General features: G+C 58.8%; 48 protein-coding genes and 1 pseudogene (1 of these 49 only partly in view). 15 read left to right on the forward strand and 34 right to left on the reverse strand.

From position 1 onward, the window contains the following. Window positions 1–9 precede the first annotated feature (9 nt). The 3 genes from BSP75_RS04590 to sixA all read right to left on the reverse strand — a co-directional run bounded on the left by BSP75_RS04590 (window position 10) and on the right by sixA (window position 1899). Complete coding sequence (locus BSP75_RS04590; RefSeq protein ID WP_058051808.1) at window positions 10–927, reverse strand: DMT family transporter; 918 nt, start codon at window positions 925–927, stop codon at window positions 10–12. A 164-nt stretch (window positions 928–1091) separates the two neighbouring features. After that, window positions 1092–1298, reverse strand: a complete 207-nt coding sequence (locus tag BSP75_RS04595; protein WP_005336998.1) for a DUF1107 domain-containing protein — start codon at window positions 1296–1298, stop codon at window positions 1092–1094. A 133-nt stretch (window positions 1299–1431) separates the two neighbouring features. Beyond that, entirely contained in the window at window positions 1432–1899 is a 468-nt protein-coding gene (gene sixA, locus BSP75_RS04600) for a phosphohistidine phosphatase SixA (protein ID WP_075112375.1), read from the reverse strand. A 162-nt stretch (window positions 1900–2061) separates the two neighbouring features. Here sixA and BSP75_RS04605 point away from each other — a divergent pair, with 162 nt between their 5' ends. Further along, window positions 2062–4848, forward strand: a complete 2787-nt coding sequence (locus BSP75_RS04605) for an insulinase family protein (protein WP_075112376.1) — start codon at window positions 2062–2064, stop codon at window positions 4846–4848. A 320-nt stretch (window positions 4849–5168) separates the two neighbouring features. Here BSP75_RS04605 and BSP75_RS04610 read toward each other — a convergent pair whose 3' ends face one another. The 7 genes from BSP75_RS04610 to guaB form a co-directional block, all read right to left on the reverse strand. Continuing rightward, the gene (locus BSP75_RS04610; protein WP_075112377.1) at window positions 5169–5816 is read right to left on the reverse strand and encodes a thiopurine S-methyltransferase; all 648 of its coding nucleotides are present in this window, start codon (window positions 5814–5816) and stop codon (window positions 5169–5171) included. 283 nt (window positions 5817–6099) lie between these two features. Then, complete coding sequence (locus BSP75_RS04615) at window positions 6100–7509, reverse strand: leucine-rich repeat-containing protein kinase family protein (RefSeq protein ID WP_075112378.1); 1410 nt, start codon at window positions 7507–7509, stop codon at window positions 6100–6102. 344 nt (window positions 7510–7853) lie between these two features. Further along, entirely contained in the window at window positions 7854–8348 is a 495-nt protein-coding gene (locus BSP75_RS21465; RefSeq protein ID WP_148140614.1) for a hypothetical protein, read from the reverse strand. A 117-nt stretch (window positions 8349–8465) separates the two neighbouring features. Further along, window positions 8466–9266: an HNH endonuclease gene (locus BSP75_RS04620; protein ID WP_083617055.1), complete on the reverse strand. Its 801-nt coding sequence runs from the start codon at window positions 9264–9266 to the stop codon at window positions 8466–8468. A 422-nt stretch (window positions 9267–9688) separates the two neighbouring features. After that, a complete protein-coding gene (locus BSP75_RS04630; RefSeq protein ID WP_239497809.1) occupies window positions 9689–9847 on the reverse strand; it encodes a hypothetical protein in 159 nt (52 codons plus the stop codon). A 479-nt stretch (window positions 9848–10326) separates the two neighbouring features. After that, on the reverse strand, window positions 10327–11916 hold the full coding sequence (gene guaA, locus BSP75_RS04635; RefSeq protein WP_075112380.1) for a glutamine-hydrolyzing GMP synthase: 1590 nt from the start codon (window positions 11914–11916) through the stop codon (window positions 10327–10329). A gap of 84 nt (window positions 11917–12000) precedes the next feature. Beyond that, window positions 12001–13464 carry an IMP dehydrogenase gene (guaB, locus tag BSP75_RS04640; RefSeq protein ID WP_075112381.1) on the reverse strand — a complete coding sequence of 488 codons (1464 nt, stop codon included), beginning with the start codon at window positions 13462–13464 and terminating at the stop codon, window positions 12001–12003. 645 nt (window positions 13465–14109) lie between these two features. On the opposite strand from guaB, the gene BSP75_RS04645 reads away from it, so the two are divergent. Together BSP75_RS04645 and xseA are read left to right on the forward strand one after the other, a co-directional pair. Further along, window positions 14110–14748 carry a cold shock and DUF1294 domain-containing protein gene (locus BSP75_RS04645; protein ID WP_075112382.1) on the forward strand — a complete coding sequence of 213 codons (639 nt, stop codon included), beginning with the start codon at window positions 14110–14112 and terminating at the stop codon, window positions 14746–14748. 238 nt (window positions 14749–14986) lie between these two features. Continuing rightward, window positions 14987–16354: an exodeoxyribonuclease VII large subunit gene (xseA, locus tag BSP75_RS04650; protein WP_075112383.1), complete on the forward strand. Its 1368-nt coding sequence runs from the start codon at window positions 14987–14989 to the stop codon at window positions 16352–16354. A gap of 139 nt (window positions 16355–16493) precedes the next feature. Here the strand turns inward: xseA and BSP75_RS04655 are convergent, their stop codons facing one another. Further along, complete coding sequence (locus BSP75_RS04655; RefSeq protein ID WP_075112384.1) at window positions 16494–17483, reverse strand: D-alanine--D-alanine ligase; 990 nt, start codon at window positions 17481–17483, stop codon at window positions 16494–16496. Between the two features lie 204 nt (window positions 17484–17687). Then, window positions 17688–18296, reverse strand: coding sequence for a 2OG-Fe(II) oxygenase (locus BSP75_RS04660; RefSeq protein ID WP_075112385.1), 609 nt, complete (start codon window positions 18294–18296; stop codon window positions 17688–17690). Window positions 18297–18632: 336 nt separating this feature from the next. Between BSP75_RS04660 and BSP75_RS04665 the strand changes: the two genes are divergently transcribed. Continuing rightward, window positions 18633–19109, forward strand: a complete 477-nt coding sequence (locus BSP75_RS04665; protein WP_042062312.1) for a glutathione peroxidase — start codon at window positions 18633–18635, stop codon at window positions 19107–19109. Window positions 19110–19291: 182 nt separating this feature from the next. After that, the gene (locus BSP75_RS04670) at window positions 19292–20692 is read left to right on the forward strand and encodes a DEAD/DEAH box helicase (protein WP_075112386.1); all 1401 of its coding nucleotides are present in this window, start codon (window positions 19292–19294) and stop codon (window positions 20690–20692) included. Window positions 20693–20792: 100 nt separating this feature from the next. On the opposite strand, the gene hutW is transcribed toward BSP75_RS04670, so the two are convergent. Beyond that, the gene (hutW, locus tag BSP75_RS04675; RefSeq protein WP_075112387.1) at window positions 20793–22154 is read right to left on the reverse strand and encodes a heme anaerobic degradation radical SAM methyltransferase ChuW/HutW; all 1362 of its coding nucleotides are present in this window, start codon (window positions 22152–22154) and stop codon (window positions 20793–20795) included. 254 nt (window positions 22155–22408) lie between these two features. Here hutW and BSP75_RS04680 point away from each other — a divergent pair, with 254 nt between their 5' ends. Beyond that, complete coding sequence (locus BSP75_RS04680; RefSeq protein WP_075112388.1) at window positions 22409–24004, forward strand: methyl-accepting chemotaxis protein; 1596 nt, start codon at window positions 22409–22411, stop codon at window positions 24002–24004. A gap of 108 nt (window positions 24005–24112) precedes the next feature. On the opposite strand, the gene aroG is transcribed toward BSP75_RS04680, so the two are convergent. The 5 genes from aroG to BSP75_RS04705 form a co-directional block, all read right to left on the reverse strand. After that, complete coding sequence (aroG, locus tag BSP75_RS04685; protein WP_075112389.1) at window positions 24113–25168, reverse strand: 3-deoxy-7-phosphoheptulonate synthase AroG; 1056 nt, start codon at window positions 25166–25168, stop codon at window positions 24113–24115. A gap of 219 nt (window positions 25169–25387) precedes the next feature. Then, window positions 25388–26671, reverse strand: coding sequence for a 3-phosphoshikimate 1-carboxyvinyltransferase (aroA, locus tag BSP75_RS04690; RefSeq protein WP_042062306.1), 1284 nt, complete (start codon window positions 26669–26671; stop codon window positions 25388–25390). A 171-nt stretch (window positions 26672–26842) separates the two neighbouring features. Next, window positions 26843–27931, reverse strand: coding sequence for a 3-phosphoserine/phosphohydroxythreonine transaminase (serC, locus tag BSP75_RS04695; RefSeq protein ID WP_075112390.1), 1089 nt, complete (start codon window positions 27929–27931; stop codon window positions 26843–26845). Between the two features lie 225 nt (window positions 27932–28156). Then, window positions 28157–29083 (reverse strand): FAD-binding protein, encoded by a 927-nt coding sequence (locus BSP75_RS04700; RefSeq protein WP_075112391.1) that lies wholly within the window; start codon window positions 29081–29083, stop codon window positions 28157–28159. Further along, window positions 29080–29832: an electron transfer flavoprotein subunit beta/FixA family protein gene (locus BSP75_RS04705; RefSeq protein ID WP_075112392.1), complete on the reverse strand. Its 753-nt coding sequence runs from the start codon at window positions 29830–29832 to the stop codon at window positions 29080–29082. The genes BSP75_RS04700 and BSP75_RS04705 overlap by 4 nt, the downstream gene beginning before the upstream one ends. Before the next feature lie 169 nt (window positions 29833–30001). Here BSP75_RS04705 and BSP75_RS04710 point away from each other — a divergent pair. The 3 genes and pseudogenes from BSP75_RS04710 (at window position 30002) to BSP75_RS04730 (ending at window position 33604) form a co-directional block, all read left to right on the forward strand. Continuing rightward, window positions 30002–31753 (forward strand): annotated as a pseudogene (locus tag BSP75_RS04710) (electron transfer flavoprotein-ubiquinone oxidoreductase). Between the two features lie 293 nt (window positions 31754–32046). Then, complete coding sequence (gene corA / locus BSP75_RS04725; RefSeq protein ID WP_075112395.1) at window positions 32047–32994, forward strand: magnesium/cobalt transporter CorA; 948 nt, start codon at window positions 32047–32049, stop codon at window positions 32992–32994. A 148-nt stretch (window positions 32995–33142) separates the two neighbouring features. Further along, window positions 33143–33604, forward strand: a complete 462-nt coding sequence (locus BSP75_RS04730; protein ID WP_075112396.1) for a DUF2919 domain-containing protein — start codon at window positions 33143–33145, stop codon at window positions 33602–33604. 12 nt (window positions 33605–33616) lie between these two features. On the opposite strand, the gene BSP75_RS04735 is transcribed toward BSP75_RS04730, so the two are convergent. After that, window positions 33617–34387 carry a hypothetical protein gene (locus tag BSP75_RS04735; RefSeq protein ID WP_075112397.1) on the reverse strand — a complete coding sequence of 257 codons (771 nt, stop codon included), beginning with the start codon at window positions 34385–34387 and terminating at the stop codon, window positions 33617–33619. Window positions 34388–34631: 244 nt separating this feature from the next. On the opposite strand from BSP75_RS04735, the gene BSP75_RS04740 reads away from it, so the two are divergent. Both BSP75_RS04740 and BSP75_RS04745 read left to right on the forward strand, forming a co-directional pair. After that, window positions 34632–35183 (forward strand): lipoprotein, encoded by a 552-nt coding sequence (locus BSP75_RS04740; RefSeq protein ID WP_075112398.1) that lies wholly within the window; start codon window positions 34632–34634, stop codon window positions 35181–35183. A 199-nt stretch (window positions 35184–35382) separates the two neighbouring features. Next, on the forward strand, window positions 35383–37380 hold the full coding sequence (locus BSP75_RS04745) for a hypothetical protein (RefSeq protein ID WP_075112399.1): 1998 nt from the start codon (window positions 35383–35385) through the stop codon (window positions 37378–37380). A gap of 84 nt (window positions 37381–37464) precedes the next feature. Here BSP75_RS04745 and glgC read toward each other — a convergent pair whose 3' ends face one another. Then, complete coding sequence (gene glgC, locus BSP75_RS04750; protein ID WP_042063835.1) at window positions 37465–38739, reverse strand: glucose-1-phosphate adenylyltransferase; 1275 nt, start codon at window positions 38737–38739, stop codon at window positions 37465–37467. 189 nt (window positions 38740–38928) lie between these two features. Between glgC and BSP75_RS04755 the strand changes: the two genes are divergently transcribed. After that, a complete protein-coding gene (locus tag BSP75_RS04755) occupies window positions 38929–40569 on the forward strand; it encodes a GGDEF domain-containing protein (RefSeq protein ID WP_075112400.1) in 1641 nt (546 codons plus the stop codon). On the opposite strand, the gene BSP75_RS04760 is transcribed toward BSP75_RS04755, so the two are convergent. The 9 genes from BSP75_RS04760 to BSP75_RS04800 all read right to left on the reverse strand — a co-directional run bounded on the left by BSP75_RS04760 (window position 40532) and on the right by BSP75_RS04800 (window position 48693). Beyond that, the gene (locus BSP75_RS04760; protein ID WP_075112401.1) at window positions 40532–41026 is read right to left on the reverse strand and encodes a hypothetical protein; all 495 of its coding nucleotides are present in this window, start codon (window positions 41024–41026) and stop codon (window positions 40532–40534) included. The genes BSP75_RS04755 and BSP75_RS04760 overlap by 38 nt on opposite strands. A 176-nt stretch (window positions 41027–41202) precedes the next feature. Further along, window positions 41203–41565, reverse strand: coding sequence for a DUF2750 domain-containing protein (locus BSP75_RS04765; RefSeq protein ID WP_005337077.1), 363 nt, complete (start codon window positions 41563–41565; stop codon window positions 41203–41205). 180 nt (window positions 41566–41745) lie between these two features. Next, window positions 41746–43050 carry an inosine/guanosine kinase gene (locus tag BSP75_RS04770; protein WP_058051782.1) on the reverse strand — a complete coding sequence of 435 codons (1305 nt, stop codon included), beginning with the start codon at window positions 43048–43050 and terminating at the stop codon, window positions 41746–41748. A 187-nt stretch (window positions 43051–43237) separates the two neighbouring features. Continuing rightward, on the reverse strand, window positions 43238–43630 hold the full coding sequence (locus tag BSP75_RS04775; protein WP_075112402.1) for an MAPEG family protein: 393 nt from the start codon (window positions 43628–43630) through the stop codon (window positions 43238–43240). 34 nt (window positions 43631–43664) lie between these two features. Next, window positions 43665–44639 (reverse strand): ferrochelatase, encoded by a 975-nt coding sequence (gene hemH / locus BSP75_RS04780; RefSeq protein WP_075112403.1) that lies wholly within the window; start codon window positions 44637–44639, stop codon window positions 43665–43667. Between the two features lie 98 nt (window positions 44640–44737). Next, the gene (gene adk, locus BSP75_RS04785) at window positions 44738–45382 is read right to left on the reverse strand and encodes an adenylate kinase (protein WP_042657889.1); all 645 of its coding nucleotides are present in this window, start codon (window positions 45380–45382) and stop codon (window positions 44738–44740) included. 303 nt (window positions 45383–45685) lie between these two features. Continuing rightward, entirely contained in the window at window positions 45686–46444 is a 759-nt protein-coding gene (gene miaE, locus BSP75_RS04790; RefSeq protein WP_075112404.1) for a tRNA isopentenyl-2-thiomethyl-A-37 hydroxylase MiaE, read from the reverse strand. 218 nt (window positions 46445–46662) lie between these two features. Next, a complete protein-coding gene (purF, locus tag BSP75_RS04795; protein WP_058051778.1) occupies window positions 46663–48183 on the reverse strand; it encodes an amidophosphoribosyltransferase in 1521 nt (506 codons plus the stop codon). 21 nt (window positions 48184–48204) lie between these two features. Next, complete coding sequence (locus BSP75_RS04800; RefSeq protein ID WP_042657886.1) at window positions 48205–48693, reverse strand: CvpA family protein; 489 nt, start codon at window positions 48691–48693, stop codon at window positions 48205–48207. 8 nt (window positions 48694–48701) lie between these two features. Here BSP75_RS04800 and BSP75_RS21775 point away from each other — a divergent pair, with 8 nt between their 5' ends. Next, the gene (locus BSP75_RS21775) at window positions 48702–48878 is read left to right on the forward strand and encodes a hypothetical protein (RefSeq protein WP_162626921.1); all 177 of its coding nucleotides are present in this window, start codon (window positions 48702–48704) and stop codon (window positions 48876–48878) included. Between the two features lie 2 nt (window positions 48879–48880). Here BSP75_RS21775 and serS read toward each other — a convergent pair whose 3' ends face one another. From serS to lrp, 5 genes are all read right to left on the reverse strand, one after another. Then, the gene (gene serS, locus BSP75_RS04805) at window positions 48881–50176 is read right to left on the reverse strand and encodes a serine--tRNA ligase (protein WP_042657885.1); all 1296 of its coding nucleotides are present in this window, start codon (window positions 50174–50176) and stop codon (window positions 48881–48883) included. Window positions 50177–50466: 290 nt separating this feature from the next. Beyond that, the gene (locus tag BSP75_RS04810) at window positions 50467–51804 is read right to left on the reverse strand and encodes a replication-associated recombination protein A (RefSeq protein WP_148140616.1); all 1338 of its coding nucleotides are present in this window, start codon (window positions 51802–51804) and stop codon (window positions 50467–50469) included. Between the two features lie 153 nt (window positions 51805–51957). Further along, window positions 51958–52566, reverse strand: coding sequence for an outer membrane lipoprotein chaperone LolA (gene lolA / locus BSP75_RS04815; protein WP_042063852.1), 609 nt, complete (start codon window positions 52564–52566; stop codon window positions 51958–51960). Window positions 52567–52646: 80 nt separating this feature from the next. Further along, window positions 52647–55163: a DNA translocase FtsK 4TM domain-containing protein gene (locus BSP75_RS04820; protein WP_075112405.1), complete on the reverse strand. Its 2517-nt coding sequence runs from the start codon at window positions 55161–55163 to the stop codon at window positions 52647–52649. Window positions 55164–55365: 202 nt separating this feature from the next. Next, window positions 55366–55857 (reverse strand): leucine-responsive transcriptional regulator Lrp, encoded by a 492-nt coding sequence (gene lrp / locus BSP75_RS04825; protein ID WP_005300047.1) that lies wholly within the window; start codon window positions 55855–55857, stop codon window positions 55366–55368. Between the two features lie 150 nt (window positions 55858–56007). On the opposite strand from lrp, the gene ald reads away from it, so the two are divergent. Both ald and trxB read left to right on the forward strand, forming a co-directional pair. Continuing rightward, entirely contained in the window at window positions 56008–57123 is a 1116-nt protein-coding gene (gene ald, locus BSP75_RS04830; protein WP_042657883.1) for an alanine dehydrogenase, read from the forward strand. A gap of 186 nt (window positions 57124–57309) precedes the next feature. Then, window positions 57310–57671 carry the 5' end (the start) of a thioredoxin-disulfide reductase gene (gene trxB, locus BSP75_RS04835; RefSeq protein ID WP_075112406.1) on the forward strand. It continues 589 nt past the right edge of the window, so the window shows 362 of its 951 coding nt (coding positions 1–362); the start codon lies at window positions 57310–57312; the stop codon falls past the right edge of the window.

Genomic DNA, 57671 nt, shown 5'->3' on the forward strand with positions numbered 1-57671 from the left:
CGCGCAAACTTACTCTTCGGGACAGGGCGCCAACGCCCCCCGGCGGCGACCCACCACCACTGGACGCACCAGCAGCTGTGCCAGCAAGACACCGAGCAGAGTCAGCCCGCCCCCGATCAGGTGATAGCTGGTCAGCCGCTCGCCCAGCAGGGTGATGGCAAGGCCAGCCGTCATCACCGGCAACAGGTTCATAAAGATGGCGGTACGGTTGGCGCCGAGCAGGGTGATCCCCTGCATCCAGAGCCAGGGACAGAGTGCCGATGCGGGGATCCCAGCATAGAAGATCAGCCAGAGCGCCCGCCCCTCTGGCAGCTGACCATCCACCAGCAGAAAGAAGGGGGTAAGGATCACCACACTGCAGAGCACCTGACCATAGAGCAGCGACCAGTTGTCGAGCCCCAGATCCCACTTCTTGAGCAGCACGCTATAGAGGGCATAGGTGCCCGCCGAGAGCAGCATGTAGACCGAGCCGATATGAATACCCTGGGTAAACAGCCGGGTCGGATCCCCCTGCCCCAGCAAGATAGACAAGCCAAAGATGGAGAGCAGCGCACCCAGCACGGCACCCCAGGTGGGCCGCTCGCGCAGCAGCCAGATGCTGAGCAACACCGTCAACAGTGGCGTCAGTCCCATCATCAACCCCATCTCGGTGGCCCCCATGGTTTGCGCCGCGTAGTAACCAAAGGTCTGGTTGAGCACCATGCCCAGCAACGCCAGCATGGCGATCTGCCAAAGACCAGCACGAAGACGAGCGCGTACACGCCATACCCGACGGGCCAGAAACGGGCTTAATACCAACGCCGCCACCACCCAACGTGACCAGGCCAAGGCCGCGGGGGACAACACACCGACCGCCAGTTTGCTGACGATGCCATTACCAGCCCAGATGGCAATGCAGGAGAAGGGAAACAGAAAGGCAAGGGGCATGAGACGATCCAGACCGAAGAGACAACAGCGAGCCAGTATAGGGGGCGACGGGAGAGAAACAAAGGTGCGGAGCTGGCCGGGCATCGCGCGAAAGCCCGCGGCCAGAAACAAATATGCCCGCAAAAGTGCGGGCATATCAGTGCAGAAACACGTTCAGAAGCGCATCACGCGGCATCCATGTGCAATCTGGAGATCAGCTCGTTGACCTCGGTGACTGTCTGGCGGTGGGGAATATCCGCCGGATTCGGCATCAGCAACAAACCGGACTGGAAATCAAACCGCCCCCGACCATGGATGTAAATCCGACCTTTAAAGAAGGTTTTGACATGCTTTGCCACCATCAGTGGCAGGTACTTCTTGAACACTCTCATCGTTTGCAACCTCTTGCAGTTGTATCCGTATGACAGCAGCTTCTGCGAATTAATTCCGTAAAATATTTATAAAAATCCGGAAAACTCGCCCATCTCTTCCCAAAAAATTCAATCTATAACTTTTTATTAACTTTTAGCCTATTGTATGCGGCCCTTCGAGCCAGAGCAAGGCTCCTTTGCCATGGTGCCACTCGATACAGGCGATGCCCGAGGTGGCGAACATGGGTGCTCCTGCGGCCGGGCAGAGGCTTTGCACCAGATAACCCACCAGCGGCAGATGGCTGACCATCAGGATCTGGTCATGTTGCTGCGCCAGGGTGGCGAGGTAGCTGGCCACGAAAGCGGGATCACCGTAAGGGGTAATGTCGCCACTCTCTTCAACGGCTGCTGCGTCAGGTAATTCACTGCATATGGCTTGCCAGGTCTGGCGTGCCCGCAGATAGTTGCTGTGGATCACCCGATCCAGCGGGCCAATCAGCTGAGGCGCCAGCCAGCGGGCCATCTGGATAGACTCTTCAATACCCTGCTCGGTCAATGGACGCTGTTCATCTGTTTTCGCATTCATGCCAGCCTGGCCATGACGCATGATATAGATCTTCATTACAACCTCGCCCAACGGGCCTGTTTTGATAGCTGGCGGATCTTACCCCGCCACGGGTGTGGAAACAATTGCGCTACCTCTCAGAAAAGGGTTTGCCTGACGGGATAGCGGGGTCGATAATCATGTTTAAATTCAAATAAATCCAACGTGAGTCACACGCCAATGAGCCCATATGCCAGTCCCAATGACCATCGGCAATACCATTTTCTGGAGCTGGCCAACCGGCTCAGGGTCTTGTTGATTTGTGATCCCGACACTGACAAATCCGCCGCTTCTCTGGCGGTCAATACCGGCCATTTTGACGATCCTGCCGACCGGCAGGGGATGGCCCATTTTCTGGAACACATGCTGTTTCTCGGCACCGCCACTTACCCCAAGCCTGGTGAGTACCAGCAATTTATGAGCCGTCATGGCGGCAGCAACAACGCCTGGACCGGCACCGAATTCACCAACTTCTTCTTCGAGATCGACAACGGCTTCTTCGAAGCGGGGCTGGATCGCTTCGCCCAGTTCTTTATCTGCCCCACCTTTGATCCGGAGTGGGTGGACAAGGAGCGCAACGCGGTCGACTCCGAGTATCGTCTCAAGCTGCAGGACGACATGCGCCGCAGCTATCAGGTGCATAAAGAGACGGTCAATCCGGCGCACCCCTTCTCAAAATTCTCGGTGGGCAACCTCGATACCCTGGCCGATCTGCCGGGACGGGATCTGCGCTCCGACCTTATCCGTTTTTACGAAAGCCACTACAGCGCGGATCGCATGGCGCTGGTGATGATCTCGCCACAATCCATCGATACCCAGTTGCAGTGGTGCTGTCGCTATTTTGCTCCCATTTTGAATCGCAATTTGGGAACTCCGGCCCTCACCATGCCGCTCTATCGGCTCGATGATCTCGGCGTGCGCATCCACATCAATCCGGTCAAGGAGACCCGCAAGCTGTCGCTCAGCTTCCCCTTGCCCAATGTGGACGAGTTTTACGACAAAAAACCCCTCACCTTCCTGAGCCATCTGATTGGCTACGAGGGGGATGGCAGCCTGCTCTCCCTGCTCAAGGCGAAAGGCTGGGTCAATCAGCTCTCGGCGGGCGGTGGCATCAGCGGCGCCAACTTCAAGGATTTTGGCGTCAACTTCGGCCTGACCCCTCTGGGCCTTGAGCATGTGGACGACATCCTCGCCGCCCTGTTTGGCTATCTGAAACTGATTGGCCGCGAAGGGCTGCAGAGCTGGCGCTATGACGAAAAACGGACCGTGCTCGAATCGGCATTCCGCTTTCAGGAGCGCGGCCGCCCCCTCGATACCGTCTCAGGGCTGGTGCTAAACCTCTTTAGCTATAAGCCTGAGGATCTGCTCTACGGCGACTACATGATGCGCGAATATGACGAGGGGCTGATCCGCCGCTTCCTCGCCAAGCTCACCCCGCACAACCTGCGCATCACCATCACTGCGCCGGAAGTGGCGACCGATCGGCTAGCTCGCTGGTATCAAACCCCCTACAGCGTGGCGACCATTACCGAAGCCGAGAAAATTCGCTGGCAGCAGAGCGAGCCGGAGCCGGCGCTGGCGCTACCCAAGCCCAACCCCTTTATCAGCAGCCGGCTCGATCCGCGCACGCCAGAGCTTGCCGCCGACATGCCCGCATGCCTTATCGATCGCCCCGGTTTTCGCCTCTGGCACCTCCATGAGCACCTGTTCAACGTGCCCAAGGGCAATCTCTATATCTCTATCGACAGCGAACATGCGGTCAAAAATCCGCGCAATATCGCCATGGCGCGCCTTGCCGTGGAGCTGTTGGCCGACCACCTCAACGCCCTTACCTATCCGGCGGAGCTGGCGGGGCTGGGCTACCAGATCTATGCCCATCAGGGGGGCTTTACCATCAACCTGAGCGGCTTTGCCGACAAGCAGCCGCTCTTGCTCGACATGATCCTCGGCAACCGCACGCTGGGGTATCCTGATCCGGGCCGCTTTAGCGAGATCAAGGAGCAGCTCATCCGCAACTGGGACAACCAGTCCAAGGCGCGCCCCATCTCCCAGCTCTTTAACCAGCTCACCAGTTTGCTACAACCCAACAACCCGCCGTTCGAGCAGTTGCTGCGCCACCTGCGCACCGTTGAGCTCTCAGAGATGCCCGCCTTTGTCGCCAAGCTGTTTGGCGAGGTGCATGTCGAGGCGCTGGTACACGGCGACTGGACCGCTGCCGAAGCGCTGGAGCTGGCCGCCCTGATGGAGCGCCACCTGAGCGATATCAATGGCACCAGCAGCAAGCCGAGCGGCGAGACCCGCCGCCCGCTCATCTCCATTCAGGACAGGGGCACCCTTATTCGCGAGCAGGGTTGCGATCACGAAGACTCGGCGCTCTTGGTCTATTACCAGTCCCGCACCACCCGGGCCCGGGATCTCGCCTGCTTTACCCTGGCGAACCACATCATGTCCTCCACCTTCTTCCATGAGCTGCGCACCCGCCAGCAACTGGGTTATGTAGTGGGCGCCGGCAACCTGCCCCTCAATCGCCACCCGGGCCTGATCTTCTATATCCAGTCGCCGGTGGCGGGGCCGCAGATCCTGCTCGATGCGGTGGAGGAGTTTATCGACCTCTTCCCGCTCGCCATGCTCGAATTCACCGAGCAGCAGTGGCAAGAGAGTAAAGCGGGGCTGCAAGCCCAGCTGAGCGAGCGGGATGCCAATCTGCGCAGCCGCGGCCAGCGGTTGTGGGTCAGCATCGGCAACAAGGATCTCGGGTTCGATCAGCGGGAACGGGTCTGTGACGAAGTGGGCAAGTTGAGCCGCGCCGATCTGGTGCGCTTTATCACCCAGCTGCGCTCGCGCACCTCCGATCGGCTGATCCTCTGCAGCTATGGTCAGGGACACGAACATGACGAGCGGATCACCGGCCAGTTTATCGATGATCCACGGGCATTTCGGCTCAATGCCGCCACCTTCGAGGCCTGATCAGGCCTCGCACTCCCCCGTTTTTCCTTCCCACGGCAAATCGCAGGCAATAAAAAGCCGACCCATCAGGGTCGGCTGGAAAAACCATAACAATTGCGACCAAAGCCGCCAAAAGTGAACATGAGCGTGAAAATCAGACACTGAGTTGCTGATCAGCAAGCGGGACGGGCCCGATACTCGCTTTGCAATGCCAACAGTGATTGAGAAACAGCCTCATATTAGGCACTCCCCCAGACAGTCACGTTGATCTATGTCAAAGGAGGTAGCGAAGAGCGCGCGGCCCGACGATTTGTCGGCGCAGATCACCCTTTGCCTGCCCGTTAGCCACGGCGAACCAGTCGGTAGGCCACCTCATCAAAGTAGGAGAGCTGACCCGCCAGCACACGCGGGTGATCCACCTCGGCGGCGCGCCCCAGCACCTCGATGCGAAAATCGCGCTCGAAAAGGGCCCGTACCTCCATCTCCCCCACCGAGAAGGGGGGCTGAGTCTGCTGCTCCGGCTGATATTCGAGGGTCACCAGCAGGATCTGGCCACCGGTCTCGACCAGCGAACTGATCAGGGCCGCATACTGGCGACGCATCGCGGTCGGCAGGGCGATCAACGCCGCGCGATCATAGACCAGCCGGTAACGGCGACCCAGACTGGGGGCGGCGAAAAAATCCCCCTGAAAAATGCGCAGGCTGTCCACTTGATGGCACTGATAAGGGCCCACCTCGCTCACGGTCGCGGCGAGCTGGTTTTCACTGAAGAACTGGCTGACAGCAAGGCTCGATAGCTCGAAACCGTCGACCGGATGGCCCTGAGCGCTCAGCCAGAGCATGTCGCGGGACTTGCCGCACAGGGGAACCAGCACCGGCTCGTCCGCTTGCTGGGCCGACCACCAGGATTGCAGCCAGTGGTTGAAGTCCGCCTGATGAAAGCCAATCCGGTTCTCTTCCCAACGCTGATGCCAAAACGCAGCTTCCATCGTTATTACCCTTCTGTTCTAAAGATGCCTCAATATCACAACTTAACCGGCACCGCGCAACCCTCTGCCCTTCCCTTTTTGCCGCGCAGCCTCTGCGTGTTATCGGGCGAATGACGGGACCTCCCCTTGCCCTGTGCCTCGCTGTCGCAATGAGCGCTATCGGGTGTGTTGATGACGGGCAGAGGCACGCCAATCCATGCGAACGAGTCATGCATTAATAGCGATTAATGAGAGAAGGGAATGACGTTGGCAGGCCAAAACGTGCCTGCCAACGCCAGAAAGATCACGACAGCGTGGCGCGAGCGGCCGCCAGCTGACGCTCGATATAAGCAAAATCGGGGCGTTCGGCAGGGAGTTCCGAGAGGCAGGCCGCTTTGAGCTGATGCAACCCATCAAGCGGTGAGTCTTGCGTATCGCAATGGGCCAGCAGCTCTTCCAGCAGGCAGCCAAAGGCGCGCACTTCCAGTCGCTCAAGACCCACGGCCCGCTCGCGGTTACTGCTGTCATAGCTGTTACGTTCATACAAAGAAGCCGCACCGAAATCCCCCAGCAGGGCGCGAGCTGGCGCGTCAGGCCCACGGGCAAACAGGATATTGTGACCGTAGAGATCCCCGTGCATGATGCCCGCGCGGTGCAGATGGTCCGCCACCGAGGCAATGCCGTGAGCCATCGCCAGCGCATCCGGTACACAGAGGCGCAGCCCCTCGGGATAGACATCCCGGGTGCAGGAGTCCAGGCTCGGCGGCCCGGCCAGATTGGCAAAGGCCGGGTCGATCAACTCCATTACCAGCGCCGAAATGCCGGAGGGGTGATCAGCCACTTTACCTATCACCTTGATAAGGTTGGGATGGCTGTCTGCCACCAGCGACGCAGCCATCTCACAGCGGGGCAACCCGTCGCTGGTCACCGCCCCCTTGAACAGCTTGACCGCCACCTGACTGGCATCGGCTCGGCCGCTCGCCTGACTCACCTCATCGGCGCTCTCATCAGCCATGTCACCAACCATGTCATCAAAAATAGTGGCGCGATGGATAACGCCGGATGCCCCCTGCCCCAGCAGCTCGCCGAGCGCCAGCGTCTCCCAGGCAAGGGGCGCGACATGGGCATCATCGATGGCCCGCGCCTCCTCCCCTTCGCTAAAGGGGTTGCCGGAGTAGGCGAGCCATGCAAGGCGCGGCAGCGCCAGCAGCCACTCGGGGAAGCATTCGATACGGTTGGCGGCGATGCGCAGCAGCTCCAGATTGCGGCAGTTGGCAAGGCTCGCGGGCAGCGCGCGCAGGCGGTTGCCCGCCAGCATCAGCTTTTGCAGGGCGTCGCACTGGCCCAACTCATCGGGCAGCCGCTCAATTGCGTTATCGGTCAGGATCAGCCAGCGCAAACCGGCGGGCAGCGCTTTGGCCGACACGGTGGCAATCCGGTTGGCCTTAAAGCCCACCATGGTGAGCGCCGGACAGCGCCCCAGCACCTCGGGCAGCTCGGTAAAGCGGTTCTCGGAGCAGAAGATGATGCGCAGTTTGCTGAACCCGGCCAACTCGTCAGGGAGCGCGCTTAGCTGGTTGCCGGTGAGATCCAGCACCTCCAGCGTCTCTTTCAGGCTCAAAATCTCGTGGGGGAAAACCGCGAGGTTTTCAGAGAGCTTCAAATGGCGGGCACCGCACAGTTCACCCGCGCGCAGCTGTTCCAGAGTATGCATAACCGTTTCTCAATCCTGATGATCTGCCTGATGACGTAGCCAGCCATCAGCACGCGCCGAACTTGGGTCCGGCGATTTTAAAGGGGGGCATTATAAAGAATTCGGGGCGCAGATCGCCCCTTTTGTTGCTTTGGCAAGGAATAGCGCTCAGCCACATCACCCCAGCGAATTGACGAAGAGACGTAGGGTGCAATAAGCGCAGCGCATTGCACCATTTTCAGAGCGGCGTTTGTGCAAGATATGAAGAAAAAGTTGAGGTGCAATTTCATTGCACCCTACGGCACTTAGAACAAAATGCGTTGGCAATTCCTCTTTAGCCGTTCGTGATGTGAAATTTGATACATCTACTTTTGGTGATAAGACCGAGCTAAAAGTAAGTCAATCGTAATAGACCTGTCTTGAACTACATCACGAAAACAAATGCTCCCCTCCATAGCTTGTCCACCATGAATAGCTTTCATCAGCATGACTCCTTGGGAGTATTCTTTTTTGTTTTTAGAGCGAAAAATAAATGTGAAGTACCCTTCCCAATATTCACCTGTAACATCATAAACCGTCAAAAATGACTTATCACTACTACCATAATCTATCTGAAAAGTGCCTTTTACCTTTTCAGCACTTTGATTTATTGCTAACGTATAAGAAATCTCGCTATGGCCATCAGGCCTCGGATTTCTCTGTTTCATAGACCAAATACCGGATACATCTGCACCACGATATAACATTTTTTTGATTAGCGGGCTGACTGTGTTACGTATCAATGCTGCTGTCACCCATAATAATCCGGTCGTGAGTACACCTGAGACAATACCTAATAAAATTGTTTCAACAACGTTCACGTAAACCTCTTAGAATGATGAATTTTATCCACGAACCGTTATTTCACACAACATCCGCTCGGGGGTCACAAAGTAATACCGATACCACCTTACACTCTCTTAAACAGTTTTTTATGTTTATTCCTTCCAATCATGCAAAATATTATGAACAGCTATATATTCTCTTGATGGTCTATTTTTAACATTGTGTGGGAGATGGATAGTTTTTCCATGTAGCTCAGTTGACATTAGCCGTTCTAATTCAGAGTAATTACCATCTGCACCATTTTTATCGTAGTACTGAATTTTATATTCACTTGACAATGTGATAAACCCAGCATCGAATAGACGATGATGAAAGCTATTTAACAAAATACCGTTTCGTACATCCATTCTTTGTGAGTCGGTTGCATGCTTCCAAGGTATTATATGTGCAGCTTCAAGCCCCTCTACAAATGAAAGCTCGGTAAATGCACAGCGATACGAATATGCTTTAAGCAGCGCTTGCCTAAACAATATTTGCTTGATACCTCTGGACTTTATTTTATTGTAAATTTCCCCTGATGAATCTGGATCATAGACCAATGACTTAATGATGTTTGGATAAGATAGCCCTTCGAGTGAAAAGCCAAATGGGTTACCATGGCGTACCCAATTGAAATTAAATACTTCCTGTAAACCCTCTCTAAAATTCTTTAAGTCATATGCAATAAAACCATTGCCAGGCTTTCCCGTAGAGTTAATTATCAGAATGGTTAAAGGTGGTATATTTTCTGCTAAGCAATAATCTTGTATTACACCTAAAACGAACCTAATAGCTCGATGATGAATACCAATAGCATCACCTAGTTCCTTATATGTAATAGTTTTTCCAGCTTTAGCTCTTTGAGCCAATATAGGCCAAGCTTTATAAGCTCTCTCGATTTGGTTAATTACCATATTGATACAACCTCATAAATACAACGCCAGCCTAAGGGACTGGCAATCTACTACCAAAAACTCAATCACAATAACAATAACAGCAACCACCGCAGTTCAATGGCACTGGAAACGCCACACGTTGACAGTATCTCTTTTTGCTGCTTTGAAGCATGCAATGTCACTGATCTGACTCAGAGGTTAATCCAAAGAGGTTATTTATAAACGTTTATCATAGCGAGCAAGGCAGATAAGAAAAAGAGGATGATGAAAATTTGCTGAGCTAGATCAAAAAATTAATCAACAAGTACAAATACTGACCCCATATCCCTGATACCGGATCGTTGATAAAGAAAAGACGCCCTAAGGCGTCTTTCTTATTTTCAGGCTTTGGAGCAAACCGGTTAGGAGATCTCCCCCTCCACGACTTGCCCGCAACCCAATCAAATCGGGGTAATGGAGGTGATATGGGCATCTCCGTCCAGTGACTTGAAGCTCTGCACCACGGCTTCGCCATGGATCGGTTTGGCAAGCTTGCACTTGAAGCGGTAGTGGGTGCCGGCCACCACCAGGGTGGATACTTCAAAGGGTACGTATTGCACCCCGACAAATCCTTTCAGCGCTTGGTCAAATACCGCCTGATCCTCGGCGGTCAGCTTGTGATATGGGTCTATCCACCCACCAACACGGCTTGTTCTGACATATCAAACTCTCCCTGCTCTATGGTCCCGACTCGTTTAGCCGGTCGGGCTGCGTCCCGTTGATTCAAGTGGTTTCCGGTCTCCGCAGGGGTGTCATCACTGCCGGTTGGCACGATGGCGATGGGTCCGTTTGTGCAGCTATCTGCACCTGGATCAGCCCTCCCCCCAGCCACGAGCCGCTGTTAACAGCAGGCTCAATTGGCATGAGAGAGCCTGATGCGGGATGGAAAAAATACCCCTGTCACATATGACAGGGGCAAGGTGGCGAAAAAGCGGCTCGAAAAAGAAGATGTGTAGCGCAAACGATTGAAAAAAGAAAAGACGCCTCAAGGGCGTCTTTTTGCATTTTTATGCTCGAAGGGTAGAAGGGCGCGAGCCGCTTATTCCCATTCGATGGTTGCGGGCGGCTTGCCGGAGACGTCGTACACCACGCGGGAGATACCGTTGATCTCGTTGATGATGCGGTTCGATACGTGACCGAGGAAGTCGTACGGCAGGTGAGCCCAGTGGGCGGTCATAAAGTCGATGGTTTCGACGGCGCGCAGGGCAATGACCCAGTCATATTTGCGACCATCGCCCATCACGCCAACGGAGCGCACCGGCAGGAACACGGCGAACGCCTGGCTGACTTGGTTGTAGAGGTCGGCTTTGCGCAGCTCTTCGATAAAGACCGCATCGGCTTTGCGCAGCAGATCGCAGTACTCTTTCTTCACTTCGCCAAGAACGCGCACGCCCAGACCCGGACCCGGGAACGGGTGACGGTAGAGCATGTCGTAGGGCAGACCCAGCTCCAGACCAACGCGGCGCACTTCGTCTTTGAACAGCTCGCGCAGCGGCTCGACCAGACCCATCTTCATCTCGTCCGGCAGGCCGCCGACGTTGTGGTGAGACTTGATAACGTGGGCCTTGCCGGTCTTGCTGGCAGCCGATTCGATCACATCCGGATAGATGGTGCCTTGCGCCAGCCAGCGGGCGTTTTTCAGCTTCTTGGCTTCATCGTCGAACACTTCAACGAAGACGCGGCCGATGATCTTTCGCTTGGCTTCCGGCTCGTCTTCACCCGCCAGGGCGGAGAGGAAGCGCTCTTCGGCTTCAACCTTGATGATGTTCAGACCGAAATGATCGCCAAACATCTCCATCACCTGCTCGCCTTCGTTCAGACGCAGCAGACCGTTGTCGACGAAGACGCAGGTCAGGCGATCGCCGATGGCGCGGTGCACCAGCATGGCAACCACGGAAGAGTCGACACCGCCGGAGAGGCCGAGGATCACTTCGTCGTCACCCACCTGCTCGCGGATGCGGGCAACGGCGTCGTCGATGATGGTGGCCGGCGTCCACAGGCATTCGCAACCACAGATGTCTTTAACGAAGTGCTCCAGCATGCGGGCGCCCTGACGGGTGTGGGTCACTTCCGGGTGGAACTGCACGCCATAGAAGCGCTTGGCTTCATTGGCCATTGCCGCGTGGGGGCAGGTCGGGGTGCTGGCGATGGTGGTGAAGTCAGCCGGGATAGCAGTGACCTTGTCACCGTGGCTCATCCAAACATCCAGCAGGGCGTTGCCGTTGTCGGCGATGGCATCTTCGATGTTGCGCAAGAGGGCGCTGGTCTTGCCGGAGTCGCCCAGCACTTCGACCTTGGCGTAACCGAATTCACGCTCGGTGGAGGATTGCACCTTGCCACCCAGCTGCTCGGCCATGGTCTGCATGCCGTAGCAGATGCCGAACACCGGCACACCGGCGTTGAACACGTACTCGGGGGCACGTGGGCTGCCCGCTTCGGTGACGGACTCCGGACCGCCGGAGAGGATGATGCCGTTGGGATTGAATTCGCGGATCTGCTCTTCGGTCACATCCCAGGCCCACAGTTCGCAGTAAACACCGATCTCGCGCACACGGCGGGCAATCAGCTGGGTGTACTGGGAACCGAAGTCGAGGATAAGGATACGGTGCTGGTGAATGTCTTTAGTCATTTTATTCCTGCATCAGGCTGATGTTTTAACAAAAAGCATGGGGATAAAAACGGTGTCAAAACGGGGCCGCAGCCCCGTCTTGTATCAGCCCATCCGATAGTTGGGGGCTTCTTTGGTAATGGTCACATCGTGGACGTGGGACTCTTTCATCCCGGCGCCGGAGATGCGCACGAACTCTGCCTTGGTGCGCATGTCGTCGATGGTGGCGCTGCCGGTCAACCCCATGGAGGAGCGCAGGCCGCCCATCTGCTGGTGGATGATCTCTTTGAGGCGGCCCTTGTACGGCACGCGACCTTCGATGCCTTCCGGCACCAGCTTGTCAGCGGCGTTGTCGGTCTGGAAGTAGCGGTCGCTGGAGCCTTTGGACATGGCGCCCAGAGAGCCCATACCACGGTAGGATTTGAAGGAGCGACCCTGATAGAGCTCGATTTCGCCCGGCGCTTCTTCAGTACCGGCGAACATGGAACCGACCATGACGCAGCTGGCGCCCGCAGCGATGGCTTTGGCGATGTCGCCGGAGAAGCGGATACCGCCGTCGGCAATCACCGGGATACCGGTGCCTTCCAGCGCATCAACGGCGTCGGAGATGGCAGTGATCTGGGGAACACCGACACCGGTCACGATACGGGTAGTACAGATGGAGCCCGGGCCGATACCGACCTTGACCGCGTTGACACCGGCAGCAGCCAGCGCCTTGGCACCGGCACCGGTCGCCACGTTGCCACCGATGATCTGCAGATCCGGATAGGCGTCGCGAGTGGCCTTGATGCGATCCAGCACGCCCTGGGAGTGGCCGTGGGAGGAGTCGATCAGCAGCACGTCCACACCGGCTTCCACCAGCGCAGCGACGCGCTCTTCGTTACCGGCACCGGCACCGACCGCGGCACCGACGCGCAGACGACCCTTGTCATCTTTACAGGCGTGCGGCTTGCGCTCGGCTTTCTGGAAATCTTTAACGGTGATCATGCCCTTGAGTTTGAAGTCGGCGTTCACCACCAGCACTTTTTCGATACGGTGCTTTTGCATCAGGGCAACCACCTCTTCGCGAGGGGCCCCTTCACGCACGGTGACCAGACGATCTTTCTGGGTCATGATCTGTTCAACGGTCTGGGAGAGGTCAATCACGAAGCGCACGTCACGGCCGGTGATGATACCGACTAGCTTGTTGCCGTCAGTCACCACGGGGTAACCGGCGAAGCCATTCTTGTGGCTCAGCTCCTTGATTTGGGCAATGGTCATGTCAGGGCGTACGGTGACGGGGTCAGTGACCACGCCGCTCTCGTACTTCTTGACCTTGCGCACTTCGGCAGCCTGCTGCTCGATGGACATGTTCTTGTGGATAAAGCCGATACCGCCTTCCTGGGCCAGTGCGATAGCCAGACGGGCATCGGTCACTGTGTCCATGGCAGCGGAGATCATGGGGATGTTCAGGCTGATGGTGGAGGTCAGCTTGGTACGCAGATCGGCAGTATTGGGAAGAACTTCGGAGTGGGCGGGAACCAACAGTACATCGTCGAAGGTTAACGCTTCTTTGGCAATCCTGAGCATGGCAATATCTCACCGTTGAGGAAGTGGGGGTGTAAAATATTGCCGACGAAGTTTACTCACCGATTGGTCACTGGTAAAGAAGTTTTTTGAATTTTTTATGGCGTAGCCCTCTTTTAGGCGGCCAAGAGGCTAAAAAACCAAGACTTTCTCTTCAAAAATGGCCGTTTTGTGGCAAAAGAGTTGAGCGAATGGGGTTTTATGCAAAATGCCCCTGATGAATTTCCCCCGGTAGCAGATTGACAAGCCCCTGCCCTCCTCCCCATCCTGCAGCAAAACAGACCCAAATAACCCAGCATTCCATTGCATCGCAATGCACTCGTTAACACGCCTGGCAAGTCGCCATGTTGGCAGTTGTTGCGCTGGCGCAACAAATCAAACAATTCCTGTCACACACACGCAAAAGTAGTGGCCGCCGGAAGAGGTGGTCTCGTAAGATACCCTGCAGCGCCATAAGGTGACCATGCTCGTATTGGCCCATTCGGGCCACCAACAAGAGAGGTCAAGCACCGGAAAACGGGGCAACAGCGAATATATTCTGCGGATGAAGCCAAACCCGGAAGAATAACGAGTTTGCCACCCTGACATGCTTATTTCAGTGCATGAAACACAGTCCATAGATATCAATCAACCATCGCGGGCATATATATGAGATTTCAAGGAAAGATTTCTGAGTGGAACGATGACAAGGGATATGGATTCGTCGAGCCTAATGGCGGAGGTGAACGCACATTTATTCATATCAAGTCATTCAAATCGAGAGCACGAAGACCCGCCAATGGCGATCTGGTTATTTATGAAGTAGAGAAAGATAGTCGGCAACGCAGTAATGCAGTCAATGTCTCGTTTCCCCATGAACGATCACTGCAAAGAAAGAGAGGGGGCAGTAACGTCAGTCTGATATGGCCACTACTGTTTATATCAAGCATATTTGCACTCACCCTGTTTCAGCGTATTCCGGCTCTCATCCTCATCGTCTATATATCCCTGAGCATTATTACGTTTATTGCCTATGCCATTGACAAACATGCCGCCCAAAATAACCACTGGCGTACTCAAGAGAGCACACTGCATCTGCTGGCCCTGCTCGGTGGTTGGCCTGGCGCCCTCTCTGCCCAACAGCTGCTCAGGCATAAATCAGCCAAAGTGGAATTTCGCCAGGTGTTCTGGGCAACAGTTTTCATGAATCTGCTTCTGCTGTGCGGGTTAACCATGAGCGATCCGGGTCGTGCCATGCTTGGCACTGTCACCACAGAGATCCTCCATCTGATCGCTCCCTGGGCTTGAGTCCGTGTGCGGCATAACTGATCGCCATCAGATTTTGTCCTTGCATCAATTTAACCGGTGGCCTGATTGATACCTGCATCAAACGCCACCGGTTTACGCCCTTCAACGCGACAGCTCAGAGTCACGCTCTGACAAGCTAGCCAAACAAGATGTCCGGGCTCGGCTCCTGCCGCGCTCTGGGGTAAGATAGCGGCCATCGTTTTATTCCGGCCCGCCGGAGCAGACCACAGGTACGCCCTTGAACCGATTTACCCCATCCAGTGCGGCGAGTGGCCGCGAGCAGCAGGTCTTTACCGTCACCCGCCTCAACAGCGCCGTGCGCATGATCCTGGAGCAGGATCTGGGGCTGGTGTGGCTGACCGGCGAGCTCTCCAACTTGGCTATGCCTAGCTCCGGCCACTGGTACTTTTCGCTCAAAGATCTGGGGGCGCAGGTGCGCTGCGCCATGTTCAAGGGCAACAACCGGCGGGTGACGTTTCGCCCGCAGGATGGCATGCAAGTGCTGGTGCAGGCGCGGGTCTCCCTCTATGAGCCACGCGGCGACTACCAGCTGATCATCGAGTCGATGCAACCCGCAGGCGACGGTGTGTTGGCGCTGCGTTTTGAAGAGCTCAAGCGCCGCCTCGGGGCCGAGGGGCTGTTTGACGAGAGCCGCAAGCGGCCGCTGCCCCGCGAACCACGGGCGGTGGGACTGGTTACCTCCGCCACCGGCGCGGCTTTGCACGATATGCTGACGGTGCTTAAACGCCGCGCCCCGGATCTGCCGGTCTTTATCTACCCGACCCAGGTGCAGGGGAGCGCCGCCATCAGCCAGATCGTCGCGGCGATCGCCAAAGCGAACCAGCGCGCCGAGGTGGATGTGCTGATCGTCGGGCGCGGCGGTGGGTCGCTTGAAGATCTCTGGTGCTTTAACGAAGAGGCGGTGGCGCGCGCCATTGCCCACTCCGCCATCCCGGTGGTGAGCGCGGTGGGCCACGAGGTGGATGTCACCATCAGCGACTTTGCCGCCGACTTGCGCGCCCCTACCCCGTCGGCCGCCGCCGAGCTGGTGGCGCCGGACAATCAGGCCCGCATCCAGCGCCTCGCCCATCTAAAGCAGCGACTGCTGCAGGCGATGAACCGCCAGCAGACCGCCGCCCGCCACGATTTCATCCTGCTGCAAAAACGGCTCGACCATCAGGACCCGAAACGGCGGCTGGAACAGCAGTCCCAGCGCCTCGACGAACTTTCTACCCGTTTGCAGCAACTATTGCGCCAGCGGTTGCATCAGGGAGAGCGGCGCCTCGCCAATCTTGAGCTGCGCCTGCAAGGCAAGAGCCCGGAGCGCCTCCTGGCTGCTGGCAAGCGCCGCCACCAGCTGGCCGAAGAGCGGCTCCATGCCCTGATTGCCAAACGCCAGGATCTGGCGAGCCACCGCCTCGCCATGCTCACTGCCCGCCTCGACGGGGTGAGCCCGCTCGCCACCCTGGGTCGCGGCTACTCCATCACCCGCACCCCGCGCGGCGAAGTCATTAGCCGCGCCGATCAGGTCAGCAGTGGCGACCAGCTCATCACCACCCTGGCACAAGGGAGCCTGCAGGTGCGGGTCGAGGAAGTTAAGCCGTAACCCGCGCTCTTGAGCCGCGACCCGGCGCTGCGCCTCACTGGCAGCGGGTGCCCCGGTCATACCTGTATAAAATAATCCCCGCCGGTTGGCGGGGATTTTTATTGGGTCCTTCTTCACTCCCGTGAACGGGAGAGCGCACTTAGCTGGCCTTGCGCAGGATCAGCTCAAGGTAGTCGGCGAAGCGGTGACCGTGATGCTCCAGCAGTTTCGGGAACATGGAGATGGAAGTCATGCCCGGGAAGGTGTTGATTTCGTTGAGCAGGATCTCGCCCTCCTCGGTCAGGAAGAAGTCGATGCGCGAGAGGTGGGTCAGTTTCAGCTGACGGAACGCCTTGAGGGCATACTCGTGGATCGCATCGGCCTGTGCCTGGGTCAGCCCTTGGGCCTTGAGACTGGTCTCGGTGTGGCTGGCGCTGCTGTACTTCTCTTCATAGCTGTAGAACTTGTCCTGCGGCACGCAGATCTCGCCCGGGTAAGTGGCCACCAGCTCGTCACCGTACTGGTAAACCGCCACTTCCAGCTCGCGCGGCTTGACCGCTTTCTCAATCAGTACCTGCTCGGAGTAACCGAAAGCATCGGCAATGCCTTTCACCAGATCCGCTTCGTTGCTGGCGGAGTAGCAGCCAACGGAAGAGCCCTGGGAGGCCGCCTTGATAAAGACCTTGCCCCACTTGGCCAGTGCGGCTTTCGCCTCGGCGAGCGCCGCGTCGTTTTGCTCGGTCAGGAACAGGTATGGGGTGTTGGGAATGCCGATGGCGGAGAGCCACAGCTTGGTGCTGATCTTGTTGAAGCAGATCTTGCTCGCCTCGGCATCGCAACCGAGATAAGGCAATCCGGCCAGTTCGAGGAAGGATTGCAGATCGCCGGTCTCACCCGGGTAGCCGTGGATGCAGGGCACCACGTAATCCACCGGACGGGCCACGCTGTCAAACGAGAGCAGCTTGTCGAGCCCCAGCTTGCACTCGCGGCCATCGGCACTGAGCCAGCGATCGGCGAACATCTCGACGCGGGTCACTTCGACACCGGGCAGAAGGCCCAGTTGTTGCTCGAGGAAATTGGCGCTGCGCAGAGAAACTTCGTGCTCGGAGCCACCGCCGCCGCACAGCAGCAAGACATGCATGTTCTTCATTAGATGTGATCCCTTGGGAAAAGCGGCCTCGTCATGACCATTTGATAAGCCAACCACCATAAAAACCGGACGAAGCCAGATACGAACATAAGTGCGCGCCAGTGTAGCAAGGGAGATCAACCCTTGTCAGCTGATGGGAGACCCATGACCCCACTTCTTGCAGTGAAAAGTCTCCCCTGTGTCAAAATCGGGACACATTGCCCCTCAGCGCGGCGGATCGACCCTTCCCATGCCGTTGCCATTGACCCGAAACCAGCCGGCGATGCTGTAGCGCTCGCGGTTAGCAGGCAGCACCTCGTGGGGAAACTCCTCGGAGAGAAACAGCACCAGCCGCCCCCCCTTGGGACTGACATCCATCAGAAACTGCTCGTTGTTGTCATAGAAGCGCAGCAGCCCACCGGCTTCCGGTTGCCAGTCGTTGTTTAGGTAGAAGACCGAGGTCAGGCGGCGGTTGGAGCGACCGGCAAAAGCATCGCGATGGGTGGCGTAAAAATCGCCGCTGCGGTAGCGGGCAAAGTGGGCCTCGTAGTCAAACAACCCCAGCATCAACATCCGGTTGGCGGCAAGACGCAGGGACTCCATCCGGGCGAGGTAGTCAGCCACCGGCGCCCCGAGTGAGGGCTCCAGCCAGTGGATCTGGTCACGGCGAATATCGGGATTGCCCTGATGCAGGGCGTCACGGCCGATCCCGGCCGGTTGCCATTCGCCTGGCAAACAGGCTTTGAGGGCATCCACCTCGGCGGCGGTCAAAAAATCATCCACTATCACCCATCCCCGGGTGTAAATGGCATCCATGGCAGCTTGATAGTCCAAGATTGGCTCACAATGAGTGGAGAGAGGGCGCTTTTTAGCGACTTACCGGCCAAGTCACAAACCGGTTTGCTTCTCTTGAGAAGTCCCACCATCAATACGCGATTTGTCGCCCGCTTCCCCGCTTTTTGTCGCCAGTTGTGATCCCGCCCCACCGGACGGCGTATTGGCTGTCGAAACTGTGATGGCCCTTGCAATCAAGGGGAAGAGAGAGTGCGGGTCTCTTGCCGCCAAAAGAGCCAACCGATACCGTACTCCAGTACCATTACGCTATTCATCCGACATCTATCACCACAACCGACCGAACACCTCGCGGACAACCAATAGAAGGATCTGCTTATGCCTCTGCCCGATCTCACTTTGCAACGCCTGGATGGCACCCCCTATCCGCTGGCCCAACTGGCGGGCAAGGTGGTGCTGGTGGTCAATGTCGCCAGTCGCTGCGGCTTTACCCCCCAATATGAAGGGCTGGAAGCCCTCTATCGGGAACTCGGCCCCAAGGGGCTGGTGATCCTGGGCTTTCCCTGCAACCAGTTTGGCAATCAGGAGCCGGGGGATGCGGACGAGATTGCCCGCTTCTGCTCCCTCGACTATCCGGTAACCTTCCCCATCATGGCCAAGTGCGATGTCAACGGCGAGCATGCCCACCCCTTCTACCAGTGGCTTAAAAAGCAGAAGCCGGGTTTTCTGGGGCTGGAAAACGTCAAATGGAACTTCACCAAGTTCCTGATCGACCAGGAGGGTAATGTGGTGGACCGCTTCGCCCCCCAGGCCAAACCGGAGAACCTGGCCGAGCAGATCCGCGAGATGCTCTGAATCGCCCGACGCGTGTTGCGCCACTGCGTTGAATGATTGTGTGGCGGCCGGTGCGACAGCTACTGCGCAGCGGCCGCTATTTTGCTATATTACGGCCCCACTATCTTTTCCATATCGTGGCTGGCCCCAAAGTGCTGGCTGCCCGTTGAGCCAAAGGCTCATCTCAGGAGTGTCTCTCGAACATGTCATTCAACGAACTGGGTCTGTCTCCGCATATTCTGCGGGCCGTCAAGGAGCTGGGTTACGAACAGCCAACCCCCATCCAGCAGCAAGCGATTCCGGCCATTCTGGCTGGTCAGGATGTGCTCGGCGGCGCTCAGACAGGCACAGGCAAAACGGCCGGTTTCACCCTGCCGATGTTGCAGCGTCTGCTGGCCAACCATGGCCGTGGCCGTCGTCAGGTACGCGCCCTGGTGCTGACCCCGACCCGCGAACTGGCGGCACAGGTGGGCGAGAGCATCATCAAGTATGCCCACCACCTACCGTTCAAGACGCTGATCGCCTACGGCGGCGTCAGCATCAAGCCCAATCTGGATGCCATCAAGCTGGGTGTGGACATTCTGGTCGCCACCCCGGGCCGACTGCTGGATCTGCTGACCCAGGGCGCCCTGACCCTGAGCGAGCTGGAAGTGCTTGTGCTGGATGAAGCAGATCGCATGCTCGACATGGGCTTCATCGTCGACATTCGCCGCATCATGAAGGCGCTGCCTGCAGAGCGTCAAACCCTGCTCTTCTCCGCCACCTTCTCCAACGAAATCAAGGCGCTGGCCGATGATCTGCTCAACGATCCCACCCTGATTGAGGTGGATCCGAGCAACACCGCCGCCGAGCAGGTCTCCCAACGCATCATTCAGGTGGATCGGGAACGCCGCCGCGAGCTGCTCTCCCACATGATTGGCCGTGGCAACTGGCAGCGGGTGCTGGTGTTTGTCCGCACCAAGCAGATCGCCGACCGCCTCGCCCAGCAAATGCAAAAAGATGGCCTCAATACCGTGGCGATCCACGGTGACAAGAGCCAGGGTGCCCGCAACCGTGCGCTGGCCGATTTTCGCAGCGGCGCTGTGCGGGTGCTGGTGGCGACCGATATCGCCGCCCGCGGTCTCGACATCGATCAACTGCCCTACGTGATCAACTTCGAACTGCCCCAGATGGCGGAGGATTACATCCACCGCATCGGCCGTACCGGTCGTGCCGGTCGCGGCGGCGAGGCGATCTCGCTGGTCAGCCATGACGAACTGGGTCAGCTCAAGGCCATCGAGGCGCTGATCGGCCAATCACTGACCGTGGAGATCCTGGAAGGGTATGAGCCCAGCGGCAAGCCGAGCCGTCAGACCCTGCCGGGCAGCAAACCGGTGCAGAACCCGCCCCGTGAGCGCGGCCATGCCAACGCCAAGAGCAATGCCAAAGGCAAGCCTGCCGCAGGTAAGGGCAAAGCCAAGGGTGATACCGCCAAGAAGCCAGCCCAGTCTCCTCAAAACAAGTCCCGCAAGCGGGAAGTGGTGGGTGAGGATATCGGCTTTACCCCGATGCGCCGCCTGCCCAAGGCGATGCGCGACAGCTATCAGGACAGCAGCGACGAGTAAGCTTGCGCGCGGCGCTAACTGCCAAACCCAGAGAGGGAGCCTGCAAGGCTCCCTCTTTCGTTATGAATGGTGCGAGCTGGCGCAAGTGTTCCACTCAGGATCAGACCAGCGAATGGCGCACCGCTGCGGCGCCATGGCTGGGCGGCGCTGAACCATCGAGCGGATTGAGTTGCAAGAACTCGAACAGCCCGGCCTGCATATTGACGTTCCAGAAGCGCCCGGCGAGGGTGAGTTGCAGCCGTGCGCCGTCTATCTCGGCCAACCCGTGCTGCTGCCAGGCGGCAAAAAGTGGCATCAGATGGGTCAGCAAAGGCGCAGGCAGACGATCCAGCGCCAATACGCCGCTGTCGAGGGCGCCGCGCAGCAGACCGTCCATCCGCGCATTGGGGTTGCGCCCCATCACCATCCCAGGCGCCCGCTTGCCGTTGGCCAGTGCGTCGTGCCAGGGGGCCAGATCCCGGCCATACATCAAGCCGTGACCAAGAATGCTGCCCCCTGCACCGGCGCCAAAGGGGAGGATCTCGGCGCCGCGCTTCGCCATCTGGTTATAGCGGCTCTGCTCGGCCGGACTGCGCCGCCAGTGGCTGCAAGAGAGGCGCTCCCAGCCGTGGGCTTCCAGTTGCGATCCGCCATAGGCATACATGGCCGCCCGCTGCTGGCCGTCGGCCGCCCAGCCCTGCGTCCCTTTCTCCTGCGCCCGATCCAGATTGGTGCCCTGCATGGCGATCAGCTGGTAGAGATCGACCCCGTGCACACCGCTCGCTATCACATCGCGGATATCCTGCTGCCACACGGCATCATCCTGACCGGGTAGACCGAAGATGAGGTCCGCCACGATCACAGCCGCATCATCCCGGGTCAGCTCGCCAAGGCGGGCCAGCAAGGTCTCCCTGTCATCGAAACGGGCCGCCTGCTGACGAATCTGGCTATCAAAGCTCTGCACCCCGAACGAGAAGCGGTTGAAGCCACCCGCCAGCGCCGCCTGCCATTTCTCATCGTCAAAACCGTTGAGCCGTCCCTCCAGCGTCACCTCGGCATCGGCCGCCAGCGGAAAACGGCGGATCACGGCGGCCAGCATGGCCAACTCGTCGGCGCTCATGTCGGTCGGCGTACCGCCCCCCACATAGACGGCTGAAAACGGCATGCTCTGCGCCAGCGGGGTGTCCGCCGCCTGCGCAAGGGAGGCGCAGAGCGCGTTGACGTAGCGGTTGATCCGCGCCGGATTGGCGCCATTTTCAAAGAAATTGCAGAAGCTGCAACGCTTGCGGCAAAACGGAATATGGATGTAGAGGGCGCGCTCCTCAGCTTCACTCTCTCGCTGCCACCAGCTCTGCCAGCCAGCCTCGTCCAGCGGGAAGGGACGCATCCCTCCCCGACTGGCGTGAGCCGAGGTCTTGGCGCTAAAGGCAAACTTGAGGGGATCCGGCGAGGCAATGCCGGTCATTGAAGGGGTCAGAATCATGGTGGTCACTATTCAGAAAATAATGACAATGATAACGATTATCGTTACCTGCAATTTGTTCTGGATCAACCCGCAGAGCCGCGCACCTCGACGAGGTCATTTTGGCAACCTGCATTACCGATCTGCTTAACAGATTATTTACTAAAGAGCGGTTATGGTGTGCCGATAGAGAACCATCTCCCGCCATTTCTTCGTCTACGATCAAGACGATACGGGATCACATAACAACACCGAGCGCCTGGAACTTGCCCAACATGCATAACCTCTCCTTGAACTGGAAAATATTTCTCCCGCTTGCGCTGGTCATCGGCACCACTTTTGCACTCAGCTTCGAACTCTCTGCCTGGCTGCAACGGGACCTCGCGATCCGGCTGGCAGGCGAAAAAGTCGAGAGCGCCGCCAACACCTACATGGATCAGCTCAACGTCCTGATGATGACCGGTGGCATGGCCAACCGGCAAATCGTGCAGACCAAGCTCAAGAGTGAAGCGGGCATCGTCGAGGCTCGCCTGATCCGCGCCCCGGCCGTCAGCAACCTGTTTGGCCCGGGTCACCCGGATCAGAAAGCGCAGGATCCCCTCGATGAGCGAGCCATCAATCAGGGAGAGACCATTATGGAGCAGCAGGGTAACCGGCTCACTCTGATCAAACCGTTCAAAGCCTACAAGGAGTATCGCGGCACCCAGTGCACCACCTGCCATCAGGTCAATGAAGGGACCGTGATGGGTGCGGTGCGGATCAGTTACGACCTCAGCCACACCTTTGGCGAGATCCGCCACAACAACCTGATCCTGAGCGGCAGTCTGGCCGCCGTATTCAGCATCGGCTTTGGCTTGCTCTGGTGGGTGTTGCAACGCTACGTAAAACGCCCCCTGCGCCAGCTGCAGCTCACCATGATCCAGATGGCCAAGGAGCGCAACCTCGCCCTCCCCCTGGTCAATCACAGCCGGGATGAACTGGGCCAGATGACCCGTGCCGTCAATGACATGGTGCAGGGCTTTCGCCACAGTCTGCAGGAGGTAGAAGGGGCAACTCATCAGCTCTATCAGGAGTCGAACCAGATCCGTCAGGTGGCAACCCAGACCGAAAACTCGGCCCGTCAGCAAGAGGGGATGACCACCCAGGTCGCCGCCGCCGTGAGCGAGCTGGCCGCCAGCTCTCATGAGGTGCGCGAACATGCCCGCCACAGCGCCGAGCTCTCCGCCCTCACCAATCAGGATGCCGCCGACACCAGCCGCCTCGCCCAGCACTCCATCACCGACATGGGGGAGATGTCGGCAGAAATTGATCGGGTGGATCAGGTGATCCAGCAGCTCGACAGCCGCTGCCTCGCGGTTGACGGTGTGCTCGAGGTGATCAAGGGGATTGCCGATCAAACCAACCTGCTGGCCCTCAACGCCGCCATTGAAGCGGCCCGGGCGGGCGAGCAAGGCCGTGGCTTTGCGGTAGTGGCCGATGAAGTGCGGGCCCTCTCCAATCGCAGCCGCGCCGCCAGCGAAGAGATCTCCCAGATGATCGCCGCCCTGCAAAATGAGGCCCAGAGCGCGGTTACGGTGATCGGGGATGCAAAAAGCAAAGCCGGTGAGAGCATCAGCAAGACCGAGGCGACCCTGGCCGCCATGCAGAACATCATCGCGCGCATCGCCCGCATCAACGACCTCAATGCCCAGATGGCACAGTCCGCCGAAGAGCAGGACCGGGTCTGCAGTGAGGTGGACAGTTCGGTGAGCGACATCCGCAACACCTCCAACGACACCCTGGGTCAGGCGCACGCCGCCAACCTCGCCAGCATCCAGTTGGTGGAGCAGTGTCAGAAACTGGAAGCGCTGCTGAAAACCTACCGCTGGTAATCCACGTCACCAACGAAAAAGCGCGACCCGAGGGTCGCGCTTCTGCTTTCTGGATTTGGCTTCGCTCAACTACGGCCTTGCGTGTTCACTATCGCCGCAGAGCATGCTTTAACGGGCGTTGCGGGTTGCGACGGCATCCGCCAGATTGCGCAGCAGCACTTCGGTATCGGCCCAACCGATGCAGGCATCGGTGATGCTCTGGCCGACGGTGAGTTCACCCCCTTCCACCAGATCCTGACGACCTTCCACCAGATGGCTCTCTACCATGACGCCAAACACCGCCTTGCTGCCTGCACGCAGTTGATCGGCCACATCTTCGGCCACCACCATCTGGTTCTTGAACTGCTTGCTGCTGTTGGCGTGGCTAAAGTCGATCATCACCTTCTGCGGCAGACCGGCTTTCTCCAGCCCCTTCACTACCTCGCTGACATGGGCCGCGCTGTAGTTCGGCTCACGACCACCGCGCAGGATGATGTGACAGTCCGGGTTGCCGCGGGTCGCCACGATGGCGGAGTGACCATACTTGGTGACCGACAGGAAGTGGTGCGGCGCACTGGCGGCACCGATGGCATCGATGGCCACCTTGATGGTGCCGTCAGTGCCGTTCTTGAAGCCCACCGGGCAGGAGAGACCGGAGGCCAGCTCGCGATGTACCTGGGATTCGGTGGTTCGGGCACCGATCGCGCCCCAACTCATCAGATCCGCCACATATTGCGGGGTGATCATGTCGAGGAATTCGGAGGCAGTCGGCAGCCCCATGTCGTTGAGGTCCAGCAACAGCTTGCGACCGATGCGCAGACCATCGTTAATCTTGCAGCTATTGTCGAGGTACGGGTCGTTGATCAGCCCCTTCCAACCCACTGTGGTGCGCGGTTTTTCGAAGTAGACCCGCATCACGATCTCCAGCTGACCTTTCAGCTCGTCGCGCAACGCCTTGAGGCGCTTGCCGTACTCAAGTGCAGCCACCGGATCGTGGATGGAGCAAGGGCCAATCACCACCAACAGACGCTCATCTTCGCCGGCCAGGATATTGTGGATGGCCTGACGGGATTCAAACACGGTGGACGAGGCCACCTCGGTAGCCGGAAACTTCTCAAGCACCGCAACCGGGGGTAATAACTCTTTGATTTCACTGATACGAACGTCGTCGGTTTGATGCTGCATGACAAGGCTTCCTGCTAGATGACTGCGATTAGGAAATCTCAACATAGCCCGCGACAGCGCATGTGTAAATAGTAAATTACAGCAATAACAAAACTATTTTGCGGGACAATCTTGCAAGTTATTGAAATGATGCTAGGCGAAATGCGATGCGGGTGAGGAAGGTAAAAAGGCCCGCTCAGCGCGGGCCCGAAGCGTCGGTGATGACGGGTTTGTCAGTGATCAGCCACGCTGGCTGATACTGGCCAGCTTGTCGAAGTAATCCGGGAAGGTCTTCGAGGTGCACTTGGGATCATTGATGGTGACCGGGGTATCCGACAGCGCCACCAGCGAGAAGCACATGGCGATACGGTGATCGTTGTAGGTATCTATCTCGGCGTGCTTGAGCTGGGTCGGCGGGGTCACGGTGATGAAGTCATTCCCCTCCTCCACCTCGACGCCCAGCTTGCGCAGCTCGGTCGCCATGGCGTGCAGACGATCGGTCTCCTTCACCCGCCAGTTGTAGATATTGCGAATGGAGGTCGGCCCCTCGGCAAACAGCGCGGCAACGGCGATAGTCATGGCTGCATCGGGAATATGGTTCATGTCCATATCCACCCCGTGCAGCGGCGCCTGCTCAGCCTCGATGAAATCATCACCCCAGGTGATGCGCGCGCCCATCTTCTCCAGCACGTCGGCGAAGTGGATATCCCCCTGAATGCTGTGCTTGCCGATGCCGGTTACCCGCACCTTGCCCTTGATGGCGCCCGCTGCGAGGAAGTAGGAGGCACTGGAGGCATCCCCTTCCACCAGAAAATCACCCGGGCTGATATAGGTCTGGTTGCCCTTGATATAGAACAGCTTGTAGTTGTCGTGCTCGATGACCACCCCGAACTGCTTCATGATGTGCAAGGTGATATCGATGTAGGGCTTGGAGACCAGCTCTCCCTTGATGTGGATGCGGGTATCACCGGCCGCCATCGGGGCTGCCATCAAAAACGCCGTCAGGAACTGGCTGGAGACGGACCCATCGACGTGCACATCGCCGCCCCACAACCCCTTGGCATCCACCACCAGCGGCGGATAGCCATCTTTTTTCAGGTACTGGATATGGGCCCCCGCTTCACGCAGGGCATCCACCAGATGGCCGATGGGACGCTCTTCCATGCGCGGCTCGCCGCCCAGGGTATATTCACCTGAGCCGAGACACAGCGCGGCGCAAAGCGGACGCATGGCGGTACCGGCATTGCCGAGGAACAGATTGACCGGCTCTTTCACCGCAAAGCTGCGGCCCAGACCGTGCACAGTGCACTCGGTCTTGTCGGCGGAGAGCTTGTACTTGACCCCGAGCTGGGTCAGCGCAGCCAGCATATGACGAATGTCATCGCTGTCGAGCAGGTTGGTCAGACGGGTGGTGCCACGGGCCAGCGCCGCCAGCAGCAGCGCACGGTTAGAGACACTCTTGGAGCCGGGCAGATTGACCTCACCGGCCACACGAGAAATGGGTTCCAAACGCAACGAATTCATAGACTTCCTGTGCTATCTCAAAATAAACGCCTGTCCGGACGTTAACAGCCTGCGTCCCGCTCGGCAAGGGCACTTTCAGGGGAAATCGCACGGCAAACGCCAGCGCGCTGGTTCTGTTGAAAAAAAGACGCCGGGGTATCCCCGGCGTCTTTGGTGGCAAACGTTCAGCCTTTAACCGTGACGCTTGGCAAAGCCATCCATAAAGCTCACCAGGGCCTTCACTCCCTCCAGCGGCATGGCGTTATAGAGGCTGGCACGCATGCCACCGACAATGCGGTGCCCTTTGAGGGCCAGCAGACCAGCGGCCTCAGATTCAGCCAGGAACTGCTTGTCCAGCTCGGCATTTTTCAGCTGGAACGGGATGTTCATCCGCGAACGGCAGCTGACATCCACCTGATTGCCATAGAAGCTCGACTGATCGAGATAGTCGTACAGGAAGTCCGCCTTCTCCTTGTTGCGCGCTTCCATCGCCTCGAGGCCACCCTGTTCTTTGAGCCACTCGAACACCAGACCGGCCAGATACCAGGCGTAGGTGGGCGGCGTGTTGAACATGGAGTCGTTCTTGGCGGTGAGTTTGTAGTCGAAAATCGAGGGCACATCGGCTCTCGCCTGATCCAGCAAGTCATCGCGCACGATGGCGATGGCAAGCCCGGACGGCCCGATATTTTTCTGGGCACCGGCATAGATGATGCCAAAGCGGCTCACGTCGAGAGGACGGGAGAGGATGGTGGAGGAGAGATCCGCCACCAGCGGTACATCGCCGGTGGCCGGGATGTCGAACATCTCGATGCCGTCGATGGTTTCGTTCGGGCAGTAGTGCACATAGGCCGCATCGGCGCGAAACGCCGGGGTCGGCAGCAGGTGGGAGATCCCCTGCTCGTTCTTGGCAACCCCCTGGAAGGTCTGGATATCGCCATACTTTTTGGCTTCATCCACCGCGCTCTGGGACCAGACGCCGGTCAGCAGGAAGTCCGCCTTCTTGTTGGCGCCACCCAGCAGGTTCATGGGCACGGCGGAGAACTGGCCGCGACCACCACCGTGCATAAACAGCACCTTGTAGTTATCCGGCACAGCCAGCAGCTCGCGCAGATCCGCTTCAGCCTTCTCGGCCACCGCCATGTAGGGCTTGCCACGATGGGAAAGCTCCATGACCGAGGCTCCCAGCCCCTGAAAATTACAAAATTCGCGCTGGGCGCGCTCCATGACTTCAACCGGCAGCATGGCGGGGCCGGCGCAGAAGTTGTAAATCTGTTTGCTCATGACGCTTTCCGTGAGTGGATGAGAGTAATCGATGACTTGTCAGGTTTTACACAAGAGCCGCCACAGGATCAAAGGCTTTTTGGGAGCTGGCTCAACCTTTTACCGTCACTCTGCATCCCCCTTGCAGCAGAAAAAGCCCTGAACGGGTCAGGGCTTGCAGGGAACATGCACAGAAATGGCGGGCAGCGCGCATAAACGACCACAGCTGCGCCGTTTCTGACAAATTTACAGTTTGGCGGTGAGCTCCGGCAGCAGGGTGAAGAGATCCCCCACCAGCCCGTAGTCCGCCACCTGAAAGATCGGGGCCTCGCTGTCCTTGTTGATGGCCACGATCACCTTCGACTCCTTCATCCCCGCCAGATGCTGGATGGCGCCCGAGATACCGACCGCGATATAGAGCTCGGGCGCCACCACCTTGCCGGTCTGCCCCACCTGCAGATCGTTGGCGACATATCCCGCATCAACGGCTGCTCGCGATGCGCCCACCGCCCCACCCAGCTTGTCGGCCAGCGCCTCAATCAGGGCAAATTGCGCTTTGGAGCCAAGGGCGCGGCCACCGGAGACCACCACCCGGGCAGCGGTCAGTTCAGGCCTGCTGGAGCGCACCGCGCGGCGCTCGACCAGCCGGGTACGGCCCGCGAATTCGGGCACAGCCAAGCGTTCGATAAGAGCCTGTCCGCCCGTCGCCGCCTTGGCAAACGCGGTCGCCCGCACTGTCATCACCTTGACGGGCGCCGAGCTTGCCACTCTGGCAATGGCATTACCCGCATAGATGGGGCGCAGGAAGGTATCGCTGCTCTCGATGCCGATCACCTCGGAGAGCATCTCCACCCCGAGCCGCGCCGCCACCTGTGGCAAGAGCGCCTTGCCCATGGCACTCGCCGCCATCAAGCAGTGGCTGTAACCTTCGCACCAGCTGGCCAGCAGCTTGTCGACCCCATCCAGCAGCCCGTCGGCCAGCAGGGGATGCTCGGCAAGCAACACCTTGTCGACACCGCCGATGGCAGCCGCCTGTTCACCCGCCTCGGTCAGCCCCTGACCCAGCAACAGCAGATCGACCTGACCGCCGATGGATGCGGCGGCGGTGACCAGTTGTGCCACGTTGTCGACCAGATGGCCCTGATGATGTTCGGCAATGATCAGCACGCTCATGGCAGCACCTTCGCTTCGTGTTTGAGTTTGTCCACCAGCTCGTCCACCGAGCCCACCTTGATCCCGGCGCTGCGGGCTGGCGGCGCCATCACCCCGAGCAAACGGGTCTGGTTGGCCACCTCAACGGCGAGTGTCGAGAACGGGGCGCTATCAAGCGGCTTGCGCTTGGCCTTCATGATGTTGGGCAGCGAGGCAAAACGCGGTTCATTCAAACGCAGATCGGCGCTCACCACCGCAGGCAGCGGCATGCCGAGGGTCTCGAGGCCACCGTCGATTTCGCGGGTCACCAGCAGTTCCCCCGCTTCCACCTTGAGGGCGGACGCGCAGGTCGCCAGCGGCCAATCATTGAGAGCAGCCAGCATCTGGGCCACCTGATTGTTGTCTGAATCGATGGACTGCTTGCCGAGCAGCACCAGATCCGGCTGCTCCAGCTCACACACCTGGTGCAAGGCGCGGGCGACCGTCAGCGGGGCGAGCGTCTCGTCTGTCACATAGTGGCGCGCCCGATCTGCTCCCAGCGCCAGCGCATGGCGCAGCTGCTCGGCGGCCGCGTCCGGGCCAAAGGTCACCACCACCAGCTCGCTGGCAATACCCGCTTCCCGCAGCCTGACCCCCTCCTCCACCGCAATTTCACAAAAGGGGTTGATCCCCATCTTCACATTGGCGAGCTCCACGTCGGAGCCGTCTCCCTTCACCCGGATCTTGACGTTGTAGTCGACTACCCGTTTGATTGCGACCAGCAGCTTCATGGGGTCATGCCTCGTCTGTTTGGATTGAATTCATTAGTGTGCCTCTGCGTTTGTTGCAGTGCGCTTTTGCCTGATTTTTTGCTTTTTCTTGCTCAGTTTTGCTTACAACCGCTTTACGTTTACGTAAACTACCAGCATTACCCTAGGCCAACCAGAGCGCAGAGGCAAGATGGAACGGGAAGCAATGGAATTTGATGTCGTCATCGTCGGCGGCGGTCCGGCGGGGCTCAGCGCCGCCATCGCGTTGAAACAGCAGGATGCCAATCTCTCGGTCTGCCTGCTGGAAAAGGGTGCCGAAATTGGCGCCCATCTGCTCTCCGGCGCTCTGCTCGACCCCGTTGCCCTCAAGGAGCTGCTACCACAAAGCTGGCAGCAGGCACCGCTCGGGGTAGCTGTCAGCGACGATCAGGTACATTTGCTGCAAAGCGAGGAGCGCTCCCTGCAACTGCCAAACTGGGCCGTACCGCCACGGATGCACAATGAAGGCTGTAACATCGTCAGCCTCGGCAACCTGTGCCGCTGGCTTGGCCAGCAGGCGGAGCAGCTGGGAGTCGAAATATACCCGGGGTTTACCGCCAGCGACCTTATCATGGAAGCGGGACGGGTCAAGGGGGTGATCACCGGCGATTTGGGACTTGATCGCGCGGGCAATCCAAAATCTGATCATGTTCCCGGCATGGCGCTCTATGGCCGCTATACCCTCTTTGCCGAGGGCGCCCGCGGCCATCTGGGCAAACAGCTCATCACCGAGTTCAATCTGGAAAACCCCGCCCAACCCCAGCACTATGCCATCGGCTTTAAAGAGTTGTGGCAACTGCCAGCAGGTCAGGGCAGAGCAGGACAGGTGCTGCACGGCAGTGGCTGGCCCCTTGGCAAGCAGGGGGGCGGCAATAGCCAGGGGGGTTTCTATCTCTATCAGATGGAAGGGGATCAGGTCGCGGTCGGGCTGATTGTCGATCTCAACTACCAGAATCCCTGGCTCAGCCCGTTCGACGAATTCCAGCGCCTCAAGCATCACCCGCTCATCGCCGATCTGCTGAAAGGGGGTGAGCGCATCAGCTATGGCGCCCGCGCCATCACCAAGGGGGGCTGGCACGCCCTGCCCCGCATGCACTTTCCGGGCGGCCTGCTGATCGGTTGTGATGCGGGCACCCTCGACTTTTCCCGCATCAAGGGGATACACACCGCCATGAAATCGGGGATGCTGGCGGCAAAAACAGTCGCGATGGCACTACGGGGGGGCGATGAAGGTGGACGGGATCTGGCCCAGTATGGCGACGAGCTGCAACAGAGCTGGCTGGCCCGCGAACTCAAGGCGGCACGCAACTTCGGCGCTGCTCTTCACCGCTATGGTCCCTTGTTGGGCGGTGCCTTCAACTGGCTGGAGCAGCGGCTGCTTGGCACAAACTCGCCCTTCAAACTGCTCGATAAGGCTCCCGATTACCGCCAGCTGCGCATGGCCAGCCGCTGCGAGCCGATCCATTATCCCAAAGCCGATGGCAAGCTGAGCTTTGACAAGCTCTCGTCTGTGTATCTGGCCAACACCAGTCACGACGAGGATCAGCCCTGCCACCTCAAGCTGCAGGACGAGCGCATTCCGGTCGAGGTCAATCTACCCACTTGGGCCGAACCTGCCCAACGCTACTGCCCGGCAGGAGTGTTTGAAGTACTGGAAACGGAAGGAGCGGCCAAACTGCAGATCAACGCAGCCAACTGCATTCACTGCAAGACCTGTGACATTAAAGATCCCAGTCAAAACATCATATGGACACCGCCACAGGGAGGCTCGGGGCCCAACTATCCCAATATGTGATGAAGTGCAGCGATACCAAGATGCGGTGACATCAAAGATACTCAGCCCCAAAACATCATATGGACACCGCCACAAGGGGGCTCAGGGCCGAACTATCCGAATATGTGATGACGTGGGGCGATAGCAAAAGGCAGCCTCAGAAATCCTTCCCCCCTGCCAAAGGCGGGTTCTCCCCCGCATGGCCGCTCAGGTGATCCGACCTCGCTGTTTTTTTGAACAAACAGGCTGGATCCCTGATGAATAGCCCCTGACAAGCGCGGCCCGCCCCTGTATAGTTCGCCGCATTCAGGTTTTCCATCGGCCCGATCTGCTTATCCACGGGATCGCCTTCTGCAGCGATCTAAGGCCGCATGACCTGTGCAACCATCCCTGATTACCCATGACTTTTTAAGGGGGGACAGATGATCACCGCCTACATTCTCAATAACAAGGTGCTGGACATAGTCACGCTCGGGCCTGACGACATAGTACCTGACAACACGATCTGGCTGGATGCCTACAAGCCGGACACGGCAGAGCGAGAATGGTTGACGGGCCTGTTCCTGGAAGAGGTTCCCGACAAGGAAGAGCTCGACGACATCGAAGCATCCGCCCGTTTCTACTGGGATACCGATGGTCTGCACATTCACTCCCTGTTTCCCCAGCGGATCGGTCGTGACACCAAGGGTGTCCACGTCTCCTTTACCCTGCGCAACAACCTGCTGATCAGCATTCGTGAAGATGACATCGGGCTGGTACGCCTGCTGCGCCACTATATGCGCCAGGATCGGCTGGAGGTGGAGGATGCCCTCGACATCCTGCTGGAGGTGCAAAACCTCAAGGTGGAATACCTCTCCGACCTTATCGAGGATGGTTACAAGACCTTGGAAAACACCGCCGATCAGATCTTCGAGCCGGATCAGATCAACCCCATGCTCAAAGAGTTGATGGCACAGGAAGAGGCCAACGGCCAGATCCGTCTCTCCCTGCACGATACCCGCCGCGCCCTGCGTTTCCTCAAACGGAGCCTGCGCCAGCGCATGAGCCTGGAGCAGAACAAGTGGATCGACGAGATGCTGCACGACGTGGAATCTCTCTTGCCCCACACCCAGTTCCTGTTCGACAAGATCAACTTCCAGCTGGAGGCCTCCATGGGGGTCACCAATCTGGAGCAGAACAAGGTGATCAAGATCTTCTCGGTTGCCGCCGTGATCTTCCTGCCGCCGACCCTGATCGCCAGTATCTACGGCATGAACTTCGGCCGCATGCCGGAGCTCGCCTGGGAGTATGGTTATCCCATGTCGCTGGTGCTGATGGTGATGTCATCGCTGGGCACCGGCCTCTTCTTCAAGCGCAAAGGATGGCTGTAACGCCGCCGACGCGCGCTGCGATATCTGAAGAAATGGATTGGGGGGCATGGCCCCCCGATTAATTTGCGCTGATCCCAACGCCTTGCAAAGGGCGCGTCGTCGCCCCATATCCCCTCCATCACTCCATTCAAGTGGCTAACGGGCAACCATGACCCTCTACCCCGAACACCGATATGACGATCACGGCCAGTTGCGCCCGCCCCTCTGGTTCTGGCCCATCGCCCTGTTGCTGACCCGCTCGGTCTGGCTGTTTCTGATGGCTGGCGTCACCCGCGAGAGCGGCAGCGAGATCCTGACTCTCTTCTATCCGGACAAAATCACCCTCTACATCAGCCTGCTGACCGACGTCCCCGCCATCCTGGCGTTGCTCGCCTGCGGGGGCACCTATCAGCAGACCCACAGCATTCGCGCCTGGCTCAGGCGCCACAGCCCGCTGCTGCTGCTCTGCTCTGCCGTCAGCGGCCTGCTGATGCAACTGCACAGCCTCAATCTGCAGAAGTGGTCGTTCAGCTGGCCCACCGCACTGGTGCTGGTCGCCAGCCTCTGGTCACTCTGGTATCTGCTGCGCAGTCGCCAGCTACGGGAATATGCCGCAGACCAACCCCACTGACGGGGCTGACACCTATTGGCGAGTAACCCGGATCTGCAGGGTCTGGCGCTCGCTCTGGCTGCCTCGCCCTCCCTGTAGCTGGGTACCGAGGCTGCTCCCCTGATCCGCAGAACTGGTCGAGAGCTCCCCCACCGTCATCCACTGGCCCGGAGCCCCGCTCACCTCGGTGGCACTCTGCCCACGATTGATGGTGCCCTGATCCAGCCTCGCCTGTTCGCTGCTGAGCGCAATCTGCACCCGATCGCCAATCAAGGTGGCCGTGGCATAGAGGCCGTTCACCAGCGGCATCATCCCCACCACGGCGCCCCCGTGCCACTGATAGAAGGTCACCGGCTGATAGGAGCCCATCTGCAGCAGCACGGGACGACCCGACAGCCCGCGCACCTGCCAACTGTCGTTCTGGCTGCGCTGGTACTGTTGGGCGTTGCCATCGAGCAGCCACTGCCGCTTGGCCTCGTCGCGACTGATTGAGCCCCCCAGTTGCTGACCGCTGGCGGCCCCATCCACCCGCCACTCGATAAGCAGGCTTTGCGGCGGCTGGTTGATCTGGGCCAACGTGGCTTCAGCCTCCTGCAGCTGGGCTGGCGTCCCGCTCAGCACCAGCTGGTTACCCATCGCGCTTACCCCCAGCTGAGGGTAGATCTCCTTGAGGGTCTGCACCGCCGCCTGCGCCTCGAAGACCGGGATCACTTTCACCTCGGCCCACAACGACGGGCTCCAGAGCCCCATCATGCAGCCAAGCCACAGCAGCACCCTGCGGCCAACCTTGCCCATCCGAATCATTGCGCTCTCCTCGCTCTCTGTTCTCTTCTTGTGCTCTGCTCAGGCTGCTCGGCTCAGACGTGGGCCAACACCCGCAACCAACCGATCGGCCCGACTCTGTTCACCCGTTGATGATGAACCCGGCGGTTGCCAAAAAACAATCGGGAATGCAGCAAGTCCGTGATTTCCCACGGTATGAGGCTCTCATTCCACGCCCATTATCGCGTAAGATAGCGCCATCATATTTACCCACGCGGAATCCATCATGTTGAAACAGCTGTTGTTACTCCCCCTCGCCCTGCTGCTGGGGGCCTGCTCCCTGACCCAGTACAACGTCAGCGAGGCCGAAATCAACCAGTACCTCAAAGATCAGGTCTCTTTTGAAAAACAGCTGGGGATCCCCGGCATCATGTCGAGCAAGATCCGTCTGGATGAGATGCAGAGCCGTATCGGCCGCAAACAAGCGGATCGCATCGAGCTGGACGCCGCTGGCGACCTTCAGGTGAGCAGTCCCCTTGGCAGCCAGCAGATGAAGATCCGCTTTGCCCTGAGTGCCCGCCCCGACTATGTGGCCGATCAGGGAGCCATCTATCTGCGTGACCTTGAGCTGGTCTCGGTCAAGACCGAGCCGGCCGATATCGGGGCCGCCCTCACCCCGCTGCTCCCAACCTTCAATCAGTCCCTTTCCCTGTTCCTGTCGCAGACCCCGGTCTATCGCCTCGACAGCAGCCGCAAGAACGAAGCCAGGCTCAAGGACAAGGTCGAAGCCCTCAAGGTAGAGCCGGGCCGTCTGGTCATCCCGTTCAAGGTGCTCTGAACCCCGCCGCAGTGGCACTTTCATCGCAATAAACAGATAACCGCCCTCTTCGACAGCGCACATCCGGTTTAACGTGCAGCCGAATGGGGCGGTTTTTTACTTCTCAACTCCCTTCCAACACAGCATAATGCACACCATTCTCATTTAGATTCGTCATGAGAAGCGTCAATAATAAAACCAACCAATGGTGAGAAGGGACATGAGAAAAACCGTACTGGTTCAGGCGATCGCCTGCGCACTGATCAGCGGCGCCGCACACGCTGCCGTCAAAGTCGAAGACAAGACATTCAATACCGCCGCCAACATGCTGGCCTATACCGAATTCGAGCTCTCCGGTGAGCCGCTGGCCGAAGCGCTGGGGCTGGATCTGGACGTGCTGGATGCCAACCGTGCCGATGAGCCGACCCCGTTCGACTTCGCCGCCGGCATCGAATCCTACGAATACTCCGAAGAGGCGATGTACGCCCTCAACTACCAATCCGGCATGGGCCCACATCTGGTGAACGGGCCGCAAAACCTGGCCCGTGGCGGCACCATGGCCTCTCTGGGGCAACGGGTGCTGGCCATGGCCGATGCGGTTGGCTTCCCGGCCGATGAAGTGCCGCAGGGCATGTATCCCCTCTCCCTGCCCTACGCCTCCGCCAATCCGGAGTTTGCCCAGGCCGTCAACGCCACTCCGGTCAATGGCGACCAGATCACCATCAAGACAGCCAAAGGCACCGAGAAGACCGTCAAGACCCAGGTGCCCGCCTACTTCCGTGACTACAGCACCCTGCGCTGGAGCGGCAGTGACAACCTGCTGGTGCCCGCAGCCGTGGGCGGCATCCTGCTCAAAGAGGTGATGTGGTCGCAAGACTTCCTCGGCGGCATGCACGTGGCCGAGACCGATGAAGAGGTAGAAGCCGCCTCCGCCACCATGGATCAGGATGGCAAGCACAAGCTGGGCGTCTCTGCCGCTGATGGCTTCAACGGCATGATGCTGACCGAGCAATCCATCGACAAGCTGGCCATCATGCAGAACCAGCTCGGCTTCGATGGCAAACAACTGGGCGCCAGGATCACCCCGCAGTACGATCCGGCCAAAGGCGTCATCTACTTCCCCCATCAGGTGAAAGTGACCGAAACCAGCAACAACGATGCCGGTGCTATCGGCAAGCTGGAGGTGGTGGATGGCTCCGCCCAGCTGCGCGATGCCTGGATGATGCTGTGGCCGCTCTCCGAGTTCTATGCCTTCAGCGATCAGCGCAGCGCCAACACCAACCAGAACCCGGCCTTCCACGCCGTGTTTGACGGCGCACCGTTTGCCGCTGCGCCAGCTGCCAACCAGGCCAATGACCTGGGCAAAGCGGTCGCGGGCAGCGATGCCTTCTCGCTGGCGATCAATCTCTCCAACCTCACCTTCAAGAACCTGGCGGCCCTGCACTTTGATGCCAAGAGCGGCACCCTGGTCGACAGCTGGCAGGCAGGCAAACAGGGCAAGCACGTCACCACCTTTGACGCCGCTTACGCACTGGTCGCCCTGCAGATCTTCCAGCGTGCTCAGGATGCGCTGCCGGTCGGTTATGCCGCCGGTGACAATGGCGAGCTGAACCTCAAGACCAAGCAGGGTCAGCAGGCGCTCGACGTGATCCGCAAACAGGCCGATTTCATCCTTGCCAACCTCAAGGGCAAGAATGGCCTGGTGCATGACGGCATCACCCTGGGGGGCAAACTCGATGCTGGCCAGTCTGTCGATGCGCAGTTCGCCGCCATCCGTGGTCTGACCGCTGCGTTCCTCGCCACCTCCGATGCCAAGTACCGCACCGCTGCCCGCGAGCTGTTCATCGCCGCCGACAAGGCCTACTTCAATGCCAAGGCAGGTACCTGGCTGGCGGGTAAACAGGGTGAATACACCCCCTGGACCCAGGCTGCTATCTCCGGCGCCCTGCGCTCTGCCATGCTGAACCTGCGCAACGAAGGGGCCGAGAAGGCGCCCGAGCTGGAGCTGGCCAAGCTGACCAGTCAGTACGTCAGCTGGTTCCGTGGCACCGTCAACGGTGGTATGCAGATGGCCGAGTGGATCGGTGACTCCGGCGAGAACATCATCGAAGGTGCCGGCAGCGACACCGACGAAGATGGCGTACCGCAAGTGACCGCCGCCGGTGGCAAGCACGGCACCGCCATGGTGATGGCTGCCAAAGCGGTGATTAGCGAGTAATATTCGCCATTCACCCGGATGAAAAAGGGAGCCAATTTGGCTCCCTTTGCATTACAGCGTCTGACACAGTTTCAAGGACCTTCCTCAAACCAGCTTGTCCAGCATCTCCTTGGTCACCAGCACGATCCCCTGCTCGGAGCGGTAGAAGCGGCGGCTATCCTCATCGGCGTTTTCGCCCACCACCAGCCCATCGGGCAGCACACACCCTTTATCCACCACCACCCGGCGCAGACGGCAACCGGCACCGATCTCGACCCCGGGGAAGATGATGGCCTGATCCAGGGTGCAGAAAGAGTGCACCCGCACATTGGTAAAGAGCACCGAGTTGAGCACGAACGACCCGCTGACGATGGTGCCGCCCGAGAACATGGAGTTGATGGTCATGCCGTGCTGACCATTGCGGTCCTGCACAAACTTGGCCGGTGGCGTCAGGGTCTGGCTGGTCCAGATGGGCCAGTTCTGATCGTAGATATCGAGCTCGGGCAACACGGAGGCGAGATCCATGTTCGCTTCCCAGAACGAATCCAGGGTGCCCACGTCACGCCAGTAGGGTTTTTGCCCCTCGCGGGCGCCGACACAGGACATGCTGAAGGGGTGCGCAAACGCCAGCCCCTCCTCCACGATGCGGGGGATCAGATCCATGCCGAAGTCGTGTTTGGAGTCCTGATTGAGAATGTCCTCCTCCAGCAGTTGATAGAGGTACTCCGCCTCGAAGATGTAGATCCCCATGGAGGCCAGCGAACGATCCTCGCAACCCGGCATGGCGGGCGGATTGGCCGGTTTCTCGACAAAGGCGCGGATCTTGCGCTGCTCGTCGATGTCCATCACCCCGAAGGCGGATGCCTCGGCTCTTGGCACCTCGATACAGGCCACCGTCACCTTGGCGCCAAGGCGCACGTGATCGAGCAGCATGGCGGCGTAGTCCATCTTGTAGATGTGATCCCCCGCCAGCACCACTATGTATTTAGGGCCATAGTCACGGATGATATCGACGTTCTGATAGATGGCATCGGCGGTGCCGCGATACCAGTGCACCTCGTCCACCCGTTGCTGGGCCGGGAGCAGGTCGATGAATTCGTTCATCTGGTAACGCAGGAAGGACCAGCCCGATTGCAGGTGACGCAGCAGGCTGTGAGATTTGTATTGAGTGACTACACCAACGCGGCGGATCCCCGAGTTGATACAGTTGGAGAGCACAAAATCAATGATCCGGAATTTGCCACCGAAATGGACGGCAGGCTTGGCGCGGTTGTCGGTCAACTGTTTCAGGCGACTGCCACGCCCTCCCGCCAGCACCAGTGCCATACTCTGGTTCAGTAATTGTCGTGCTTTGGCACTATTTTCGGGCTCTAACAACATGATTTACCTCTGCCTTGTTTGATCTATTTTCAACTCATCTTCGCCTGATTCGGTAGCTGTGAAAGTGGTTTCACTCACATTTAACCGATCCCAATTGACCCTTTTAACCAAGTTGCGAGGAATAGCATGCTTTGCTCCGCCAGCTTGGTTAAAATTCCCCCATAAAGCAGCCACTTCAAGGATGACAAGATGGTTCACAAGCTCGGACGTTCCCTGTTTCTCATCGCCACCATAGTGACCATACCCCTGCTGCTACTGCAAGCAGTTTGGTTGGCCCTTCAGAGCACACCGCTCACCCTGGCCATTATTGTGGCCACCACACTGCTTGGCATGATCCTGCTGCTGATGCTGGCCATTCGTACCCTGGATGGCCTGCTCCAGCATCAGGAGCTCACCTGGGTCAAGGCGCTCAGAAGCCGGGATCCCTCCCAGCTCGATGAGCCCGCCTCCCGCGAGGTGCTGCAACAACTGCTGGAGCAGTTCGAAAGCGCCGAGCAGAGCGCCCATCGCCAGCTGACCGAATTGAGCAATCTGGCCACCACCGATGAGCTGACCCAGCTACTCAACCGCCACGCCTTTCGCCGCGACATGACCGAGTTGCTGCAGCGGGATCAGGACACCCAGACCGCCACCCTGGTGCTGATCCGCGCCACCGAACTTGGCAAGATCAACGCCCAGCGCGGCTTCCAGTCTGGTGATGCCTATATCAAAGACATGGCCGCCCTCATCAAGCGGGTGGTGAGCCGCTTCCCGGGTAATCAGGTCTATCGTATTTCGGGGGCCGATTTCGCCGTGCTGGTGCAGCCGGTGGCCAATATCCCCCCCCATCTGCTGGGGCAGGATTTGAAAGCGGCTTTCGATCACTATCAGGATCAGCACGAGCTGGAGAGCACCGCATACTCCGGCCTCACCAAGCTCAGCAGCGGTCAGCAAATCGAAGCGGTACTGGCCAGAGCGGATCTGGCGCTGGCCCGCGCCCAAACCGAGACCATCAACGGCTGGGCTATCCAGCAGGATGACAACGTCTCCGATCTGCAGGGGCAACACCACTGGCGCGAGGTGCTGACCGAAGTGCTGGCGCAGGAGCGGCTCAGCTTTACCTACCAGCCGATCCAGCCGCTGCACCGCAGCATGCTGGCCTACAACGAGATCTACACCCGCTTCAGCGGCAACGACGGCACAGCTCTGCCCACCGACACCCTGTTTGCCATGGCGCAGCGGCTGGATATGGTGATGCGGCTGGAGCAGCTGGTCATTACCCACATCATGCGTCAGTACCGGGCCTTTGGTGCCAACCAGAGTCGCTGGGGGATCAACCTCTCCCCCAACCTGCTGCAAAACAGTACCTTCCTGATCTGGCTTGACCGCCAGTTGCTCAAAGATCCCAATACCAGCGCCAATCTGGTGTTCGAACTGGATGAGGAGCATCTGGAGCGCAACCTGACCGGCGCCAAGCGGGTGTTTGAACTGCTGCGCCGCAACGGCAGCCGTTCGGCTATCGCCAACTTCGGCAAGGGGATCGGCTCCTTCACCCTGTTTCGCGAGCTCAAGCCCGACTACATCAAGCTGGATCCCGCCCTTATTACCGGGCTGGAGCAGGATCAGACCAACCAGCAATTCGTGCGGATGATCGTCGATGTATCACATCGGATGGGGTGTCAGGTGATTGCCGAGGGGGTGGAACAGCTTGGCCAGAAACAGCTGCTGCAGGGGATGTACGTGGACGGTTTGCAGGGTTATCTGATCGCCCGGCCGCAACCGCTGCGACCGGATATCAGCCAGCTGGGGCTCTTTACTGAGGATGCTTCAGCTTCAAAAGGGTCAGAATGATGTCATTGAGCTGGCGATAGCGCTCCAGCTCTTTTTGATCGTAACGGGTCGCCAGCGTGGTGGGGTTGTGGCGATTCTTGAGGTAACGGTTGATTTGCAGGCGATTGAACCCCGCCACCTGATAAACCTGGCCAAGCAGGGTATTGAGCTCATCGTGCTCCAGACCTGCTCTGGCCAGATACTCCCCATCGGCGGGACTCTCGGTCTGATGGCTCCATTTGCCAATGCGGCCGCTCTCCTGCAGATAGCTGAGCCACTGCTCGATATAGAGGGGTTTGCAGCCCGCCAGCAGATTGAAAAAGCCCACTGCATCGCAACGACAACCGCTCAGGAGCACGACCGCCAGCTGATCGGCATCGCACTGGAAGGTCACAGGCCCGGCTTGCGCCCAGTCCAGTGCCTGCACCCGAATGCTGGCCTTCTCACCCGCAGCTCCCGTTACGTCGAATACAAACATGGCGCTCCTCCCTTGGCAAAAGGTTGATGATGGACCATCCCCCTGACAGGTGCAAAGGCAAATCGGCTTTTAACTCATCAATCTGGATATTCGACCATAAAAAAGACCGGTATCCTGAACGAATATCGGTCTTTATCTTGATGGCCTGTACGTTCAGGCCATCAATGGAGGCGCTTTCAGGCGTCCAGTTCAACCAGTGCCTTGGCCAGCTCGATGGGTTCGAGCTCCTGACCTTCCAGATCGGCGTTCCAGTTCGGGCCGACCAGCACATCATCTTCATCCAGATCGTTGATCCAGATATCGAGAAACTCTTCCAGATCGATCACTTCCGGCTCGTAATCGGCCCACTCGTCGACGCAGTGCAGACGGGCGTCCTCTTCGGCAGACCAGAGCGGCATCACGTCGGCGTCTTCAAATTCGGCGGAGCGGCAGACGACCCAGTCTTCCCCATAGCGCAGACCCCACACCTGACCCGACTCGCGGACTTGTTCGATAAACAGTTGGAAATTGGCGTCAAGGTTGTCGTTAAGCATGCTCATGGGATTCTCTCTTTCTTTCGGGTGCTGCGGCATTGTCGGGCGACAATACGATGGCCAAATGGTGTCGCAAAAGCGACATGGACTCAAGCATATTGGGGTTATTACTGGAAAAAAGCCGGGATAACCCCCATTAGCCTGCAAAAACGCCTCCCGATGGAGGCGCCTTGCAGATTCAGGAGATCAACGCTCCCAGTAAACCTCTTCCAGGCTGTCCTCTTTCTCCGGCAAACCGCGGGAGAGACGGGGGCTGCTCTGGGCCAGCACCTCGTAGCTGACACGGTTGGCATATTTGCACACCTGGGCCAGTGAGGAGTAGGTCAGGAACTCGGAGGTGTGCTTGGCGGAGTTGGGCACATTCATCCGGTGATAGGAGTTGGCAACCATGTCGTGCAGCACGGCAGAGAGCGCGCCATCCCCTGCCCCGTTGGTGTTTTTGATCTTCTCCGGGCCACCCATGTACGGGGAGATGTGGGAGTAGATCCGGGCCGGTTTGCGGCACTTGGCGCGGGCCATCGGGCGGCTGAACTCATACATGTTGAACTCGGGGATCACGCCAGGCAGCAAGGTATGGGTGGTCTCGCGCTTGTAATCCTCGTCGGTGTAGCTCGCCATGTAGAGACCGATGGGGCCTGCGGTACAGAGCACCATGTCGGCCCAGTCGAGCGCCTTGTCGGCCGCACCGAGCGGATCAGCGATGCCGGTCAGGGCTTCACCCTCGTCTTCATTCATCGCCAGCACGGTCACGTTCTCGGCAATGAAGTCGCGCCACCACTGGGGATTTTCATCGATGACGAAACGGGTGCCCAGGGTCAGCACCACGGGAATACCGGCCTCGCGAGCGTAACGGACGGCTGCCATCGCGGCCTCTTTCATCGGATCACCATCATCACCACGCACCAGATAGGCGGTGATCACCAGTGCAGAGGCCCCCTTGATCACATCCTCCGGAATGTGCTGCACATCCAGCTGGTTCATCTTGCCGGCATTGATGCCGAAGCTGCGCTCGCCGCACTCGGTGATGAAGGTGAAGCAACGGCCGATAGGGCCATCAACCGGCTGCAGATAGTCCAGATTGACGCGGGAAGAGGTGTTGCACAGATAGCGGTAGGCGTAGCAGCCGATGCGAATGTCCTGGCTCATCACACCCAACAGGATGGAGTGGGAATCGGCCAGCACAGAGTAGTTGTGTACCGTGTTGCCGATGGTGCCACCGGCAAACTCGCTCACCACCATGTTGTTGGTCTTGAGCTCGTCATAAATGCGTTCGGCCACGTCGTCGTTGATGACGACGGAGTGCCCCTTGCTCAGACCATAACGGGTCAGAAACGCTTCATCCACATGGGCTTCGATATCAACCAGGGTCTGATCAATCCCGACCACGTAGGCTTTGCCCAGCTCGGTTAACAGGGGATTTTGCGGCACCAGGGGATCGCGTCTGTCGACAGGGAAGTAGTGTTTGGACTTGCGCTGACCGGGAAATTTCATGGCAATGTTCTGTGCTCTGGGGGAAAGAGGGGCGGGATTTTAACACAATCCGCCGTCCCGAAAAGTCGCCCTGTTTAAATAATGGAGTCAGTATAGACAAGGGCTGCAAGGAAAAACGTTTGCCCTTTCACCATAAAAAAACCACCCCGCCCGGGGTGGTTCTGAAGTACAAAAATGCGGCCAGCTTTCAGAGTGTCGCCACGCCCTGCAACAGGGCCAGCACCGAGAAGAGTCCGAGGGCGAGCCAGAACAGCAAGGTACCCAGAAAACGGGGCACATTGGGGGCTTTGGGGATCTGGATGCCGATGGCATGAAGGATGCGACCAGCCAGCAGCATGGCGCCACCGGCATGCAGCCAGAGCGCACCGGCACCGGAAATCTCGCACAGCGCCATCAGCAGCAGGGTCAGCGGCACATACTCGGCGAAGTTGCCGTGGGCCCGGATCGCCGCCAGCAGCTCGGGGGCTTCCCCCTGCCCTATCATCACCCCGAACTGGGCGCGGCGTCTGACCACCCAGAAGGAGAGCCCCAGAAACAGCAGCCCCAGCAGGCCTGCGTAAATCAGTGTGATATGTACCATGACTCGACTCCTTGTTTGACTGACTGTCGGTCACTCATGCCAGTTCGCGGCAGATGAGCGAGACCATCATCCGGATATGGGCCTGATCGCTGTTGAGGGCCGCAATATATTCAAACCGCTCGCCACCGGCCTCCATGAAGATCTCCCGGTTCTGTACCTGAATTTCCTCGAGGGTTTCGAGGCAATCGGCGGCAAAGGCCGGGCAAATCACATCGAGCCGCTTGATGCCCGCTGCTGGCATACCGGCGATGGTCACGTCGGTGTAGGGTTTGAGCCACTCCTCCTTGCCAAAGCGGGACTGGAAGCTGGCCGTCCACTGCCCGGCCGCCAGCCCGAGTGCTTCGGCCAGCAGGGTGGCGGTGTGACGACACTGGTGACCATAGGGGTCCCCTTCGTTCTCATAGCGCTCGGGAATACCGTGGAACGACATCAGCAGATGATCACCCTGGCCGTGCTGCTCCCAGTGACGGCGCACGCTCATGGCCAGCGCCTGAATGTATTCGGGATGGGCGTGATAATCACGAATGAGCCGCACCACCGGCAGATTGCGCTCTTTCTTCATCGCCTTGCCCCAAGCATCGAAGACCGAGGCGGTGGTACTGACCGAATATTGCGGATAGAGCGGCAACAGGATCACCCGGTTGACCCCTTTGGCCTTGAGCGCCTGCCAGCCATCATTCACTGACGGGGAACCATAGGTCATCGCCAGCTCCACCGGCACCTCGACCCCCTCCCGCTTGAGCTCCTGCTCCAGCGCAGCGCGCTGCTGCTTGCTTATCACCATCAGCGGCGAGCCCTGCTCGGTCCACACCTGCTGATAGAGCTTGGCCACTTTGGGCGAGCGTGTCGGCAAGATGATGAAGTGGAGCAGCGGGCACCAGAGGTAACGGGGCAGGTCCACCACACGGGGATCGTGCAGGAACTGGCTGAGGAACGCTTTGACGGCAGCGGTGGTTGGTGCGGCTGGGGTACCCAGATTGACCAGCAATATTCCGGTTTTCGTGGTCACGTTGGCTTCCTGTCTATCTGTCATTATGCAAAAAGGGCCCCGCAGGGCCCTTCTCTTTATTTATCTGATGGCACGGGAAACTGTGCCGGCAGCAAAGATCAGCCCAGAATGGTGGCAAGCTGCTTGCTGACCTGATCAACCGGCTGGGTGCCGTCGATCTTGACGTAACGGGTGTGGCCCGCTTCCGCCTCTTTGCCGTAGAAACCGATCAGCGGCGCGGTCTGCTGATGATATACATCCAGACGCTTGCGCACTGTGGTCTCTTCGTCGTCGGCGCGGATCACCAGATCTTCACCGGTCACGTCATCCTTGCCTTCCACTTTCGGCGGGTTGAACACCACGTGGTAGGTACGGCCGGAGCCGGAGTGAACGCGACGGCCGCTCATGCGCTTGACGATCTCTTCGTCCGGCACAGCAAACTCCAACACGAAATCAACCACAACACCGGCATCCTTCATGGCTTGCGCCTGGGGAATGGTGCGCGGGAAACCGTCCAACAGGAAGCCTTTGGCGCAATCCGGCTGAGCGATGCGCTCTTTGACCAGACCGATGATGATGTCGTCAGAGACCAGCTGACCTGCGTCCATCACAGCTTTGGCTTTCAGACCGAGCTCGGTGCCCGCTTTGATCGCCGCACGCAGCATGTCGCCGGTGGAGATCTGGGGAATACCGTGTTTTTCCATGATGAACTGAGCCTGGGTACCTTTGCCGGCGCCCGGAGCCCCCAACAGAACAATGCGCATACACGCTCCTATTGATTGGTTATTCAAATCTTGCGAAGGCAAAAAAGTACACGGTTTCGCCCGTTTCTACAAGGGTGAGCCACCTGAATGAGCACTTTATCGCCACAATAACCGGCTGATCGAACAGGATTTCATCGCAAGGGGAAGACGCAAAAATAGCCAGGGATTCAGCATAGAGCGCCAAATGCAGGAAGGACGTACGGCAGAAAAAAAGATCCCGGCTCGGGGCCGGGAATTGCGCTCAAAAGTAACTACTTGTCGCTCGTAGTAGGAACAGGGCAATAGTAGTTTGCCCCCTGTGCGTCAACAACTGTCAGATGTGACAGGCAGGCCGCTATGGAACCGGAACTGCGGATCTGGCGAGCAGATAAGCTCGGCTTCCAGCTTGCCAAAGAAGGCCACCCGCTCGCTGATATCCTCCCCTGCATACTGTTCGGCCAGGCTCAGGTAATCCTGATAATGGCGCGCCTCGGAGCGCAGCAAAGAGACATAGAAGCGGCTCAGCTCTTCGTCCAGATGGGGCGCCAGCTTGGCAAAGCGCTCGCAGGAGCGGGCCTCGATGTAGGCGCCGATGATCATCTTATCGACGATGGTGGCCGGTTCATGGGTGCGCACATGCTGCATCAATTGGCGGGCATAGCGAGAGGCCGTCACCGGCCCGTACTCGATGCCGCGGGCCTGCATGATCTCCAGCACCTGCTCGAAGTGATGCAGCTCCTCCTGAATGAGCCGCACCATGGGAAACAGCAGCGGATTGCGTTCCAGCTCGGCAAAGACGGTGCGATCAGACTCCCCCATGCTGCGTTTGCCCAGGATCTCGGCCTTCTCCGGAATGGCATCCAGCTCGCGATAAAACTCCAGCTTGGGCAGCAGATGGCGCTTGCCCTTGGGCAGGCAGTAGCGGCGCACCAGACTGTGGGCGGTGAGTGCGGCCTTGGTCTCGCAGTTGGCGTGATCGATGAGCAGGGTCGGCAAACGGGCCGGATCCCGCGCCATCTCCACCCACTCATCCGGGGTCTTGCACTGCAAAAACTGGCGCACTGGGGCTAGCAGATCATCCATCTGAACTCTCGTTTGTTAAACACGCCGGTTAAAAGCGTATCGGTCATATATGTTGCCACCTATGCTAGCGGATCCCGCTGGCTATGCCCATATCCGGCACGATAAACGGATATTTTTCAAACAGATATCCCCTCCTCCTTCTGCCGGTGCGCGGCAGAAACGACAATGGGGGCCACTGGCCCCCATCTCGCTATCCCATCCGGCAAAACCGCAAACGTTTAACTGCCTTCGTTAAAAATTTCCAGATTGCTGGTGCCTTCCTGCCATTCACGCACCGCTTTGGTGTCATCGTTGCGCAGGGCGTTGAGGTGATCCAGATAGGACTGATCCACGTCGGAGGTGACGTAGTGGCCGTTGAACACCGAGGTCTCGAAGTGACGCAGATCCGGGTTGATCTCCCGCACAGCTTCTTCCAGATCTTCCAGATCCTGGAAAATCAGGCCATCGGCACCGATCAGCTTGCACACCTCTTCCACTTCACGGCCATGGGCAATCAGCTCGTTGGCGGTGGGCATGTCGATACCGTAGACATTGGGGAAGCGGATTTCCGGCGCTGCCGAGGCGAAGTAGACCTTGGCTGCCCCTGCTTCACGGGCCATCTGGATGATCTGCTCGGACGTGGTACCGCGCACTATGCTGTCATCCACCAGCAACACCTTCTTGCCCTTGAATTCGGAGCCGATGGCGTTGAGCTTGCGACGCACCGACTTCTTGCGCTGGGTCTGGCCCGGCATGATGAAGGTACGACCGATGTAGCGGTTCTTCACGAAGCCCTGACGGTATGGCAGGTCGAGGGTGTGAGCGATCTCCAGCGCCACGTCACAGGAGGTCTCGGGGATGGGGATAACCACATCGACGTCGAGATCTTCCCACTCGCGAGCAATCTTCTGACCCAGCTTGCGACCCATGTTGAGGCGGGCAGCGTAGACCGAGACCTTGTCGATGCACGAATCGGGACGGGCAAAGTAGACATATTCGAAGATGCAGGAGCTCATCTGCGGGTTCTCCGCACACTGCTCGGAGAAGAGCTGGCCCTGCTCGGTGATGTAGATGGCTTCACCCGGCGCAATATCCCGCACCGTCTCGAAACCGATGGCGTCGAGCGCCACGCTCTCGGAGGCGAGCATGTACTCCACCTGACCCTGCTCGTCCTGACGACGACCGAGGATCAGCGGGCGAATGCCGTTGGGATCACGAAAGCCGATGAGGCCATGGCCAATCACCAGCGAGACCACCGCATAGGCGCCGCGGATCTGCTGATGGGTTCTGCGCACCGCAGCGAAGATATCTTCGGGGCGCAGCGCCATCTTGTCGCAGCGATCAAGCTCGTGGGCCAGTACGTTCAGCAACACTTCCGAGTCGGATGTGGTGTTGATGTGGCGGCGGGCGACCTTGAACTGCTGCTCCTTGAGCTCCTTGGCGTTGGTGAGGTTGCCGTTATGGGCCAGCACCATGCCGTAAGGCGAGTTCACATAAAAAGGTTGGGCTTCAGCGGCACTTGAGCTGCCTGCGGTGGGATATCTGACATGACCTATGCCGATGTTCCCTTGCAGACGCTGCATGTGGCGCACTTCAAACACGTCCTTCACCAGGCCATTGGCCTTGCGTTGCCGGAAGTTTCCACTCTCAATGGTCACGATCCCGGCGGCATCCTGTCCCCTGTGCTGCAACACCGTCAAGGCGTCGTAGAGGGCCTGATTGACGGGGGTGGTGCCAACTATACCGACAATACCACACATGTCTTTGCTACCTCGAAGTCACTATACCTGTTTAAGAAAACTGGATGAGTTCAACATGAACCCGAAAAACCACTGGATCACCGGCTTGAACTCCGGCACCAGCTTGGACGCCACCCACCAGTCGCTCTGGGAGAGGCTGGTGAAGGTATCCATGAAAAAAAGCAGGGCACTGACGATCAGCACCCCGCGAATTGCACCGAAGCAGACCCCCAGCACCCGATCGGTACCGGAGAGACCCGTCTTGTCCACCAACAGGCCCACCACATAGTTGACCACGCTGCCGAGGATCAGGGTCGCCACAAACAGGGCGGCGATGGCCAGACCGTTGCGCACCAGCGCGTCGGAGAACGAGGTGAAATAGACGGCGAGATCGGGATAGAAATGGCTGGCAATAAAGAAGGCGATAAACCAGGTGACAAGAGACATGGCCTCCTTGACGAAGCCGCGCACCAGGCTGATGAGAGCAGAAAAACCGACGATGCCGATGATGGCGTAATCAATCCAGACCATAGAAAAAGATGTCCTGCGAAATTGCGGCGCAGTCTAACAAAAACGATTGCGCATTGCTTGATAAAAATGTGTTAACTGTTCAAAGCGGCGCCGAAAAGCCGCATTTTTTCAGCACTAAAACGGTTGACCGGCGCCAGAATGCACAACGCCATGGCAATGCCATGGCGTTGTGGTCAGCGGTGTGAGCTTACCCGATGTGGGTCAGGCCACCCATGTAGGATTGCAGCGCAGCCGGGATGGCGATGCGGCCATCTTCCTGCTGGTAGTTCTCCATCACCGCGACCAGAGTACGACCCACCGCCAGACCGGAGCCGTTCAGGGTGTGCAGCAGCTGCGGCTTGCCGTCGATGCGCACGCGAGCCTGCATGCGGCGCGCCTGGAAGTCGGTGCAGTTGGAGACAGAGGAGATCTCGCGGTAGGTGTTCTGGGCTGGCAGCCACACTTCCAGATCGTAGGTCTTGGCGGCGCAGAAGCCCATGTCACCGGTAGAGAGTGCCATCACGCGATACGGCAGTTCCAGCAGTTGCAGCACCTTCTCGGCGTGACCCACCATCTCTTCCAGCGCTTCCCAGGATTGCTCCGGGTGAACCAGCTGAACCATCTCGACCTTGTCGAACTGGTGCATACGGATGAGACCACGGGTATCACGACCGTAGGAGCCCGCTTCGGAGCGGAAGCAGGGGCTGTGGGCGGTCATCTTGATCGGCAGTTCCTGCTCGTCGAAGATCTCGTCGCGGGCCATGTTGGTGAGCGGCACTTCGGAGGTCGGGATCAGCGAGAACTTGCGCATCTTGCCTTCATCTTCCCCTTCGCCCTCAATCCCGGTATTGAACAAATCCTGGGAGAACTTGGGCAACTGGCCGGTGCCATAGAGGCTATCCGGGTTGACCAGATAAGGGACGTAGCATTCGGTATAACCGTGCTGCAGGGTGTGCAGATCCAGCATGAACTGGGCCAGCGCGCGGTGCAGGCGGGCAATCTGCCCCTTCATCACCACGAAACGGGCACCTGAGAGCTTGACGCCATTCTTGAAGTCTACGCCCTTGGCCGCTTCACCGAGATCGATGTGATCACGCACCGGGAAGCTGAACTGACGCGGGGTACCCCAGCGGCGCACTTCCACGTTGTCGTTCTCGTCACGCCCCACCGGAGTAGTCTCGCTCGGCAGGTTGGGGATGGCGTCGGCGATGGCTTTCAGCTGGGCCAGCAGGGCATCCAGCTCGACCTTGCTGGTTTCCAGCTCGTCGTTGATCTTGGTCACTTCGGCCTTGAGCGGGGCAACATCTTCACCACGACGGGCAGCTTCACCGATGGATTTGGAGCGGGCGTTGCGCTCGGCCTGCAGCTCCTGGGTACGGGACTGCAGATCCTTGCGTTTCTCTTCCAGAGCGTTGACAGCCGCTACGTCCAGAACGTAACCGCGTGTCGCCAGACGAGCGGCAGCCTCTTCGATATCGCTGCGCAGATATTTGGGATCCAGCATGGTTTACCTACTTTTTTAAAATGGGATCTGGGCCTGAGTCATCATGACGGGCTGGGAAACAGATCCGGAAGTTAACATCGGTTGGCGCACCCCAATCGTGTTCAGAATCGGGCCTTCGAAATCAAGAAGATGGTATCAGGCCGAAACCAACGGGGTCAGACGGGCAGTGTAGCAGACCGCCCCCCCGCCCGAACAGGGACTATTGGGGTCGTTTTTGCCGACTTGTGGGGTCAGACACCCCATTTTTACGGTGTCTGACCACTTTTCATCCAGCAGGAGAAAACTCGCGACTAGCGACCCCGTTTTTGCGGGCTCTGCCGGTCCAGTTCGTGGAGGTAGTCGAGCTTCTGGCCGATCTGCTTTTCCAGACCGCGATCGGTGGGCTGGTAGTACTGCTTGCCAGCCAGTTCGGGGGGGAAGTACTCCTCGCCCGCGGCATAGGCGCCTGGCTCGTCATGGGCGTAACGGTACTCGGCGCCATAGCCCAGATCGCTCATCAGTTTGGTCGGAGCATTGCGCAGGTGTACCGGCACCTCGAAGTCAGGGAGGTTTTTGGCATCATGGAGTGCCGCCTTCCAAGCGGTATAGACCGCATTGCTTTTCGGGGCGCAGGCGAGATAGACGATCGCTTGGGCGATGGCCCGCTCCCCTTCCGCCGGACCGATCCGATGGAAACAATCCCAGGCCGACAGGGCGACCTGCATGGCACGGGGATCGGCATTGCCCACATCTTCCGAGGCAATCGCCAGCAAGCGGCGGGCAATATAGAGCGGATCGCAACCGGCACTCACCATGCGGGCATACCAGTAGAGCGCCGCATCCGGCGCCGAACCGCGAATGGATTTGTGCACCGCCGAGATGAGGTCGTAGAAGTGATCCCCCCCCTTGTCGAAGCGGGCCACGTGCTCCCCCACCACGGCAGCGAGCAGACCGCTGTCGATCACCCGAGCCCCTGCGCTATCGGTTTCGGCCATGTCGGCCAGCAGCTCCAGATAGTTGAGGGATTTGCGCCCGTCCCCATCCACCGCCTTGGCCAGCGCCTCTTTGACGCCGGGGGCGAAGGTGAGTGCCGGATCATTGAGACCACGGGGATCGGTCATCGCCTGATCGAGCATGGCGAGGATGTCGCTCTCTTCCAGTCGCTTGAGCAGATAGACCCGAGCCCGGGAGAGCAGTGCGTTGTTGAGTTCGAACGAGGGGTTTTCAGTGGTGGCACCGATAAAAGTGATGGTGCCATCTTCGATGTGAGGCAGGAACACATCCTGCTGGCTCTTGTTGAAACGGTGCACCTCATCCACAAACAGAATGGTGCGAACCCCGCGCCAGCTGTTCTCATTCGCCTTGTCGATGGCGGCGCGGATCTCCTTGATGCCGGAGGTGACCGCAGAGAGCCGCTCCACCTCCGCCTGGCAGTAGTGAGCCATCAACTCCGCCAGCGTAGTCTTGCCGGTACCGGGCGGCCCCCACAGGATCATCGAGTGGCAGTGACCTGCCAGAATGGCTTTGCGCAGGGGCTTGTCAGCCCCCAGGATATGTTGCTGACCGATATACTGGTCGAGGTTTTGTGGCCGCATCCGGGCCGCCAGCGGACGAAAGTCCGATGAGAAATCCAGCGACAAGTTGCTCATCTGTATTGACCGTTCAGTATCACGGATACCGCCATGGAAAAACGGTCCGACGAGAAATCCAACAAGAGGTTGCTCATCGGTATTGACCACCCAGCGTCACGCCACCCGCCTTTGACTGGCGCAGTGGCGAGCAATCCAACGACCGCGGGCTCATCAGCGCTGGTCGTCCAGCTCGACCCCCTTGGGGATCTTGAAAACAAATTCGTTGCCCTTGAGCACCGGCTTGCGATTGAAGCTGCTCAGGGTGAATTCGCTCCACTGCCCTTGCGCCTCTTTCACATCGAAACGGCTGATGTTGTTGGCCCGATCGAAGGTGACGCGGAAGGAGGCGATCAGCTCATCCTTGTTGCGGCTGGTGACGGTATAGACATCCCCCTGTTGGGTCACGTCATAGTTCTTCCAGAACTTGTCGTCATTGCCGGCAATCAGAATAAAGGGAGTGTTGAGCACCGCATCTTTCAGCTTGAGGGCGGTGACCTGCTCGACGAAAGGATCATAGACCCAGACATCCTGACCATCGGCCACGATCAGGCTCTCATCCGGCGAGGTGGTGTGCCAGTTGAAACGGTTCGGGCGTTGTACCAGCAGATCGCCGCTGGCCTTTTGCAGCTCCTTGCCCTTGCTGTCATAGACGGTCTGGGCAAATTTGGCGGAGAAGAGGCTGACACCCGCCAGCTTCTGTTTGAGATCGCTGGCCGCATCGGCCCACACCTGACTGCTGGCCATCAGCAGCACGGTACCCATCAACAGTTGTTTTTTCATCACGCTCTTCATAAAAACGCTCTCGATAAAAGGCCACGCCCGCGGAGGGCATGGCCAGGGATAGAATGAAACGGTGAGGCTTAGTCCCGCACCGGCGGCGGTGCCAGCACGTCGCGCTGACCATTGCCACCCGGTGAGCTGACGATGCCCTGATTCTCCATCTGCTCGATGAGACGGGCGGCCCGGTTGTACCCAATCTTGAACTTGCGCTGGACGCTGGAGGTCGAGCCACGGCGGGACTCCACCACAAAGGCGACCGCTTCGTCGAACAGGGGGTCGAGCTCTTCATCGCCACCGCCGCCGTATTCGCCGCTGCCACCTTCGCCACCCGACTCACCGGAGAGGATTTCCTCGATGTAGTTCGGCTCGCCGCGCAGTTTCCAGTCCGCCACCACCTTGTGCACTTCGTGGTCATCGACGAACGCACCGTGTACCCGGGTCGGGTTGGAGGTACCGGACGGCATGTAGAGCATGTCGCCCATGCCGAGCAGGGATTCGGCCCCGCCCTGATCGATGATGGTGCGCGAGTCGATCTTGCTCGACACCTGGAACGAAATACGGGTCGGGATGTTGGCCTTGATAAGACCGGTAATCACATCCACCGACGGACGCTGGGTCGCCAGAATGAGGTGAATACCGGCCGCCCGCGCCTTCTGGGCGATACGGGCAATCAGCTCTTCCACCTTCTTGCCGACGATCATCATCATGTCGGCAAATTCGTCCACCACCACCACGATGTGGGGCAGCTTCTCCAGCTCCGGCGGCATCTGATCCATGGAGTCACCCGGACGCCACAGCGGGTCGAGCAGCGGCTCACCCGCCTCGATGGCAGCCAACACCTTGTCGTTGTAACCCTTGAGGTTACGCACGCCAACTGCCGACATCAGCTTGTAACGACGCTCCATCTCGCCCACGCACCAGCGCAGAGCGTTGGCGGCGTCCTTCATATCGGTCACCACCTCGGTCAGCAGGTGCGGGATCCCTTCGTAGACCGAGAGTTCCAGCATCTTGGGGTCGATCATGATGAAGCGCAGGTCATCGGGGGATGACTTGTAGAGCATCGAGATGATCATGGTGTTCACCCCTACCGACTTACCGGAACCTGTGGTACCGGCCACCAGCAAGTGTGGCATCTTGGCCAGGTTCACCACCACCGGCTCCCCTGCGATGTCCTGACCCAGGCCCATGGTGAGCGGGTTGCGGCTATCGCGGAAGGCATCGCAGTCGAGGGTCTCGCGCAGGTAGACGGTCTGGCGCACCCGGTTGGGCAGCTCGATACCGACGAAGGTCTTGCCCGGGATCACCTCAACCACCCGCACACTGCTGGCAGAGAGGGAACGGGCCAGATCGCGCGACAGGTTGGTGATCTTGCTCGCCTTCATACCCGGCGCCAGATCCAGCTCGAAACGGGTAATGACCGGGCCCGGATAGACACCGACCACCTTGGCCTGCACGTTGTAATCGGCGAGCTTGGCTTCTACCAGACGGCCCATGCGATCCAGCTCATCCTTGCTCATCATCTGGGTCTTGGCAGGCGGACGGTCGAGCAGCTCGATGCTCGGCAACGGGGGCATCGTTGATTGCGGACGACGCTTGGGTCTGGTCGGTGCGACGGCAACCGGTGCGGCGACCTCGTCGTCCCCTTCGGCCCACGGCAGATCCAGATCGTCTTCATCATCGTCATCGGCCACAGCCAGTACCGGCTGACGACGACCATTGGCGGCCGCCACCGCACGTTTCGGCTTGGCAGCCGGAGCCGGCTCGTCATCTTCATCATCAAACTGCGGGTCGAACTCGAAGGTATCGTCGTCGAGTTCCGGCAGCCACTCTTCGGCGGCGGCCTTCTGATCCTTGGCCTTGGGTCGGCGAGTCCAGCTGGTGTGCGGCTCATCTTCCTCATCATCAAACGCGATGGCCCCTACCCCGCCTTCCAGCAAGGGGTCCGGCCCCTCGTTGCGAGGTTGACGCCAGCCACCGGTCAGCCAGCGGCCGAGGGTGGTCGGGAAGTGGTAAACGGCGCTGACCGAACCGGTGCAAGCCGCGCCGATCTGTTCGACGATAGTGAGCCAGGACCAGCCGGTAAAAAGGGTAATGCCGGTTGCCACGAAGCAGAGCAGCATCAGGTTGGCTCCGACGCCGCCAAACAGCGGCACCACCGCGGAGGCGATCACATCCCCCACCAGACCACCGGCGGAGAAGTTCTGCATATCGTTGAAGTTCATGCTGGCAATGGCCGACATGCCGAGCACGGTCAGGATAAAGCCGATGATCCGCACCCCCAGGGTGAGGTAATCCACATCGAGCAGACGGCTCGGGCGCCAGAACAGACTCCAGCCCAGCAGTACCACCAGCGGCGGCACCAGATAGGAGAAGGCCCCAAAGGTAAACATGGTGATGTCGGCGAGCCAGGCACCGGCACTACCGGCGAGGTTCTTCACCTCCCCTTGCCAGGAGGTCTGGGACCAGCCGGGATCAGCGGGATGATAGGACAACAGGGCAAGCAGAAGATAAGCAGCCATCAGGGTGATGGCGATCAAGACGGCTTCGAAGATCCGTTGTGTACCTGATAAAGGAGTAAACAGCTTTTTATCGGCCAAACTCCGGCTCCTTTCTGAAAACATGTAATGCAGGAAATAAGGGGGCCTAGTATCCCCGAAAAGCCCACCGATTGTCAGCCAGAGCCTGATGGGACGGGGCCATATTTGCAATTATCTTTACAAGAAGAAACGAGCGGACCGGCCGCTCGTTTCTGACTGTCATGGTGTCTCATATGGAAAAGAAACCACGGCATAACCTGCTTTATCGGGTGCTGATCACCAGACGACTGCTCTGCTTGACCTCTTCCATCACCACGTAGGTGCGGGTGTCGTTGACACCGGGCAGACGCAGCAGGGTTTCCCCCAACAGACGGCGGTAAGCCGACATGTCGCTGACTCGGGTCTTGAGCAGATAGTCGAAGTCACCGGAGACCAGATGACACTCCTGGATCTCTTCGAGTACCTGAACAGCCTTGTTGAACTGTTCAAATACATCGGGCGCCCCGCGATTGAGGGTTATCTCTACAAACACCAGCAGAGATGCGTCCAGATAATGAGGGTTCAGAATAGCGGCATATCCTTCGATATAACCTTGTCGCTCGAGGCGACGAACCCGTTCCAGACACGGTGTAGGACTCAGGCCAACTCGTTTGGACAACTCAACATTCGAAATCCTGCCATCCTTTTGCAGTTCATTAAGAATGTTGCGGTCAATCCTGTCCAAATCCTTTAGCCGACTCTTAGCTTCCATCATTTTATTCCATCCTTTGGCTATTTTTTGGTAAGAATCACCAGTCATTTTATAATTATGGTCACAAATCCTGTCAATACCTGAATATACTAGGCGCAAATGTTGGTTAACATTTTGGCAACATGAAACACCAATCTATAGACGAGGGATAGCATGATTATCGGTGTACCTAAAGAGATAAAAAACCATGAATACCGCGTAGGCATGGTTCCGGCCAGTGTACGTGAACTGACAGCACGAAACCATACTGTTTTCGTCCAAAGCGGTGCCGGAAACGGCATTGGCTTCAGCGATGCAGATTATATCGCTGTTGGTGCCGAAATTTTGGCCTCTGCAGCAGAGGTTTTCGCCAAAGCCGAGATGATCGTCAAGGTCAAGGAACCTCAGCCTGTCGAATGTGCCATGCTGCGTCCGGGTCAAACCCTGTTCACCTATCTGCATCTGGCGCCAGACTTGGCCCAGACCGAAGCCCTGCTGCAAAGCGGCGCCATCTGCATCGCCTATGAAACTGTCACCGACGGCCGTGGCGGCCTGCCACTGCTGGCCCCCATGTCGGAAGTGGCCGGACGCATGTCTATTCAGGCCGGTGCCCAGGCGCTGGAAAAATCGCGCGGTGGTAGCGGTGTGCTGCTCGGCGGCGTACCCGGTGTCGAGCCGGCCAAGGTGGTGATCATCGGCGGCGGCGTGGTCGGCTCCAATGCAGCCCGCATGGCCATTGGCCTGCGCGCGGATGTGACCATCCTCGACAACAACGTCGATACCCTGCGCCGCCTCGATAACGAGTTCCAGGGCGCGGCCAAGGTGGTCTACTCCAACAGCGAGACCCTGGAGCGCCATTTGTTGGCCGCGGATCTGGTCATCGGCGGCGTGCTGGTACCGGGTGCCACTGCGCCAAAACTTGTCAGCCGTGACCACATTGCGCGCATGAAGCCGGGCTCTGCCATCGTCGATGTGGCCATCGATCAGGGCGGCTGTGTGGAAACCTCCCACGCCACCACCCATGAAGATCCGACGTTTATCGTCGATGAGGTGGTGCACTACTGTGTCGCCAACATGCCGGGGGCGGTGGCCCGCACCTCGACCGTGGCGCTCAACAATGCCACCCTCCCCTTTATCATCAAGCTGGCCCAGCAAGGCTACCGCGACGCCCTGTTGTCAGACGTACACCTGCGTCATGGCCTCAACGTGATGAATGGCAAGCTGACCTGCAAGGAGGTAGCCGTGGCTCATGGCCTTGCCCATACGGATGCCCTGACCCTGCTGAACTGATCTGCGCTGGCCTGCGCCAGTCAACGATGAGTGAAAATCCGCCCGCGATGGGCGGTTTTTTTATCCCTTTATTTCGCGCTGTCACCCCTTGCGCACACGATTAGTGCAATCGACTCACCAGCCTTTGACCGCGGATCACGAATTACCTACAATCGCGCAAACTCATCACATCCCGGAAATTACATCATGAGCCAAGTCACTCACAGCAAATTGCTGATCTTAGGGTCAGGCCCGGCCGGTTACACCGCGGCCGTCTACGCCGCCCGCGCCAACCTCAATCCCCTGCTCATCACAGGCATGCAACAAGGTGGTCAGCTGACCACCACCACCGAAGTGGAGAACTGGCCAGGTGATCCGGAAGGTCTGACCGGCCCGGCGCTGATGGAGCGTATGAAAGCCCATGCAGAGAAGTTCGATACCCGTATCCTGTTTGATCACATCAACAGTGTCGAATTGACTCAACGCCCATTCCGCCTCAAGGGCGACAACGGCGAATACACCTGCGATGCCCTGATCATCGCGACCGGCGCCTCCGCCAAGTATCTGGG

The sequence above is a fragment of the Aeromonas sp. YN13HZO-058 genome (genome assembly GCF_001921245.1).
GTDB lineage: Bacteria > Pseudomonadota > Gammaproteobacteria > Enterobacterales > Aeromonadaceae > Aeromonas > Aeromonas allosaccharophila.

Excerpts from the sequence above, each read along its gene's own strand:
- BSP75_RS04740 (WP_075112398.1), top strand. The coding sequence starts at position 34,632 with ATGTTGAAACAGCTGTTGTTACTCCCCCTCGCCCTGCTGCTGGGGGCC.
- hutW (WP_075112387.1), bottom strand. The coding sequence starts at position 22,154 with ATGATTCTGACCCCTTCAATGACCGGCATTGCCTCGCCGGATCCCCTC.
- BSP75_RS04590 (WP_058051808.1), bottom strand. The coding sequence starts at position 927 with ATGCCCCTTGCCTTTCTGTTTCCCTTCTCCTGCATTGCCATCTGGGCT.
- BSP75_RS04655 (WP_075112384.1), bottom strand. The coding sequence starts at position 17,483 with ATGAAGAACATGCATGTCTTGCTGCTGTGCGGCGGCGGTGGCTCCGAG.
- adk (WP_042657889.1), bottom strand. The coding sequence starts at position 45,382 with ATGCGCATTGTTCTGTTGGGGGCTCCGGGCGCCGGCAAAGGTACCCAG.
- aroA (WP_042062306.1), bottom strand. The coding sequence starts at position 26,671 with ATGAATTCGTTGCGTTTGGAACCCATTTCTCGTGTGGCCGGTGAGGTC.
- BSP75_RS04615 (WP_075112378.1), bottom strand. The coding sequence starts at position 7,509 with ATGCATACTCTGGAACAGCTGCGCGCGGGTGAACTGTGCGGTGCCCGC.
- BSP75_RS04745 (WP_075112399.1), top strand. The coding sequence starts at position 35,383 with ATGAGAAAAACCGTACTGGTTCAGGCGATCGCCTGCGCACTGATCAGC.
- BSP75_RS04765 (WP_005337077.1), bottom strand. The coding sequence starts at position 41,565 with ATGAGCATGCTTAACGACAACCTTGACGCCAATTTCCAACTGTTTATC.
- lrp (WP_005300047.1), bottom strand. The coding sequence starts at position 55,857 with ATGATGGAAGCTAAGAGTCGGCTAAAGGATTTGGACAGGATTGACCGC.
- glgC (WP_042063835.1), bottom strand. The coding sequence starts at position 38,739 with ATGTTGTTAGAGCCCGAAAATAGTGCCAAAGCACGACAATTACTGAAC.
- BSP75_RS04680 (WP_075112388.1), top strand. The coding sequence starts at position 22,409 with ATGCATAACCTCTCCTTGAACTGGAAAATATTTCTCCCGCTTGCGCTG.
- BSP75_RS04605 (WP_075112376.1), top strand. The coding sequence starts at position 2,062 with ATGAGCCCATATGCCAGTCCCAATGACCATCGGCAATACCATTTTCTG.
- BSP75_RS04775 (WP_075112402.1), bottom strand. The coding sequence starts at position 43,630 with ATGGTACATATCACACTGATTTACGCAGGCCTGCTGGGGCTGCTGTTT.
- BSP75_RS04705 (WP_075112392.1), bottom strand. The coding sequence starts at position 29,832 with ATGAAGCTGCTGGTCGCAATCAAACGGGTAGTCGACTACAACGTCAAG.
- BSP75_RS21775 (WP_162626921.1), top strand. The coding sequence starts at position 48,702 with ATGTCCTGCGAAATTGCGGCGCAGTCTAACAAAAACGATTGCGCATTG.
- BSP75_RS04595 (WP_005336998.1), bottom strand. The coding sequence starts at position 1,298 with ATGAGAGTGTTCAAGAAGTACCTGCCACTGATGGTGGCAAAGCATGTC.
- sixA (WP_075112375.1), bottom strand. The coding sequence starts at position 1,899 with ATGAAGATCTATATCATGCGTCATGGCCAGGCTGGCATGAATGCGAAA.
- BSP75_RS04665 (WP_042062312.1), top strand. The coding sequence starts at position 18,633 with ATGCCTCTGCCCGATCTCACTTTGCAACGCCTGGATGGCACCCCCTAT.
- BSP75_RS04730 (WP_075112396.1), top strand. The coding sequence starts at position 33,143 with ATGACCCTCTACCCCGAACACCGATATGACGATCACGGCCAGTTGCGC.
- serC (WP_075112390.1), bottom strand. The coding sequence starts at position 27,931 with ATGAGCAAACAGATTTACAACTTCTGCGCCGGCCCCGCCATGCTGCCG.
- BSP75_RS04755 (WP_075112400.1), top strand. The coding sequence starts at position 38,929 with ATGGTTCACAAGCTCGGACGTTCCCTGTTTCTCATCGCCACCATAGTG.
- serS (WP_042657885.1), bottom strand. The coding sequence starts at position 50,176 with ATGCTGGATCCCAAATATCTGCGCAGCGATATCGAAGAGGCTGCCGCT.
- BSP75_RS04645 (WP_075112382.1), top strand. The coding sequence starts at position 14,110 with ATGAGATTTCAAGGAAAGATTTCTGAGTGGAACGATGACAAGGGATAT.
- BSP75_RS04800 (WP_042657886.1), bottom strand. The coding sequence starts at position 48,693 with ATGGTCTGGATTGATTACGCCATCATCGGCATCGTCGGTTTTTCTGCT.
- miaE (WP_075112404.1), bottom strand. The coding sequence starts at position 46,444 with ATGGATGATCTGCTAGCCCCAGTGCGCCAGTTTTTGCAGTGCAAGACC.
- guaA (WP_075112380.1), bottom strand. The coding sequence starts at position 11,916 with ATGACTAAAGACATTCACCAGCACCGTATCCTTATCCTCGACTTCGGT.
- purF (WP_058051778.1), bottom strand. The coding sequence starts at position 48,183 with ATGTGTGGTATTGTCGGTATAGTTGGCACCACCCCCGTCAATCAGGCC.
- guaB (WP_075112381.1), bottom strand. The coding sequence starts at position 13,464 with ATGCTCAGGATTGCCAAAGAAGCGTTAACCTTCGACGATGTACTGTTG.
- BSP75_RS04735 (WP_075112397.1), bottom strand. The coding sequence starts at position 34,387 with ATGATTCGGATGGGCAAGGTTGGCCGCAGGGTGCTGCTGTGGCTTGGC.
- corA (WP_075112395.1), top strand. The coding sequence starts at position 32,047 with ATGATCACCGCCTACATTCTCAATAACAAGGTGCTGGACATAGTCACG.
- BSP75_RS04610 (WP_075112377.1), bottom strand. The coding sequence starts at position 5,816 with ATGGAAGCTGCGTTTTGGCATCAGCGTTGGGAAGAGAACCGGATTGGC.
- BSP75_RS04770 (WP_058051782.1), bottom strand. The coding sequence starts at position 43,050 with ATGAAATTTCCCGGTCAGCGCAAGTCCAAACACTACTTCCCTGTCGAC.
- BSP75_RS04700 (WP_075112391.1), bottom strand. The coding sequence starts at position 29,083 with ATGAGCGTGCTGATCATTGCCGAACATCATCAGGGCCATCTGGTCGAC.
- BSP75_RS04620 (WP_083617055.1), bottom strand. The coding sequence starts at position 9,266 with ATGGTAATTAACCAAATCGAGAGAGCTTATAAAGCTTGGCCTATATTG.
- lolA (WP_042063852.1), bottom strand. The coding sequence starts at position 52,566 with ATGAAAAAACAACTGTTGATGGGTACCGTGCTGCTGATGGCCAGCAGT.
- BSP75_RS04810 (WP_148140616.1), bottom strand. The coding sequence starts at position 51,804 with ATGAGCAACTTGTCGCTGGATTTCTCATCGGACTTTCGTCCGCTGGCG.
- ald (WP_042657883.1), top strand. The coding sequence starts at position 56,008 with ATGATTATCGGTGTACCTAAAGAGATAAAAAACCATGAATACCGCGTA.
- BSP75_RS04760 (WP_075112401.1), bottom strand. The coding sequence starts at position 41,026 with ATGTTTGTATTCGACGTAACGGGAGCTGCGGGTGAGAAGGCCAGCATT.
- BSP75_RS04670 (WP_075112386.1), top strand. The coding sequence starts at position 19,292 with ATGTCATTCAACGAACTGGGTCTGTCTCCGCATATTCTGCGGGCCGTC.
- aroG (WP_075112389.1), bottom strand. The coding sequence starts at position 25,168 with ATGCAGCATCAAACCGACGACGTTCGTATCAGTGAAATCAAAGAGTTA.